The organism is Halalkalibacter oceani, assembly GCF_023715605.1.
GTDB classification, from domain to species: Bacteria; Bacillota; Bacilli; order Bacillales; family Bacillaceae_D; genus Halalkalibacter; species Halalkalibacter oceani.
Genome location: NZ_JAMBOL010000024.1, coordinates 1 through 49,681, shown reverse-complemented (window position 1 = coordinate 49,681; position 49,681 = coordinate 1). Strand labels below are relative to the sequence as shown.

Here is a 49,681-nt window from a genome sequence, read left to right as displayed (position 1 = left end):
ACGAGTCCTCCTTGGTTACTAATTTAAGGGTCCATTTTTGCTTCGAAGCTTTGGACACCTCGTATAATACCAAGAGGGCTCTTTTTTGTTCAATCCTCAAATTTCTTCATTACAGGAATGCTCCTTAAGAAAAGGGGTCTTTTTTTTGATCGATTAACAGACCTAAATCTTCATCGTATTCACATCTAATTATGCAAAGCCCTTTTATTAAGGGGAATTCCCCCAAAAGCTCTTTTGCTTTAAATGGATTTACTCCAACTGTAAATTGCTCAATTTGACGGCGTGCCTTCCTTTTGATCGCTTTAACTTGATTCTTTTGCTTGGTCTGTTTTGTTGCTTGTTCCCATTCGTGAAGCGCATCTTGAACTTCCTTACTTCCTATATATCGTTCCGGAATAGCTTGGACTTGTTGAATGTCTCGTAATAGTTTCTGTGCTTCTAATTTCTTCGTTTCATATAAAGGGCGATTCTTCAGCTCTTTCAATGTATCATCAAATTGTTGCTTAAAGTTTGACCCCTGAAGAGCCTCTTCATTATAAAGCTCCTGAATCATAGCATGCTTTTTTGATTCTACTAACAATCCTTGCTCCAACTGAATTAACCTTAAACTGCGCTGATAGATTTCTTCGTGGTAGACCGACCCTACGCCACTCACCTCTTTTGCCATCACATGGATATTTACCGCCTCGATAGGCTTTGTTCCTTTACGATTGCAGCGACCAAATCGTTGAAACAAGCTATCTAAGGTAGCCATTTCCGTATATAGTCGATCGAAATCAATATCAAGACTTGCTTCAACTAATTGGGTTGTCACCCAAATACCTGCCCTTTCACTATTTGCAAAAGCTAAAATCTCTTTCTCTTTTTTACGTCGATCCTTTTGAATAAACCGAGCATGCAACAGCCAAGACTCTTCGTTCAAAAGATGAATTTGCTTAAAAACCTTTCTTGCCTGATCCACCGTATTACAAATCACAAGTACTTTATTCATCTCACCTGCCCGAGCAATCTCTTCAACTGCATCAAAGATCGTTTCTTCTCTTACATGAATATGATGCCTCTTAACCTCGTCATCAATAAACTCCTGATAAACTAGAGGACGCTTCGAAGAACTCAATTCACGTTCTAAAGCTTTAAAATAGAAATCTGGGAGAGTGGCTGTCATAATCAAGAAAGCACCTCCGAGCTCATCCAATAAAACCATGGCACGAACAAGCAATGCAGCGATCCGGGGATCGTATGCTTGCAACTCATCGATAATGACTTTTGCCCCCACTACTGTGGCATACTCCTTTTCAAATCCAAGATAATAAAAGGGAAATTTCAACACTTGATCAATCGTCGAAATAGTCAACTTATTAGCAAACTCCCTTGATTGTGAATGCATTTTTTCCAATGCCTCGTCATCAGCTTCTCTACGATCATATAAATAATCCAAGCTAGTAGAATGTAATAGCCCCGTTGCTTCCTCTATCCCTTCTCCTCCAATCAAGCTAAAGCCTATATTCTCATTCGAAGTCACTCGTTCATACATAGCATTAATGCTTACTCGTAAAGGTAACGTAAAAAATCCCTTCTCTTTGCCTAGCCAGAGTAGACCAGCTTCTGTTTTGCCCATACCCGTTTGGGCAACAACAACAAGATGCTTATCTTGATTCTGTTCAGTGAAATGCTGCAATGGTTTTTTTCTTCCCTCAAACTTTTTATTGAAAAACTGATTTACATGGTCAACAACATTCATTTCTAGCCCCACCTCTATAGGTACATGTGCTGAAGCAGCATGATCAAGCCGATGGAGTAGCCCCTTTAGCAAAACATACCGCCTAAATAATTCCGGTTCATATTCACGAATTCTTGCCTGATGCTTTACCTGTTCTAATCGAGCTGACCGTATACTCGTTTCAAGCGACAATTCCATTTCAGCTTCCAATTCTTCGCGAAATGGCAGGATATTATGTTCATAATTCGAAGCAGCTTCCTCATTATTAGGATCCTGCCCTCTCTCATGATGATACGCTATAATTTGCATCAGTAGCTTTTGTTCTTCCTTGAGAATACCTAATCTCTTAAAAGGAATGGCTAAAATAGACAGAAAGTTATGTTGAACATTAAACTCTGACTTGACTAAAAGAAGCGGCTCCCCAATCACCTTACGAATTTTATTTTGAAAAAAAGTATCTGCTTTTCCTATATCATGATAAAGCACCGCAATTCGTAGCAGTTCCCAATCTCGATCATCAAGGGGCAAACGATGATAATAGATTTTTTTAAGAACAGAATACCGTTTCAATAGTTCTTTTGTGTGCTCTTTTATTGTCTCGATCGGACTTGACTTTGCATAGAATTTCATAATTGTCCTCCTTAGACCTATAGTTTTCAAAAAAAAGAAGCCGTGATAGACTTCTTCTTTTTAACTTCAGGAAGGAAATAAAAGACAACTCCCTTTTTCATCAAATAACAATTCCTCCTCTGCATTAAGTGTATAGCCCTTTTGTACATAACCGACTGCAATCTTATCCCAGATTCGGACATTATCAACAGAACGATAGGTCCAATTCAATTTATATGGAAAATAGTGACCTTCATTTAACAGTTCTTTGGGAACATACGCATTATAGGGGAGAACGACATCTCTGTCTCTTTCCTCTGCAACAGCTTCCACCAATTCACATTCATCTATTCGAACAAGATCCTCCCAGCGTCCCAAACTTAGGTGAGTCGTGGCAGACAGGAGCTGCTCCTGCAAACGTTGTAGCACTGCTTCCGTTGCCTTTACATGAATTAATAATGTAACATCATACAGCAAATGCATATAGATTGGCATTGTCGTGATATCACCCTCTAAACCCCGATCAAAGCCAAGACCCTCTGCTGTCAATGTAAACTTGTCTGTTTTATCACTTTTAAAAAAATAGTGCGTTTGATAATCTGTTAATAACGTATCGTAGCTCCCCTGAATGCTTAACTTCATCGGTATTAACGATGTTGCATTGAGCACGGCATGGAGCATGCCTTTCACCGTCGAGTATGGAGGCAGTGGATACGTTTCGGAGACTTTAAAGGCAAACGGCTTTTTGTAACATGCAGTCTGCTGATAAAGTTTTAGCCGTAACACTTTCATCAGCTATTTACTCCAAAATAAGCACTAACTTCCTGCTTCAATCCAGCAAAGAATTCCTCGACAGAACCAACTTTCCCCTCTGCAGCTAGCGAAAAGTCGACTTCATTAGCAAATAAACCCGGTATAAATCCAATGTGAGTAAATTCACCAATCACCTGATTTGCAAATGTTGTTTTCGCTACATCGACCAATGCGGCTATATTCAATTTCCAACTTTTTATGCCTTGTTCCAACTGAACTCTCCCAAGAAAGAACGGATTCGCTGCCGGATACACACCACCAATAACAAATAAAGGAGATAGACTTTCCTGACGTCCACGAATGTTACGGTTCAACAATTTGATCACTTCCAGAAATTGATGTAGACGTTCCACTTTCTCATCGTTTGATAAGACGACATCACGATCCACACCTACCTTGTCCAAATCAACAGTTACTGTATATGCGTACAAACTCTCGTGTTGCTCGATATTTGCCAGGTTAGGTGCTTCATCAATACGCTCTGCCAAGCCCATATTATTCAGAAATTCGAGGTCATGACGATATGGTTCTAACGAAATAGCGTGGGACAAACGAACTACAGCTGGTCGTTTCTGCGATTTTTTCCCTGTTTTTAGATAACCGAATAAATCCATTTCAACCGAATCGGCAATTGATAGATCTTCTCTAAATTGCAAAGTCCCTTTCGCCTTATCAACCGTGTCTAAATTCCATTCAAACCATTCATTTCCTAAACGCACAATATCATATCGAATACTCTGACGGGATGCAAACGTATAAACATCCCCGTTACCCCGATGAATTTTTTTCAATTCAGATACATTGGCAATGCCTTCGCCGTAATTTAATGAATTTGCTTTAAAAATAGCTGTAAATGTAAGTGCTTTACCCATTTTCTTGTCCTCCTTCTTGTTTTCGTTCTTGATTTAATAAACCAGCTATAAAAGCACTGCCAATTGTTTCAAAGTCCAGCCCTTCTTCCTTATAGGTTTCTGTAAAAATGGATGGAATCGATAAATCAGCCGCCATATGAACACGAAAGATCGTATCCATAAAAGCCGATGTATTACCAGCTTTAAGAGCATTTAATAAACGATACGCAATGCCCTCTGCTTTTTTTCCACCGCTTGCTCGATACAGCTCTTCACTTCCAGGTCGACTCTTTATCATTGCCGCACGCAATGCCCTTCCCCGAGTATAAATAAAATGTATCTTCTTATCTTGATTAACCATGTTTTCAGCTCCTTTTCTCGCTTCTATAATTCTCCAACGCTCTTGCGTTGCAATATAGGCTCCTTTGGCATGCCACGATTCGTTCACTGCGAGCCGTAAATAATCAAACACGACTCGTTTTGGATCTTGTCCTTTTAACACAGTACGAAGAAATTCATCTTTTAGCTCACGATGACCAAGCTTACTGATTACCTTTCCATGAAGCGATAAATACGAAGCTAAATACGGAGGCATATGATAATAATCCAATAATGTTTTCTTGGTTGTATAACTAGAATAGACTTCTACAAACAAGTAGGAATGAGTTAGCTTCTGTGCTTTATCGGTTACTTCCTCTAATAAAGTAGCTACGGCTTCACCAAAGGAGTTTCCCTTTTTTTGTCTTAAAGTTTGATAGGTTTCATTCTCTTTTACTATTAGTGGAAAAGGTTGCTGAGACAGAAGAATTCCAGCAAAACGTAATGTTTCATTTGATAGTTGAGAACCAATTCGTCTCGTATAAAATGCAAGCCCAATGGGAACTAAAAATAGCAAGAGACGTGCAAGTGAGCTGATTGGAACCGGATTTTTTCTATTAAACTCCCAATTGAAATTAACTGCCTTATCTTTTGAAAGAGCCAAAGGAGAGAAAATCATCTCTTCAAAAGACTGAGTCGCAACCATGTCATAAATAAATGAGCAAGGAAATGACTCAGCAAAAAAAGCTTGAATTTCTGGGCCTTCTCTTTTCTTTAATTTTTTGTACCAGTCTTTAAAAGGCTTATATTCTTGATTACGCTCTAAATATCCTAAAATAGCTTGTCCCTCTGTTTGTCTTGTTATTTGTTCATACAGTTCTAATTCCATTTTTGCCGGATAGGTAAAATCCCGCTCAAGCTGGTAGATATGTTCTTCTAATGATTTTGCATTAAAAACAGGCTGAAAGAAACTCGGTTGACCAAAAAAAGGAGATAGAATAACAGCTTTTACGTAGTTTAGTGTAAGTTTCTTATCAATAAATGGTGTAGACATTATCCGTCGGTAGGCCTGAACAGCTTCCTCCACTTTTTCTGCATTCTCATCTTTTTTCACTAACTTCAGTGCCTCAGTAATCTCGTTCAATTCTTTACATTCTTTGGAAGTGGGGAAATACTTCTCTACTTTCTTTAATTGCTCATTCATCATTTTTCGAACATCTGCTGCATATTGCTTCGCTTTTTCAGGCTGTCGTTTCAATTGCGATGTATACCAGCTCATCCGGCCGACATCTCTTTCAACAATGCTAAACGTCTTTAATAAATAAGAGAAGTAGCGCTCAGGCAATTGCTCAATATGGTGAGAATGAATCGTCACCCCCGTTTTGGTGATCATCTGTTCATCTTCTGGAAATAAACGGACAAGACCAATCAGCCCAGCTGTAATCATCCAATCCTCGGCTTCAATTTGAATAATAGCCATTTGCTCACCCCTCTCTTATAATGTCCAGCAAGCCAAAGCCTTGGGAAGTCCGTTTACCCACTCCCGATTGATAAAGAAGCTGCAAATCCTCTGGATGCCCATCTAATCGTAATTCTCCTTGGTATGCGGTGTAAGTTAAAAGTTCCCCCTCTGTTTCTTTTCGCAAAGTTGAATTAGATTCTTTAACTACAACTTTACGCATGCGAATGGGTTCGATCATTATTGGTTTATATGCATTCCGTCCACTTAACTCTTTAATTCGCAAATTGGCATAATAGGAAAACTCCTTCCGATAACTTTCATCTTCAAGATGGACAGGCTTCCCATGACGATTTTCAATCAAGATTGGTGACAAGGTACGGCAGTCAATAGAAGAGCTGGATATCTCCCATTCCTTTACCATTCTCACTCCGAGCATTTTCCAAGCTCCCCTCCTTGTTTGATATTCCCGAATCAACTGGATCCCATTAAATAAATGAAGCATATACTCTATATCTGAAGAACTTATTGTCACAGACATTTGGTCTAATTCAATTTCGTCTCGCTGAATGGTAAAGTTTTTCAAGAAAACTGAGTAGGAAAAAGGCTTCATTTTCCCCTCTCCTTCTTCATACAATCTTTTAAAATAGGTTTCATCTCCTTTTTTTATGGCCTCCTTTAAAAAGCTCAAAACAACAAACCGATAAGCGATAGGAAGAGATGCTACTTGAAAGTTAATTTGAATTCGCATTGATTCACCTCCATCATGCAGAAGAAATTTCTTAATTACTCATTATTTTAAGAGTAATTTGACACCTTGTGTCAGATGTTTAAAATTTTCTGCAATTATTTTTTATACTTTTCGAACTGCCGGAAATACTCGTCTACCAACTGTTGGCGTACCTCTTCTGGTTCCAATATCTCCGCATCAAGACCAAATGATCGAATCCAACGAATAAATTCTTTTTTACTTTGCACAGTTGCTTTCAACAAAATTGTCCCATCGTCGTGTTCGGTGAGTTCTGTTTCTGTATAAAACTGTTGCTCTTTTATATACCGAGATGCTAAGGACTTGAATTTTACAGTGAAGGTTGTCGGTCTTTTGTCATCAGCAAAGATTGACCATCGATTTGAGAGGTAATCATTTATATCAAAATTACGGGGAATTGAAAATGTTTTATCCAGTAAAGTAGCCGTCGCGATACGATCAACTCTAAATATACGGATATCTTTCCGCAACAAGCATTTTGCTATCACATACAAATGTCCTGATCTTGGTAGAATGTAATATGGATGAATCACCCGTCTAGAACTTTCATCTCGAGAAATAGCATAATAATCAACCTCCAGTGCTTTATTTTCAAAAACTGCTCTTAGAAGACTAGGCATAATGTGATTACTAAAGTTGCTCTCTGCTTGATCATGAATTAAAATTCTTTTTCCTAAGTGACTGCTTACTTTCATTAACTTTTCATTTGTACCAGTGATCGTAAGGGCCTTCAGCTTCTCAATTCCTTTTTTATACGCGTTCATTCCTTTCTGATCTTGAAGAGCCTGCGTACTTCCCAAAAGTGCTGGATAAACCGTTAATGCCAAAAGTTCTTCTTCTGAAAACAAACGATGTGGCTGAGCAGGTTTCTGAATGAGTTTATACCCCTCTTTGCCTTCGGAAATAAACATAACACCGATTGATTCAAGCGTCCGCATATCTCGATAAATACTTCTAGTCGACGTATCGCAATAATGAGCTAATTCTTTTGCTGTTATCGTTTCACGTTCGGTCAGTAGATTCAGAATCATCAATAAACGTTCAATCTGACGAATTTTGCGAGGCGCCATTTCATCATTCCTTTCTTCCAAAAGAATCAGTATAAATTTTATTTGAATTCATTATATAATACACAACTTTGGTCGTAAATACATTTTCATGTAATTATCGGTAAATTATGATAACTTTCTCAACTTTATTAAACAATCAGCCTTGACTCCTACTTATATATTGCTTTAATCTGAATTAAATTAGATCCCTCCAAAATTGCAGTAAATCATTTTTCATGTTAACTCAACGTACCCCTTTATTTATCATGCTTACAAGTTTATTTATAATAATTATAAATACGCAACTAGAGACTTACAGCAAAACAAATAAACCTTATGATTTCTATGCTGCTGCAAAACCCTTGAAAACAGCGGGTTTTGAGAGGCTCAATTTCAAGCCTTTTATCTGAACGTAGTGGGTTATAAAGGATGCCATCTGGTAGAGGTCCTTTTTTGATGGAAGTCTTTTATCTGAACGTAGTGGGTTATAAAGGATTTTGTAGCAAGATCAGTCCGACCGGGTCGCGGTCCTTTTATCTGAACGTAGTGGGTTATAAAGAAGTCATCCCGTTCATGGAGGTGGAGGTTGCATGGACTTTTATCTGAACGTAGTGGGTTATAAAGACAGAATGAAGCCGAAACAGAACCGAGTGAAGAGGCTTTTATCTGAACGTAGTGGGTTATAAAGTGTAAAGCCGAGCATTTCTCCCAATCCATAAAATGCTTTTATCTGAACGTAGTGGGTTATAAAGAATAAAATAGGCCAAGACGTGATGTCCTGCCCTGTCCTTTTATCTGAACGTAGTGGGTTATAAAGCGGAATAGGATCAACGAGAATATTTATTTGCCCTGGTCTTTTATCTGAACGTAGTGGGTTATAAAGATGTTTGGCGTGGCGTACATTTGCACGCTGTGCATTCTTTTATCTGAACGTAGTGGGTTATAAAGGAAATTGATTTGTTAACCGACTGGCAATATAACGATCTTTTATCTGAACGTAGTGGGTTATAAAGCTTCCTCATTTTCATTCATTTACCATCACTTCACGCTTTTATCTGAACGTAGTGGGTTATAAAGAGAATTAAAGGATAAGTTTGGAAGTGATACCAATAAAAACTTTTATCTGAACGTAGTGGGTTATAAAGAGAAATCATCAGAACCCATTATTCTTTTCTGTTTGTCTTTTATCTGAACGTAGTGGGTTATAAAGCCACAACGTTTTACCGAACTCAATCATTACATCACCGCTTTTATCTGAACGTAGTGGGTTATAAAGCGTGAGAGACTAAGCGATTCGGCTCGAAAGAGATGCCTTTTATCTGAACGTAGTGGGTTATAAAGGCGGTTGCAATACGTGCGACAATTGCGGCGCGCAGCCTTTTATCTGAACGTAGTGGGTTATAAAGGAAGACATCCGACGCGGCGTACTAGAGCACGGCATCCTTTTATCTGAACGTAGTGGGTTATAAAGCAAAAGAAATAGAGATATTGCGGAGATGTTAGGGAGACTTTTATCTGAACGTAGTGGGTTATAAAGATGGAGGCAAGAGATACAAAGAGAAGCGCGAAAGTTCTTTTATCTGAACGTAGTGGGTTATAAAGGGGAGAGATCGCCTTCATCGACCATTTTCGAAATCCTTTTATCTGAACGTAGTGGGTTATAAAGACCTTGATTTTATTGACACGGACATTGAGACAATCTTTTATCTGAACGTAGTGGGTTATAAAGTTAACAGATGAATGATATTCACCATTAACATAAACTCCTTTTATCTGAACGTAGTGGGTTATAAAGAAAGACAATCATCTTCGTTCGCGGGCGGAACTGTTCCTTTTATCTGAACGTAGTGGGTTATAAAGGCGCTCAAGCTAACAGCAGGCGAGAAGAAAACACGCCTTTTATCTGAACGTAGTGGGTTATAAAGCAAGAGCAAACAAATATTGAAACAAAGCGACGAAAATCTTTTATCTGAACGTAGTGGGTTATAAAGGGCGCGTAAGGAACTTAAAGAGGCTAAAGAGCATACTTTTATCTGAACGTAGTGGGTTATAAAGCAGGATTGAGTGGCACCTGATGTGAGACTTCCTCGCCTTTTATCTGAACGTAGTGGGTTATAAAGGATTCTGGTTCAAGTAACATAACACCTACGTTGATTCTTTTATCTGAACGTAGTGGGTTATAAAGCCGATACCGGCAAATAAATGCAGTGCTTTGTATGTTCTTTTATCTGAACGTAGTGGGTTATAAAGTTCGTTGAAATAGAAAGACGGCAACATGGCTTCAGCTCGCTTTTATCTGAACGTAGTGGGTTATAAAGGGGATGAACTTAACTGAATTAGTAACAATGTTACGACTTTTATCTGAACGTAGTGGGTTATAAAGGATAATTTCATGATAGCCGCCGGTAATCCAGCCAAGCTTTTATCTGAACGTAGTGGGTTATAAAGGAAGGGGATATTGATTTTGAATTAATGTCGCAACGCTTTTATCTGAACGTAGTGGGTTATAAAGTTTACTCCCTTTAAGATTGAATTTTGCATTGTCGATCCTTTTATCTGAACGTAGTGGGTTATAAAGCGGAATGTACAAGGCATAAAGAACAAAGATTTAATCGCTTTTATCTGAACGTAGTGGGTTATAAAGGTGGAGGGTTTTTTCATTTGTCGCTAGGAAAACATCCTTTTATCTGAACGTAGTGGGTTATAAAGGAAGAGATCTGATCGCCTTTTCTACTCATTTTATCAATACTTTTATCTGAACGTAGTGGGTTATAAAGCATTAAGAAGGCCGACAAGACTTTTTCGGTTGAATCCTTTTATCTGAACGTAGTGGGTTATAAAGCAGGAAATCGGTACTTTTCATAAGAAATACGTAAACCTTTTATCTGAACGTAGTGGGTTATAAAGGACAAGGACTGATAGAGGGCAGGGACAACTTTATCCTTTTATCTGAACGTAGTGGGTTATAAAGAGGCGATGGGCTTCAAGCTGGCCGTGGACAATCAGCCTTTTATCTGAACGTAGTGGGTTATAAAGCGAGAAGAGTTTTATGAAGAAATAAGAGTTTATGTTGCTTTTATCTGAACGTAGTGGGTCATAAAGAATGTAAGCAACTTATCATAAGAGTCAATATTATCCTTTTATCTGAACGTAGTGGGTTATAAAGTCTAACTCCTAATGACACAGCAAGTGCGAGCATCAACCTTTTATCTGAACGTAGGGGGTTATAAAGTCAAAAAAGTAAACGATATAGGATAACGGAATCAACTTTTATCTGAACGTAGTGGGTTATAAAGGCAAGAGCGGTTTTGTTCCGTACCTCGAACATTTTCCTTTTATCTGAACGTAGTGGGTTATAAAGGTGGTAAAGTTTAAGGAGGATAGAACATGGTTGATATTCTTTTATCTGAACGTAGTGGGTTATAAAGAAGCATGGAAGGACTTAAAGGACGCTTTCGGTGTAGCCTTTTATCTGAACGTAGTGGGTTATGTAACAGGGAATTTTTCAACTTTTATCTGAACGTAGTGGGTTATAAAGGAGGGTCAAACAGTGAAAGGTTGTAAGGTGCGTTATACTTTTATCTGAACGTAGTGGGTTATAAAGAAGTGTTTCCCAATTCATACCGAAAAATCCAAATAACTTTTATCTGAACGTAGTGGGTTATAAAGATGAAAGAGGCGACCCTCCCTTTAGTTAAAGCGCGGCTTTTATCTGAACGTAGGGGGTTATAAAGGGTGGAGAAATCAAAAGGTCGTGACTATGACTATTTGCTTTTATCTGAACGTAGTGGGTTATAAAGATGTCTCTCGCATCGACAAACAGCTCGTACCGATCCACTTTTATCTGAACGTAGGGGGTTATATATATTGGATTTCTCTTTCAACTAAATACAGTGCAATAAAAGGATGATATAATAGATGATATAAAAAACAATTAGATTTTATCTGAACGTAGGGGGTTGTAAAGAAAGATTCAGTGTAAGGCTCAAATCTCTATCTGAACGTAGTGGATTATAAAGCTGACATATTCAGAACTTTCAATACGGAAAAAATTCTTTTATCTGAACGTAGTGGGTTATAAAGCCGACAACGCGGGAGATCGGTCAGATTGTAGGGCACTTTTATCTGAACGTAGTGGGTTATAAAGGTTGATAGCTCCTTTAATAATAGCATTTTAGCATTTTTCTAATAACATATTCACTTTTCAGGATTTGCTTTTTCCTCAACTAAATGCTAATCTTTTCTTTTTCATTTTACATGTTGAAGCCGAGGATAAATTATCGTTTTGCTATCATCCCTTCAGCAAACTTCATCATTTTTATCTTACTATTAAGAAGCCTCTTTCCCCCTCTCCTCTTACGATAGCAGAAACTCCTCACATATGATTAAGGACTTTCTGCTTATCTGTCCCTATCATAGCTACATCTTAATCGATGTGTCGATATGATGGTCATATTTACAGGTGAATTTCCCGACGAGGAAATTTGTTGGTATGTAGAAGTTCACCCTTTCTCCAAATGGCTTCATATTAGAATCTAACTTGAAAGGCTAATGTCAATGTCTTCCTGGATTATTAAGCTTTCAGGGAGCTGTTTTTTAGGTCTGTAGGTTCTTTTCAATATGAAGGGCAACATATTCCGCATCCTTTCCGACACCGCATATTAAAGCCGAGCCGCGCTGGTGCTGCCATGGCAGGCCGAGGAAAAAGAGACCCTTTACGCCTGTCACGCCGCGCTCATGCTTTGGTTGCCCGTCGGCTGTTAATATTCCGTCGATCTGAATCCAGTTATAATCAGGAACAAAGCCCGTTGCCCAAATTATAGTTTTGACTGTCAGTTGCGTGCCGTCGTCAAAAGTAGCGAGCTGACCGACGACATCTCTCACCCGGGGTTTTTGGATCACCCGCCCGGCCTTGATTAATTTTTTTAATTCCATTCCAAACACTGGATCATTTTTCTTTTGAAACCATCTTCCTCGTTTTGTATCGAGACCGGCGTATAATAGACCGCTCTTTTCAAGCCAATGGAAGATACTTTGCCCGAAAAGCCGGAGCGGGAGAAAGCGTATCGGAGCAGAAATAGCATGAAAAACGTCCCGCTGTTCCTTCGCTAATTCGACGGCGATTTGCGCGCCGGAATTGCCACCGCCAACCACGAGCACAGTCCCTTCAGACAGATCGGCTGGCGACACATACTCCGAGGAATGAAGATGGACGGTTTCTTCCGCGGTACTGGTAATGAGCGGCGGAATATAGCGCTTTTGAAAAGCGCCGGTCGCCACCACTACTTGCCTGGCGTATATGATCTTTTTATTCGTTGCAATGCGGAAAACGTTATCCTCGAATTCAAGTTTATTAACGGCGATGTTCAGCTCATAAGGTAGCTGAAAGTGGGAAACGTATGCTTGTAAATACGCCGCCATTTCTTCCCTGGTCGGATAGCTTTCCGGGTCTCCTTCCATTTCCAAACCCGGAAGAGAGCTGAATCGTTTAGGCGTAAATAAGACGAGTGATTTATAGCGAGAAAGCCAGGATTGGCCAATTTCAGCACTGGAATCAATCATCAGATGATCAATTCCTTTCGTTTTTAACTTCTGGCTCATCGCAATTCCAGCCTGTCCCGCTCCAATAATGATCACTTCATATACGTCTCTCATAACCATACCCCCTTACCGTATTATACGTGATAGAGACAGATAAAGGGGGAGAAATTGTTCAAAAAAGGGGCAGGGGAAATGGTTGCTACCTTTTGCCCAGCCCCTTAAGCAATGTGCAGAACTGCCACGCTCTTGTAAAGCCATTGCCACTAGCTCAAAGCTAGTTTTGTCTCAAGCTCTTCTCTTTTTCTTATCGCAATGCTGCCAGGTCAAATTCCGGGACGAAGCCTTCCTCTGCCGCTCTGCCAAGTAATGCCTCGACAGCGGCATAGCCCGCTTCACCTAGATCGGCCGTAAACTCATTGACGTATAGATCAATGTGAGACTGCGCCACTTGCGGTGAAAGCTCCTGGGCGTGCTCCATCACATAACCCTTTGAATCCTCTGGATGCGCCCAAGCATATTCAACGGACGCACGCGCCCACTTGGCAATCTCTTCTCTATTAAGAGAGCGGTGGGCAATAATCGCCCCGAGCGGAATCGGCAGGCCGGTGTCGTCTTCCCACCAATTGCCGAGGTCAGCGAGCTGCTTCAAGCCATAGTCCTGAAATGTAAAACGGGCTTCGTGAATGACAAGTCCGGCGTCAATTTTCCCATCACGTACCGCCGGCATGATTTCATGAAACGGCATTACGACAATCTCACCGACTCCGCCCGGTACCTGCTGAGCCGCCCATAAGCGGAAAAGCAAATAGGCTGTGGAACGCTCACTCGGCACAGCAACTCTCCGACCGGAAAGAGCTGCCGGTCCGGCCGACTCTTTCGTCAGCACGAGCGGACCGCAACCTCTTCCAAGCGCCCCGCCGCACGGCACAAGCGCATAATCTGACAGCACCCACGGAAGAGCTCCATATGAGATTTTCAGCACTTCCGGTCCTTTGCGTTCGGCTGCCAGCTTGTTTGTAATGTCAATATCAGCAAACGTTACGTCGAGCTTTGGCGCACCTTCAATCAAACCATGCGCCCAGGCATGAAAAACAAATGTATCGTTCGGACAAGGGGAATAAGCGATTTTCATTTGATAACCTCCATAAATGCTGCGCTGGCTTGCTCTAAAACGGCCAACGCCTCTTTAATTCGCCACGCATCGCGGTCACGTGGGCCCACAAGATTTGAAATCGTCCGGATCTCCATTACTGGCAAAGCAAACTGAGCAGCCGCTACCGCCACGCCGTAGCCTTCCATTCCTTCGGCAGCAGCCCCATCTACACGCTGCGCCAAAACCCGGGCACTTTCTGCTGTCCCAGTTACGGTGGAAAGAGTCAGAATCGGGCCGGAGTGAACCGGCAGCTGTTTTTCTCTCAGCCTCGTGACGAGCCGGCGGCTTAGCATGTGCTCTGTTTCGATCACCGCGGTGGTTCCAAGCTGCAAATGATCGATGCTGATAAAGCCTTCCGCCGATTCTGTCCCGAGATCAGCGGCGATGATCCTGTCTGCGACGACAATCGAACCGACCCCGGCCTGGCCGGAGAAACCGCCGGCTATCCCGGCGCAAATGACAAGGTCATAGCTTGCCTGCGCCAGTTCCCGTGCCGTGCTGGCAGCGGCGGCCGCTTGTCCAACCCCCCCGGTGATGACCGTTATTCCACTGTCTCGTCCAAAGCCCCGCTCGACAGCTTCTTTTTCCGCAGCCACTGACGTCACGATTAGGCACCGCAGCGGCTTCTGCTTCTCGTTCATAGTTTTTACTCCTTTACCTTACAAGCCTTTACCATTTTAAGTGTACTCCAATTACGTTGCGCTTGGCTAGTATCGCTGCTTCTTTTTGCCCACTGCCGGATGAAACTGAGCGTAGACAATCTGGAACATAAATGGAAAGAGAAGCACAGGCACGAAAAGAAGCATATAGCCCGTCAGCAACGCACAAGCCAGCATCATAAAGAAAAAGACGACCGCAAACCAATAAAATCCTTGCAGCCACCTATTGCGCGCGCACCTTTTACCAAAAAAGAAGATTAGAAGCTTCTTCATCAAACCACCTCTTTTCCCGCTGAACAAAAACAGCCGCTAGACTTGAATCACCTAGCAGCTGTCTGTTTTTTATTGATAGACTTCGTACTCAACCTCGTATTGCTCCGCCAAGGATTCCATTTCAGCGATGTATTGATCAATCTTCGCCTTCCCTTCCTCTAAAAGAAGGTTCGCTTCCTGAATGACCTCTTCGCTTCCTTGTTCAACACCCTGCAAGGAGAGCCGCATCGAATTGCGTTGCATCTGGGCCCCTTCCACAAATAAAGAGTGGACCTTGTGGAGTTCCTCCGATTCCGGCTCAATGCTTTCCAGCCTTTGCACAAATTGTTCATACCTCGGCAGAACTTCCTCCACCATTGTGTGATAGAACGTCTCGTCATCGACGTAATTACTGCCCGTTACACTGCTAAGATGATCAACCGCTTCCTCCTCCAAGCTGTATATCGGATTAACTTCTTCATTAACATAATGAATCATTTCTTGTTTCACAGGGGTTGAACACCCTGCCAATAATACAAGACTCAGACATAAAAATAACCGTTTCATTCCTGTCTCCTTCTTCATTATCTCTTAAAGGTCGAGATCATGGCCTTTCACATATTCCTGCTTAAATCTCGGATATACTTTTCTTCGCAGGAGGATAAATACACCGATCATCGGCAACGTAACGCATAAGCCGAAAAGCACGTAAAATCCGTGAATAAAGGCCATGATGATGTAATAGAGCGAATAGAGAATTAAGATTGCATAAAGAAGAATAAACAAAAGATTAAACATCATTAATGAAGCGTACTTCGTTTTCTTCTGCTTGGCGTCCGTTTGCTTGTAAGGACCGAGGCATTGCTTCACCTCGGCAATCGCATCAAAAACAGGCTGTAGCAACATATTCACGGTTTAACTCCTCTTTTCAAAGACTTCTTTCAAGCGTTCGCGTAAAAGCAATTCCCCTGCGGTTTCCAATCCCTTAAAGACCACTGCTTCAATTTGGTCGCGATTAAAAAACACATTCGTCTCGTTGGACAGATGGCCCTGTGGATAAGGACAAGCGACGTAATCCCAAATCTTCTGCTCTTCTCCTTGTTGTTCTTGCTTTCTTCCATAAATCATTACGGCCTGATCAAGGAACTTCACCGTCACAACCGAGCCGATCGGTAAAAGCTCTCCTTCGTTAGGGAGGGTTAATTGGTTGATTTCTTCTGCCATCATTTTCTCTCCTTTATCACCTATTACGCGTACTATTGACTAATCCTCAATCTGTCTTTCAAAGCTTAGTCCTAATTTGACGCCGATCACAAATCGCAAATCGAGCATCGTTTCTTTTCCTATTTTCGCTTCTCCCCCGATGCTTCCACCAGAGGCCCCGGCCGTCACCTTTGCATTCCAGTCGGTGAACGGAATTGGTAGAATCCCGCTGACATCCCCTTCGATGACAGCCGCTTTCGCTGCTACTCCGACAGAGGCATTGTCGACTCCGGCATAGCCTTTTGCCGTTAGGATCTTCGCATCGCCCTCAACTCCGGTGCGGCCTATAACCGGAATGTCACTATCGGCCTGAACTCTCGCATGATGCCTCAGCACAGTACCTTCCGCTTTGACAATTGGAAAAATCGACGGGCCGCCAATGCTTGCCTTCAACTCGGTATCAGCCATTCGCTGTGCATACGTGCCGTCAACAATACTCGTATCCAAGTCAAATCCGGCATACACGCCTGTAAATTGTGAAGACCCGCCAATCGGCAAGTCGGAATTGTGAAAGCCTTCGGAAATTCCAGTCCAGTTATGATCATAATACCCTACACCACCGGCCGCACTAAATCCGCCTCTTGGCTCACTTTCATTCCCGATAAGAAATTTCCGGCCCTCCTCCTCATCTTCCACCTTTTCCGTCATCGTCGGACGCGGACAGCTCATCATCGTCGAATACAGCTGCCATCTGTATTCCTGTTGGTCGGCATAGCGGAGGCCCGCATAATGCATATATAGCGAATCCGTCCAGTATGGGTGATTGATATCCCCTCCGTTAAAAGGCGAGAACGCAGAAAGCGAATAGAGATCCTTTGTTTTATTCTGCAAATTCGTTAACAAGGCAGAATACGCCAGATTCCGTTTCACCTGATTCGTTAAGAAGGCAAGAGAATGAACCTTACTCGTAAAAATGGCCTCGACCTGCTTGACGTACTGGGTCATCAGCTGAATATCTTTTCCGACGCTCGTCAACGCCTCGGTCTGCTGCTGGTCAAATTGATACAGCTGTTCAACCGTATCCTCCGTATGGCGCTTCGCTCTTCCAGCTTCTAGCAAAACCGGTTCATCATTAACATCCGGCAAGGCTACAATGTCACGCACGCGGCGAATCGCCTGATTGGCGTCATTCGTTAAGCTCATCGTGACGGTTTTCAGCTGTTCGATTCCTTGCGATACTTCCTGCTCCAAATAACTTTGCCGAATAAAGCCCTCCTGTGCAGGCTCCAATGCCTGCAAGGCAGCTTTCATTCGTCCCAGCACGCTTTCATATTCAACGGCAAACGCTTGAAAAAAAGCGAGGAAAGGGAGATGACAATCCTGGTAAAAAGACCGGATCGCTCCTCCCCCGCTGCCTGTAAAAGAATCATCTAAATGGATCACCGCTTGAATGTTCAGCTTCACTTGCTGCAGCTGCTCTTTTTGGGAGGAAAGCGTTTCGATCACTTGATCAATTCCATTGTGTAATGCATCTACATCCAAGGTTTTCATTGAACTGCCGGCTCCCTCCTACTTATCGAATAGAAGAACTGATTTGATGGTCTGTTTCCCGCATCACTTCCAACGATTGTCTCGTACTCTCTATATTTTTCAGGACGAGCATTTGATACTGCTCAATGACCAGCTGCAGCTCGGTTGAGAGTTCATTTAAACGTGTGACAACATCAAGTACATTTCCTTCGCCTATGGAAGAAGGATAAGTCCCATCGACCTGCTGCACGGCACTTTCGACCTTCGCCAGCTCCTGTTCCACATCGCTGTAAAGAATTTTAATTTCTCCGCTCATCGGCTCACCACTTTCTTATCATCTGTTTATTGGCTTGCTGCGGCTGCTTTGGCCGCTGCAATTGCCTGTTTAATTGCGACGATTTCCTGCTCGGTTCGTGTGATTTTATTAGCTACAAGCTGCAAAATATGACTGAATTGGTTTGTATGAATATCCTGATAGCTCGGGACAATCGCGCCTTCACGGATGGTTTCAAACGCTTGAGCCAACGTTCCGGCCCACGTATTCGCGGAAAGCTCGGGCTCTAAACAAATTGTCTCCTGACTGTAGAAATCCTGCCGGCAACTGTTCAACTCATTTTGGCAAATTCTGAGCCGGGATAGCTCCTCCTGTTTTTGTCTTAAACGTGCATATAAGCCTGCCAAAGCCATTTCATTTCACCCTTTCCATGGAAAAGTCCGTCTGTCGTTGCCCATTATGCTAAAGGAGAACGGCGCACAAGTTTAGGTAGAATGATGACAAACAATACACCTACCAGTAAGAGCACGATCGAAAACAGAATCGTCGTCAGCTGAATCGCCCCTGCTTCCGCTTCCTGCTGCTCACGATTGGAATTGTTTCGTACAGCCGCTTCAAACAAGCGCAGTTGCTCTGCTTTGACGACAATCGTATGATTTTCATCAAGCGGATGGGCGAACAGCTGCCGCTCCACCTCGTCAAACAATTTGTAATCAGCTTGCTGAAAAGTCAGCACCTGCTGCTCTTCCGGCATCGCCTCACGTCGCTGCAGCTGAGGATCGCGGAAATAATCTAGGTTCAGTTCGACCTGCCCTTGCTCATACCGGTGCGGCTCCACGATCTCTTCCTCCGCCCTGCTTTCCTCCGGTAAAAGTAACAGCAGCAAAAGCGCCAAGCAAATGAGCGACGCGTGGAGCAACAAACTCTTGCGCCAGTATGTGGAGCGGGCTCCCTGTTTCCAGCAGCGGCCCACCGTCTTAGCTGACCTCGTCGTACTCTTCATAGCTTTCCACACTCTGATTTCTGCGTTCCTTCAGCTGCTTCAATACATACGGCAGCGCGACGACAATCGCACTGAGTAACGATGTTATAATGACGGCCGGCAGGAAGGCGGATTGATCGCCATATTGAATCGACATAAACACTTGCGCAACCGGATGCTGGATGCTGAAGCCGGCGATTACTAAATCAAGCAGCGGCGCGATGAAAAAGATCAGCATCGCTCCAACAGTCAGCCCTCCCGTAACTGGACCAATTTCCAACCCGAGACGAATGATCCCGGCGCAGGCAATCAGAAACAGAATCGTGCTGACAGTCCATTGTACTACCTGAACATCGTGGAGCGGGTAAATCGTTAAGCCATAAATGCTAATCATTAACCCAACTGCCAATGTTAGCAGCATAAACAAGGAAAAATTCAGCATCGACGCTACATGAGAAAAATGATAAACGAGAAAACCGATCGCCAAGCCGCAAAGCAGGAGAATAATCAGCATGACCACCGGCGGCGCCTGAGTCGTCCGTTCTTCAGGAGTTGATCCGCTGATCATCGTCGGATTCGTTAAATACTCGTAAATGTACGGATTGGCCTGCCCATCGACGACGGCATTGCGGAGAACATCATAGAGATCCTCTCTGACCAGCTTCGTCGAATCAACATTTTCCGCCCAGCTTTCGTTTAATTGATCGGCGCGTTCTTGAACAGTATCGACCCGCTGATAGAGTTCATTCGTATAGTCATTAACATACGAATGGCGGTCCGCTAATGAATGAACGAGATTCGAAATCGCCTGAATATCCATCATCGCATTTTGCTGTGTGGTCACGACAAGTTCACCATTCAATCCATCAACCGGCACTTCTTCTACCTCCGGCGCTGTTATTTCCTCACGTAAAAACGCAGTGACATCATTGGCGCCGTGCTCGATTTCAACCAGCTCACGCATCATTAACTCACGCTCTTGTTTAACCGCTTCATCGTATTCTTCCATAAACCCGATTGTCGCCTCAACAAATTCAATGAACTCATCCTCAAGCAGGTTGAGGTTGCTCGATGATTCTCTCAGTCCTTTTCGAAGCTGATCAAAATGCTCTGTTTCACCTTTCAGCGTCTCAAAGGCCGCTTTCACTTCACTTTCGCTTTTCTCAGTGTGGGTCGCAATGATCTCACCGATTAACTCCTGATCAGTGCTATCAGTCTTTTGCAAAATGTCTTCATAGATTGATAAATAGGCAAAATAAGAGAGTAATTGATTCATATCACGGCTTTGCAATGGTTTTTCAAAGTGGGAAGCTAGCTTTTGTTTACGGGCATCATCCAAATAATCGAGCTGCAAAATTGCCGCTTCCTTCGCTTTAATCTGCTCAACTGCCTGCTCTTCGGCGGATTTTCCTTCAGGTACACTCTCCCGTTGTTCCTGAATAATCGTTTCCAACCGCTGTTCGACTACTTGCTCCCATTCTGCCTGCTCTGACGCCTGCTTCATCAGTTCATTTTCCACCAGCTCAACATTGCTTTCCAGCTGCGAGATCGTTTTTTGGATCTCGTCCAACGGCTTTTCTTCTTCAAGCACGACGGCTTCCAGCGCCTGATAAAGGCCGTTGATCTGCTCTTTTACCGTCTTTAACGAGACGCCTTCCGCCTGCCCGGCTGTCGGCAATGCCGCTGCTGAGATCTCCTTCGCCTTGCTTGTCGCCTGACTGGACGTCGCGGCGACAAGGTCGTTTCGTGCCGGCAGGAGTTTTTCTTCGAGGCGATTCAACGATTGCTTTTCTGTTTCCTCCCTGTATTGCTTCATCATCGCCTCTTGCACTTCCATGATTCGTTCAAACTGTTCCTCGACCTCTGAGCCTTCAATCGACTCCTCGATCTGTTCAACAATGACATGATTATGATTGATCGATTGCTGAATTTGCACGACACTGTCAAGTAAATGATCTCCATCCACAGTCGGAACCGGGGTGATCTCCCTGTTATGAAGAATCCGTTGGACACCATCTGTCAAATTGGTTTCATAGCTCGCCAGGCCTTGCTGTAGCAGCTGCTGATTCTGCAGACTCGTCGTCAGGAATAAATCGTTTTGCCGGTCCTGAAAATCACGATATTGCTGCACCTTAGTCAGAAACTCATTCATCTGCAACACTGACGCTTCCATTTCGGCATTTGTCCCGCTTGAGGCATCCATCGCTTCGGCTGCGGCGGCCTGCAATTGTTCAAGCATTTCCATCTGCTGCCTGATCTCTTCGGCAATCGTAGCGGATCCCGGTGAATAGAAGGCATACATGGACTCCTGAAACGCAATCTCCCGCTCAAGAATTTGATCGAATTTTTGCTTGATATCGTCGACCTCTTGAGAGACGTGGTCCCAGTACATCGTTGAAATATGACTATTGATGCGGTTTCGCGCCGTTGTCAAAGCTCGCTGGACACGCTCCATATTTGCCGCATCCAGATTCCCCTGAATTTGATAATTCAGCACCGCCTTTTCCGGCTCATCCTCTTTAAACCCCATGACCTGCGCCGACAAATTCGACGGCAGGTACAGCACCGCATCATACTGATTGCGCTCGAGTCCGGCTTCTGCCGCATTTCGTCCGACCACGACCCATTGATAGTCAGAGTCCCGCTCAAGCGAGGCGATCACTTCCTGGCCGAAAAGCAGCTGCTGACCCTGAAATTCCGTACCGAGATCTTCATTGACGACGGCAATTTCTCTGGCGGTCGCTTTATTCGCTTGATCCTGTTCCGGTTCAATATAAGAGAAAAACATCGTTGGAAAGAACAGGATGACCACTATCATGACTATTAATTTAATAAGACTTTTTTTATCGAACATCATTTTGCCCTTCTTTCCTAATTAACATTTAGGAATTTGCATCCTTGTTTCTTTTCCGCTTCTAATAAGATAGCCAAACCCCGGCTGGATCTCTTCTTCATTTCTTGTAAATGGAAGCGGGAACAGGTTTTGATCCGATTTCTTTGCTAAGAGAATCGCTTGTCTGATCTGCTTAATTTCACTCGTAAAGGAATCAAACCCTTTAGAAAATTCATTCGGATTTCCTGCAACAAGAACCGTAAAGCCAAGATGGGTATAAAGCTTCAGCAGCGTCGCGACCTTATCCTGGATAGCGGTATCTGCCTTTTGTTGGAATCGGGAGAAGCTGTCAATCAGCAAATAAACCTTCGGATACGCCCGCTGCTCATGATGATGCCGTTCAATGCTCGCGACATACTCGGCTTCTCTTCTGCTCAGCTCCGCTTCCATTTGGTTGAGCCACTCCATAATCTGCTCCTTTGACTCCATATAATGAACAGACTTATGCTTCGCATCATTTGCCAGGCCACGATCGACCCCGTCAAATAACCCGATTGACGTATGGCTTTGTTCGAGGATTCCATGAAGCAGGACACGCATTGCATTTGTTTTTCCTTTTTTCGCCTGGCCCATAATCAAGCAATGCTGTTCACCAATCAGATCAACGGTCATTGTCGTCACACTCTCCTCTTCCAGCCCGATCGGCAGCTGTCCTTCCGTCACATCATCGACATAACGCTCGAAAAATTCGACGATACTCAGCTGGGAAGGAAGCATCGGAATTGGCTGAGGCAAGCTGCGGCCCTGACTTGCCTCGTTTATCAGCTTAATTTCATCTTTGACCTGCTGCAGCTGGTCAAGATCGTCCTTGCCTTTAGCCGGCAGGAATATTTGCACAAGGGAGGCCTGGTCTTTAATCAGCAGGGCACGGCCCGGGATCGGCTCGACTTCATAAGGCGTTTTGCCGACAAGCGTGTACTGTTCATTGCTATCCATGACATAATGCAGCACTTTTGTTTTCAACGTGTTCATTAATGGCTGGCGGACGCCATTAATTCTCGTCGCACTAATCGCGACAAAAAGCCCGATCGCCTGACCATCCCTCGCAAGCTGAATAAATTGCGCCTCGGCTTCCGGAAGCTCCTCTTTGACGAGGTCAAAGTTATCGACTACTAAAAAGAGCACCGGCAGCTTTTCTTCAGTCACTTGGTTATAATGCGTAATAGTGCTCACCTCATGTTCCAAAAACAGCTGTTTGCGCTGCTCCATTTCACGCTTGATGAAGGTAAAGAACTTGGCAATCTTTCGTTCGTCATCAAAACGGAAATAATCGGCGGTATGAGCCAGCTGCCTAAGCGGCAATAACGTCCCATTACCAAAATCGAAAATAAAGTAATGCAGCTCATCGGCACGATGATGTGCGGCAAAGCTCAGCAAGTAAGTGAACAGCGTCGTTGATTTCCCGTAGCCGGACGAACCGAAAACACCAATATTTCCGTCAGTGATCCATTGATATCTGTATGGGGTCTGACTCTGCTTTTCCGGTTCATCCTTCAGTCCGATCAGAAAACCTTCCGCCACAGAATCCACTTCCGGTCTCGGCAGCCACTCCCCTAACGGAGGGAGCCATGGACTTGGAAGCTTGATCAGCTGCAGCTTCTGTTGAACAGCGGCGATTTCAGCGACAACAGCTTCTATTTCTGTTTTCTGCTCCTTCGAGTCGGGCACGGTCTTCGTGCTCAGTCCCGAGAGCTGGACAAGGCCGAGATCGGTGACAAGCGAGACCTCTTCCTCCGCCTGAAAAGATTCCTCCAAATACGGAGCACCGCTCCACGCTGATTGAAACAGCTCATAAACTTCGTTGTTTCCTACTTGTAAATAGCCTCTTCCGGTCTGGGTGATCGTTGCGGCATCACCGTTTTTCAAAATCTCCTTACTGTCTGTCGCGTCCTGAACTTTAAGAGCGATCTTAAAGCGGGAATTACTCCAGATCTGGTTATCGATTACTCCCCCCGGTTTTTGTGTAGCGAGGATGAGATGAACGCCGAGACTACGTCCGATCCGGGCGGCGCTGACCAATTCTTTAATGAATTCAGGTTCCTCACTCTTCAGTTCGGCAAATTCATCCGAGATTAAGAAAAGATGCGGCATCGGCTCTTTGGCGATCCCCTGTTTGACTAAATCACCATAGTCATGAATATGAGTAACGTCATAAGCATCAAGCAGGCGCTGTCTCCGTTTCATTTCACTATTAATCGAAGCGAGGGCGCGCGTACTGAAGTTTTTGCTTTCGCTAATATTTGTGATTGTCCCAAGGAGATGAGGCAGCTGTTTAAATGGCTGTGCCATGCCGCCACCCTTGTAATCGATTAACAAAAAGGCGACCTCATGCGGATGAAAATGAACGGCCAAGCTGAGAATATACGTTTGTAAAAGCTCACTTTTCCCGGAACCAGTCGTCCCTGCTACAAGGCCATGAGGTCCGTGCGCTTTTTCATGAAGGTTCAGCTCAACCTTATCCTGCTTACCTTTTAAGCCGATCGGCACGGCGAGCGACTTTGAAGGCTGATTGCGGTGCCACTTCCGCTCAATCTCCAGGTCGGCGACTTCCTGCGCCCCATTCAGCTCCAAAAAGGAGACCATCTCCGGAATCGAATTGCTCATCCCCTTTTGATGATCAAGCGAGCGCAGCAGACGCGCATAGCTTTCATTGCCTTTCTCCGCATGCTTGTCAATAGCAAACGGTGTATGAACGGCCCGGTGGCGGTGAATGAGAATTTCACCTTCCTGGCTGTTAATGTAACTAATAAGGGTGTGAATCGAGTCGGTCAGGTTCTCTTTCGCGTCGGTCGCAAAGATCGTGGAAAGTCCGATACCGCGATCCTCTCCCTCTAAATATTCCATAATGAGATGGTCGGAAATGAGCTGCCGATTTTGAACAATAAAGACAAGATGTGGCGCAAAGGTTTTGTTCGCTTTCGTTTCGTCGATATCGCGTTCGCGCAGCATTTCATATATCGAGGACAATAACTGGTCTCTCGTTTTTTCGTCGTAGATAAAGCCTTTAGCAAAGGAGTGCGGCAGTTGAAAATGCGGCAGCCACTTCATCCATTCCCAGCTTCCATAATGAGACTGATCGAAAATAGCGATAAAACGCACATCCCGGTAACTGTGAAAGAACGCCAGCTGGCCGACAATCTGCTGAAGTTGGCGCTGGACGATCGCATCCTTTCCAACCAGACCGATTGACCCGCTTGACAGATCAACCGGCAAAGCGACATTTTTTACATGCTGATAAGCGTTGATAATCTCCTGCGACCTTTCGAGCAAATGGTCGATTTCCCGATTGGCAAAGTCAAGACTTCCGACTGCTACCTGATAGCTCGACGGCACCTCCGCCCGGCCTACCCGGAACTGCAAAAAATCCTCACTATCAAGCGATCGTTCCCAGATTCTCGCGCTGATCGTCTTCGCCATCGCCTTCATTTCTTCAAAGCTCGGAAAATGATAGGCCATTACCATTTTCTGCTTTTCTGCCAGGCCTTGCAGCTCCTCCTGCTTTTGCTTCAAATAATTCGAATAAACCCGTTCCCGTTGCTCCTCACGCTCTTTTCTTTTTTTCTTTTCGCGAAAATACTGAATCGTGGATGTCATGATCGTCGTCGTAAACATCACAATTGAGATGAGGATGAATATTCCTCTTGGAATAAGGAGAACAACGACGGTCATAACGATCAGCATCATCGCCGGCGGCAAAATCAATAACCATAAGGCGCGTTGGTTATTATCGATTTCCTGGGACGGAAAGGAAAACGTCACCTTCTCTTCCGGCAGATCATAGATTAAGCGCGGCGTACGACGGTAAAGAGGGTACGCTTTCTGCATTTTGGAAACAGGCGGGCGTACGGCGGGAAGTTCTGTTTCAACTGCTTCTGTACATCTGATCATCAACAGGTCGTCCTCAACGATTGTAATCGTCATAAACGGAAAGAAAAGATGATCTCCATTTGCACAAGCAGTAGCTTCTCTCACCCGAAGGCCGTTCAAATACATGACACTTTGCTCTTCCGGCTTGAGTAACCACGTTTCACCCACTTTAACAAGCGTCAGAAAGCTGCCTTCTTCATTGGCAAAAAAGTGGCCCTCTTTTTGAATTGTCGCTCCTTGGACGTTACCGATCTTCACTTCATCTAGCTGTCCTATGTAGTAGGTATATTTCTTTTCAGCGGCGGTTCGGTAAAGCAGTCGTAATGTTTTCCCGTCCACATTCAACGTCATCGGCTCATCTTGAGTCAGAGCACCAGCCTGCTGCTTCCCCTGATGGATCACATAGCGTTCACCATCCCGTTCAAGCGTTAGTTTACCGTCCGAAAAGGAAAGCGATTTGATCGTGATCGTATCGTCGTCATCATTGCCGATTTGAATGACCGGATGACTTTGTTCAAGCTGGCAGGACTGATACATGTCGTCATAAAACAAAAATAATTGATTCATCTTCTCCACTCCTATGACGCATTCCCTGGCTCTTCCGCTTCTTCACTTTGCTGCTCACGCTCCTGGACGTACTCCTCCAGCTCCCGCTCGATCAACTGGAGCTCTTCTTCTTTTTCCTGGCCTGATAACGAGTCATCCGCTCGAATATCCTCCCTATATTTCAGCAGTCCAAACATGACGAGATCACGGTCTCCAAGCGACCTTCCGAGATCAACCGCCTCTTCGTTTTCCCCCCTGCCTACATAGATCCAGTAGTCAAAATAAGCAGGGTCGGATTGCAGCGTCAGCGTATTTTGAATGTTCGCTCTCTGCTCTCCCGTTAGTGCCTCATATTGAACATAGGCTGTCGCTAATTGATATTTCGTCACGTAAGGCATATCGTCAGGATCATAATAGCGTAATTGCTCAATGACATCGCTGTATCTCGCTGTGAGAAAATACTCGCCACTTTTGATATACGCCTGCTGCTCCGGTTGAATAAAGAAGAAAGAATAGACCGTATAGCATATCGTTGGCAATAAAAGGATAACGAGGCCCCACAAACTGTAGCGTTGAATCATCCATTTTGTTCGCGGAAGATGAATAAGATTTTGTTCTTTCTGTTCCAATTCATGAATCGATGCTCGCACGATTTCCTGAAGTTCTTCTGTGTTTTTGGCTGCGAAGAGCTGCCTCGTCATATCGGACAGCTTCAGCGTCTGATGAAAATGTATATATTCATGGAATGAGTAGCGATCATCGACCGCGGCCGCTATCGTCGCCTTCATCTCAAGAAACAGCTTCTCCTGATCCTTTGAATAAGGAGGTAAACTTTCTTTTACCCCGTAATGGAGAAAGCTCGGTTTGAAGCTGCTGTCGATGATGACATTTTCCGGACAAACAACGATAGTAAGCCGTTCGAACCGCCGGCTTTGAAGTTCTTTAATCAGCTGGTCGGCAAAGAGCCAACGGCTATAAAGTGATTTTCGCTTCAGCTGTTGAAACGAATATGTCCCCTTTGGCGGAACAACGTTGACTTCCACCACGTCTTCTGACTCAGTGATTGTGCGCTGAAGCGGATCATTGAGCCCTTGAAGCATATTGATCTCCAACTTATCGCTGAGCTTAACCTTCGCTTTCTGAAACTGAAAAACATAGCCTTCCTGCTTCTTCGTGATTATCGCTTCCGTTTGTCTTTCCAGGTATGAGTCCTTCTTTTCTTCCATTCTTTCAGGTGACCCCTTTGTCCAGTTAATGCTATAGAATTTCTAGCTTATCTCCGTTTGTAATTCCACTTTCCTCAAGTGTGACAAGTCCATGACACACCTTCTCTTTATTTGAAATGCGTACCCAGTAGCCTTCTCTCGGATTGGCTGCGATTCGTTCCACCTGCCACACAATTTCAATCACCTTTTTGATCGAATAATAGTTTGACAGTCTAAGGTCAAACTGCTTATTCGCATAATGGCGCAAATCGATTGTAACCTGAATATATATCGTCCTCACCTCTAAACAAAGAAAGAGCGCAAAAACAAGTGATGATTGTCAGCGCTCTTTGTGCTCGTTATGCTACTGATTTAACCGCGGATTTGGCTGGCAATTTGACGATCGGTATCTTCAAGAACTTGTGCAGAGTTTGCTAGCTGCATCGATACTTCGTTCAGCAGCACCGCCATGCGATCAAACGATGGGCGCAGCTCCTGATATTGTTGAGCGAAGGCTTGGCTTGATGCCCCCTCCCATACATCCTGCAAATGACTGCTCATGCTGTCCAGGCGACTAATTAGATCGTGGACATTGCCGCTTTCTGTATCATACTGCCTCGCAACCTCTCGCAGCTCTGATGGTGTTAAACGAATAATTTCAGACATATTCGATCAGCTCCTTGTTCATTTTCTCGCTCTTTATCGTAAGCGAGATATTTTTTGAAAACAATAACTTTTCTTTTTTTTACCAAAATCCATTCCTATTCCCTACAACTTTGGCGTCGTTTGTTTCGCCCCCGGTCTACAAACAAAGGAAAAAACAACCAGTAAAAAAGTAAGCGGCCCAGGCCTTAGTGCCCAAACCCATCTGACAAAAAAAGGAATCCTCAAGGTTAACATAACCTCTTGGATTCCTGTCTTTCACTCGCCTGCATGCCTGTTCTTCACCCAAATTGAGCTTGATGAAGGCGACTGTAAATTCCTTCTTTTTCGATTAACTCTTCATGTCTTCCTTGTTCGGCGATCCCCTTTTTCGTCACAACGATAATGCGATCAGCATTTTTGATTGTCGCCAAACGGTGGGCGATGACTAACGTTGTCCGCCCTTGAGCGAGTTCGGCCAGGGACTTTTGAATCGCCACCTCCGTCTCCGTATCAAGGGCGGAAGTTGCTTCATCAAGAATGAGAATCGGCGGGTTTTTCAGAAACATGCGCGCAATTGCCAGCCGCTGCTTCTGCCCGCCAGAAAGCTTGACGCCTCGTTCGCCGATAACGGTATCAAGTCCCTGCGGCTGACTGCGGATAAACTCATCAAGCTGTGCCCGGCGGGCTGCTTCAAGAATCTCTTCATCTGCTGCATCCAGCTTACCGTACGCGATATTCTCTCTAATCGAACCGGAGAAGAGGAAAACATCCTGCTGTACAATCCCAATTTGGCTGCGTAACGAGGACAGCTTAATATCGCGAATGTCGACGCCATCGACTTCAATGCTGCCCTCCAGCAGCTCATAGAAGCGGGGCAGCAAGCTGCATAAAGTCGTCTTCCCCGCCCCAGAAGGACCGACGAAAGCTACTGTTTCGCCTTTTCTGACAGTCAGATTAATATCGTTCAATACCCGCTCCAATCCTTCATAGCCAAAGGAAACATGGCGGTAGCGAATATCGCCTTGAAGCTCCATCTCAACAGCATCAGGCGCATCCTCTATATCCGGCTTCGTATCAAGGATTTCCGTGTAACGCTTAAAGCCGGCAATCCCTTTCGGATAACTTTCAATCACCGCGTTAATCTTTTGAATTGGTCCAAGAAGAATATTGGCCAATAGAATAAAAGCAACAAATTCACCATTCGTCAGCTCTCCGCGAATAACAAAAAACGTTCCGAACAACAGTGTGAAAAGAGTGATGATTCTCATAAACATATAATTGGCTGTAATGTTCTGCGCCATAATTTTGTATGATTGCAGTTTCGTATTTCGATATTCCTGATTGTTCTTCGCAAATTGACGCTGCTCGTGCTTTTCATTCGCAAACGCCTGAACTACCCGGATTCCGCCGATGCTGTCTTCTACCCTCGCATTAATATCAGCGACATCATGGAACATCTTTCGAAAGGTGCGCGTCATCTTTTTATTGAAATAAATCGCGCAATAGGTCAGAAGCGGAATGACAATGAATGAAATCAGCGCAAGCTTCCAGTTAATCGTCATCATCAGCACAAATGAGCCGATCAACGTCATCACCGCGACAAAGACATCCTCAGGCCCGTGGTGGGCGACCTCGCCAATCTCCTCCAGGTCCTTTGTCAGCCGGGAAATTGAATGGCCGGTTTTGTTATTATCATAGTAGCCAAAAGAGAGCTTCTGCATATGCTCAAACAGCTTGCGGCGCATATCGGTTTCAATGTTAATCCCGAGCATATGGCCCCAATAGGTGACCACATAATGCAAGCCGGTATTAATTAAATAAATGAGCAGTAAACCAAAGCAGGCCCATAAAATAATCGACCAGTCGCCACTTGGAAGCAGCCGGTCAATGACCTGATTCACCGCCAATGGAAAAGCCAGCTCCAGCAGCCCGACAAAAACAGCGCATGAAAAATCAAGAATGAACAAAAACTTGTAAGGCTTATAATAGGAAAAAAAACGTTTTAACAACGGTAACACTCCTTCAAACAGGCAAGCGGGCCAATACAGACGAAAGTAATTAGAAAGCGAGCCTATCCTTCATTTGCTATAGTGATAATGATAATCAATTATATGGCAGATCTAGCTGACTTTCAAGCAGTCTATCATATTATACAAGAAAGAGCGTGCCAAAAAGGAATCTTTCCCCTCTCAGCACACTCCAAAACGGTAAGCAGCAGCTGCCTGTCATCGTGAGGAAAGCCGCTTTCTTCCTTTCTCACCATATACCGCAGGCAGGTCGCCTTCTATTTAGGTTTTGCGAGGTTTATCGAACATCGAAAGCCCGCCTCTCCCGTACCGGCACTAAGTCCGGTCGCGCGAAAGAAAAACGAGGCTAGAATCCATCTCTCTCCCGTGACATTTCGTTTCTCTCCTCAGCCGTCTCAACCGGACGGAGATTGTCCAAAATCTTTCTCGTTTCCGCCGTGCCAAGCTGATAAATTCTTTCATATACCTGACGCAGCTCCTTTTGCGTTTGATCCTTTTCAGCATCGGATGCTCTTTCATCAAATGGGCGGGCAAACACTTGCTGCGGCTCAAAGTCGTGATCGCCAACCTCGTCCAGCAGCGCATAAAGCTCATCTTTTTCCTGTTCCGTTGCCCTGATTTCATACTGAACCACATTTTCAGGTGTTTTCGTTTTACTAATGCTAAGAATCGGCATATCGACACTTACATAATACGTTTCCCGTGTCATGTCGCATCTCTCCTTTAGTAGCTAAGTCTTGCTATCCTTTACCCGGCTACTAGAAGATTCACACCTCAACTACTTTTCGAGCACCATTCTTTTCATTTGAATGAATTGCTTCCCCAAAAATCCCAAATGGCAGAGTCTGTTTATTTTTATCTTTTTTCGTCAAAGGCTGCCCGTCCTATTGCGAACGATTTCAGTCACTGTTCGCCGATTTTTTGCGTATTGTCAGGGCGATATGTACTTTTCCTTAATTTTGTAGAAGAAAACTGGAAAATTGCAGGATCTTTAGGTATTTTGTCGATAATTTTTATCACGAAATGACTTTATTAATGAGGGGAAAACAGTTAACATTAAGACAAAGGGAATAAATAAGGAATTAGGAGAGGAAAAAATGCTAGATCACATTGATGATACGTTGATGCTCGAATCTTACTACAAAGCAGTCGAACTTAACCTCAGCCCAGATTTCATTGCCATCCTCAGAAAAGAATTAGAAAGAAGAGAAATCCAAATTGAAGCACCGGAAGAAATCTGTATTTAGCCGTTTAAGGGGGTAAGCATGGGAAAGTTATCATCACTTCCAATTATGAGCATTATTTTTTTTATTATGGCCCTCTTTTGGCTACTTGCATCTATCGCAGTCTACGGGGATTCACTTTTCTATCTGTTTACATTATTAGTTCCTGTTAATCTATATTTCGGTTTTAAGTTTTTACAGCGGTAAAGGATGACGTAAAAGCGTTATCTTTTTTTCTCTTGCAGAGGGGTGGCCGAGAAAGCACCTTATCAGCACCCCTTATGTAACTCTATCGTTCTTCCATCGCCTTTAGACATTCATTCGACAGCCCTTTATTACTTTCCTGTAAAGTATGGCACATTTTTCAAGAAAATACTTTCCAGTTTTTTGACGATTGGGCCGTCCTTTTCAGAATCGGCTTTTACTCGCTGCCATTCCGGGTCCGCCTGAAATTTTTCAAATTGTTGATTACGCGTTTCCATATCTGGAAATTCCATTACATAGAAAATCCGGTTATTTTCCGGTTCAATGTCTTCCCAAAATTGAGTTACACGCATCCCATGCTTTTCAAAGATTTCCAGTGTCGCTTGCGAAAAACGATCATGAATAGCTTGCATTTTGCCTTCGTGCATCGTATAAATTCTCAACTCATAAATCATTCGGTTCCCTCCAATAAGAGCGCTTTCATAAACACTATTTCTAATTATTATAACACATTTCCTGCTAAAATCTTCTTTCCGATAACATTTTTCTAGATATATTTGTAGAGCAGATTGCGAACCAAGATAGAACATACTAAACTGAAGGAGAGGGACATTTTTTTGTTGAGTGGAGGGAACAGGATGTTAAAACCAAAAATCCGCATAAAATTGGCAGAATTAGAAAAAAGACAAAATGAAGTGACTAAGACATTAGACATTAGTGCGCAGCGTTTTAGCAACTGGGTCAATGGAGCAGCCTATCCAAAGCTGGAAGAAGCCTTCAGGCTGGCGAAATATTTAGATTGTTCCATCGAAGATTTATGGGAATACGAGGAGAAATGTGATCAAACTGGAACGGACTACTTACAGAGTTCCTAGAGTACGAATGCAAAGCTGCTGAAAAAGTGAAACTCATCTCCAACAGGGAGGGAAATCAATGAGCAGGAAATCCGTTCTTCCTGCTCACTTTTCGCGGCACAAAACCACCGTATCGCTAGGGAGTAAGCCGTTCCTGCCTCTTCCTGACTGACTCCACTCTCTCTTTCCAAAACCCCTAATCCAATTTGCCAAGCCGGTCGAGAATCACGGCGAGCTGTTCTCGGGTCAATGGTTCTTTGGGGCCTTGCCCTGTATTCATGATTCCTTTGGCTAGCGCTTTATTCCATGAGGCTTCAGCCCATGAGCTTGGTGTTTGATTACTCACTTGAAGAACCCCCCTTTTAAATTCATTAAATGTCGGCAACAAGATCGCCGGACAATTTTTTCCTGTCCAATGCTGATGAGTTACGACCCGTTCAATTGGAATCGAAAGCTCCCTCATTAAGCGGGCGATCAGCCATTGAGCATGGCGCTGGGTTTGCTCAAAGTCTCCGTCACTATTGACACAAAGCTCGATTCCAAGCGATTGACGATTTCCTTCCGAACCAGCGTGCCATCCAAGTTCATGATTAGGTAAGTGCTGAATAATATACTGGTCATCAACGGTGTAATGCCAGGAGACTTGACGGTTTTGCGCATCCTCCCCTTTGACATAGCGGGCATGAGTCAACGCGTCTGCTCCCCTTGAACGGTTCGCTGTTTCATGAATGGTGAGATGGGTTGGGATAATCCGGGTGCCTGGACGATTACGATTAGAAGCAGGAATGAAATCCTGCCTAATCTGCATCATCCATTCCCCTTGTCATGCCTTCACGGTTATTCCCTACCTCAAACAAACCTGTTGCTGCCAATGCCGCCAGACCGCCGGCCCACAGTCTTAAGCTTAATGAAAGATCCGTGAACGGATAGGACACCACCCCAACAAGTAAGCCAACGACAAAAGCGACTGCTGGAACATAATTCTTCGGAAAAGAGACGGAACGTTTGATCAATTCAACCAGCGCTAAAATTACTGGCGAAATGACGGTTGCAAACAATAAGACTGCTTCCATTTTCATCAGCTCCTTGCTACATAACATGTAAAAAGCTGATTTTTGAAACGGCGCTTATCCTTCTTTTCGTCAGAAATAGGCTCGTCTTATTATCAGGAAGGGAACGAGGAAAATGTTTTGTCCGATCACTATGGCCAAATGGCAAAGGCTTTATTCGGCGAAAAGCCCGACTCAAAAGGGAAATCAAACCTTTTAAGTCGGGCTCCGGAGCTATCCCTCTTTTTATAGCTGTCCGAGTGCGGACAGGATTTTTTCCGGTTTCATCGGTAAATCATAGATGCGGGCGCCAATCGCGTTGGAAATCGCATTGGCAATGGCCGGAGCGGTTGGGACGATTCCCTGCTCGCCGACGCCTTTCGCCTTAAACGGCCCCTTATTTTCCAAATCCTCAACAATGATGATCTCCATTTCCGGGATGTCTGAGCTGGATAAAATTTTATAATCCAAAAAGCTCGGATTACGGTTTCTTCCCTCTTGTTCAACGACACCCTCTGTCAGGGCGTAACCGACGCCTTGAATAATACCGCCTTCTAATTGACCCTCAACCGCTTTTGGATTGATCGCCTTACCGACATCATGAGCGGCGACAATGTTCAGGACCTTCACCTGTCCGGTTTCGACATCGACCTCCACCTCGGCAATCTGACAGCCGTAAACGAGATTCGGAAAGTTATGTGAGCCTTCCCCGCGTTTGAATTTCGGCGCCTCCGGATCAAAGAAGCGTCCTTTTCCGGAAACCGTCCTTCCTTCCGTATAGGCGGCGTATCTTGTCACCTCGGCGAAGTCAACCGCCTTCTCCCATTGATCGGCGGGGCCAATTTTTCCATCACGGCAGATGAGATCAGCCGGAGGAAGAGCGAACATCTTACCGGCAAGCTCCAATAATTCGTTTCTTGCCTGTTCAGCCGCTTCCTGGACGGCGATGCCGTTGACAAAGGTTGTCCGGCTGCCCCATGTCCCTAAATCAAACGGAATAATATCCGTATCATGATCGATGATGTGGATGGAGCGCGATGGTACTCCGAGCACTTCGCCGGCAATTTGCGCCATCGCCGTCTGCGGCCCCTGGCCGATTTCAACCGCCGGTGTAATAATCGTCACCTGGCCTTCCTCTGAAATCTTCACGAAGGCCTCCGTCGAGTTGAAGCCGTAACCGCGGCTGCCGCCTCCTGATTGCAGCATGCAGGCAAGACCGATTCCCCGCCGCTTCGTCGCATTCTCCGGCTGCTTTGCGTACAGCTCGCGCTTTTCCTGCCATCGCGCCTTTTCCATCGCCACCTCCAGCGTGTCCCTCATTGATTCCGTATCAATGATCTTCCCGCTGCTCGTTACTTCATCGCGTGAATGGGCATTCAGCAGTCTAAAGCGAGCGGGATCGATGCCTAAGCGATCAGCAATCAAATCCATTTGTGATTCAATCGCAAACGTGATTTGCGGATTGCCGAAGCCGCGAAACCCTGTACAATATTGATTGTTCGTATAGGCGATATAGCCGTCAAACTTCGTATTTGGCACTCGATAAAAGCAGGAATTCACGTTTTCACAATAGCTCATCGTATTTGGTCCCTTATCATTATAAGCCCCGTTATCGACCGTTGCCGTGCAATGACGGGCGATGATTTCCCCTTCTTTCGTAACCGCGGTTTTCAATGTAATCTGATACGGGTAGCGCGGCCGTGCCGTCATAAATTCCTCCTGCCGGGAATTCGAAATCCGTACAGGCTTTTTCGTCTTTTTCGCCAAAAATGCAGCAATCGGCTCCTTCATATCCATCACAAGCCGGTTGCCAAACCCGCCGCCTACCGGCATCCGAATCACTCTTACTTGCGAGATCGGCAAATTAAGCACCATCGCCAGTTCCTTCCTCAAAGTATGGGGAGTCTGTGTTTGCGAGCGAACCGTTAACCGGCCGGACTGATCGAATTCAGCGATACACGCTCTTGTTTCCAGGCAGCAATGCGCCTGCTTCGACGTCTCAAAATGATCCTCATAAATATAAGCGGCCTTGGCAAATGCCGCCTCCACATCCCCATATTCCGTATGCATCTCATGAGCAATATTGCTGTCTGCTTCCTGATGAACACGAGCGCTCTCTTCCTTCAAGGCATCCTGATAGTGATACACCGCCGGCAGCATTTCATAGTCGACTTCGATCAATTCAAGCGCCTGTTCGGCAATTTCCGGTGTCTCGGCCGCAACAGCCGCCACTTCGTCGCCGATAAAGCGCACATACTCATCACAAAGCACGAGGTTGTCTGCCTGTTCCGGTCTGAAGCTGAACTTGACCTTTTCCGTATCAGCAGCCGTAATGACAGCGCGAACGCCTTTTAATGCTTCCGCCTTGCCCGTATCGATTTTGCGAATGCGCGCGTGACTGTGCGGACTTCGTAAAATCGCCCCATAGAGCATCCCCGGCAGCACCGTATCATCAATATAGCGCAAGTCACCGGTCACTTTCTGGTACCCGTCAATCTTCGGTTCGGACTTTCCGATCAGCCAATGCTTCTCCGCTTGTAATGGCTCGTTTTTCATGCTAACCCCTCTTTTCCTGTAGCACGGCTGCAGCTTCCTTGACGGCATCAATAATTTTTACATACCCCGTACAGCGGCATAAATTCCCTGCAGTTTCATGCTTGATTTCTTCTTCAGTCGGATTTGGATTACGGTCAAGTAATGCCTTTGTCGCCATGACAAATCCCGGTGTGCAATAGCCGCATTGCGTCCCCCAATGCTTGACGAATGCTTCCTGAATCGGATGCAATGCCCCTTCTGACGCCAATCCTTCCACCGTCGTAATCTCACTGTTTTCACACTCGGCCGCCAAAACGAGGCAGGACTTGACGACCTCACCATCAACAAGCATCGAGCAGCTTCCGCAATCGCCGGTACCGCAGCTTTCTTTTCCACCGGTCAGCTGCAAATCCCTTCTTACGTATTCAAGCAAGGTCCGGTTCGCTGGAGCAGCCAGCTCATAGAACTCTCCATTCACTTTCATATCCTTCATTATGATCACTCTCTCATTAGTTTTCTTCTGATCGAAGCACGATGTCGTGTAACGCCCGGGCGACTAAAACGCTGACCATTTTTCTCCGATAAGTGGCACTAGCTCGCACGTCTGTAATCGGACTTGCCTCGTCGCTGGCCATCTTGGCCGCTTCCTCTATCACCGTCTTGTCTAAGCGCTTGCCGAGAAGGTGAGCTGACGCCAGCGGTGCCTGGAGCGTTGTCGGTCCAACCGCCCCCATCGCAATTCGCGCTCCAGTACATTGACCTGCTTCATCCAGCTCCACACTAACCGCAGCGTTAATAATCGCAATATCGTCATACGTTCTCCCTAGCTTTTGAAAGCTAGAAAAGGCCCGTTCTCCCGGAAGTGGCAGCCTAATGGCGCGAACAAATTCATTCGGCTTAAGAATCGTCTTACTTGGACCGAGCCAAAATTCAGAAATCGGCACGATCTTTGAGTCCGCGGAAGACTGAATATGCACCTCCGAATGATAAATAAGCAGCGCCGTATTTGCATCTGCAGCTGGAGAAGCGTTGCACACATTTCCAACCAAGGTTCCGCGGTTGCGAATTTGGCGGTCAGCCAGCTCATAAATTGCCTGCCATAAAGCCGGATATAAGCTTTTCACGCCATCATGATCAAGCAGCTCACTTAACGTGGTGTTACAGCCGATCTCCAAATAAGAATCGGATGTTTCGATTTTTTTTAATTCAGGTATGCTCTTGACATTAATAATGTGCTGCTGGGACCAGCGCTTGAATTTCATTTGCAAAATTAAATCCGTCCCTCCCGCCAACAGCTTGCCATCCTCCCCATATTGGTCAAGACAGGCTAAAAGTGCATCGACGCTTGTCGGGTTATGATATTCAATCTCGTTGATAAACACGTGTGATCTCCTCCTGATTAGTAGCCATCCAGCTGTCGGGCGATGGCTTGTTCATACTGCGACTGTTCGTTTAAATTAAGCAAAATTTGAGGCTGTCCGACCTCAATAAGCTGACAGCCCGGATGATGGCGGATCACGGCACGAAGCCCCTCCGTTTCCTCAGTGATCGCCTCAAGCTTCTTGTACAGGGAGGAGGCAAAAAGAGGGGGGTGGCCTTTTCTCCCTTGATAGACCGGAATCGCAAGCTCAGCCCGCGAGCTTAACAACGTATTAATTGTGACTGCCCGCACAGGCTGATCAACACCGATGATGAGGACATTGTCGCTTGCCTTTGCCAAATGCTTCATCCCAAGCCGGATCGAGCTTGTTTTTCCTGCTTCATAATGTCGATTGATCCTGATTTTAATGGTCAGCTTCGTTGCGAAGTCTCTTGTCGCTTCCAGTATCAGCGGCTTTAGCAAATCGGCCTGAAAGCCAAGCACCACCACGACTTCATCAATCGTTGATTGAACCAGCTCGTCCAGCTGCTTCTCCAGTAACGTGCGGCCGCCCCATGGAAGCAGCGCCTTCAGGCTTCCCATCCGCGAGGATTGTCCGGCAGCTAATAAAATAGCCGAATTCATTTTGCCTTACCGTCCGATCGCTTCGATAAAAATTTCCTGAATGCCGCCGCAAATCCCGCCATCCTCATAGAAAAGCCCTTTCGTTAAATCGACTTTGTGCCTCACCGGACTTCCGCTTTCGATCACTTCCAGCCCCTTCTCAATTACTTCACCTTCGCCACAGCCGCCACCAATCGTACCGGAAATGCTGCCATTGCGAAAAATCAGCATTTTCGCTCCGACCTTTCGTGGGGTCGAGCCTTTCGTCCGAATAACGGTCGCCAACGCCGCTCGCTCATTCGTATCCTGTAATGTCATAATCTGCTGAATAAAACCAAGCTCATTCATGTTGTTCCTCTTCCTCTCTGGCAATAAAGTAAGGAATTTTCTCACGTAGTGAAATACCTGATTTCTCATTTTTGACCTTCAGAACTTCTCCAATGATGCTGACGGCGATTTCTTCCGGAGTCTGGGCACCAATATCAAGCCCAATCGGCGCATAAATCCGATCAAAATCAGCGTTCGGATATTCCTGCTTCAACTGTGAAAAAACGCCTGATATCCTTCTTTTGCTGCCAATCATCCCGATATAGGCGACTTCCTTGTCAAACAGACTCGGCAGGATCATTACATCATGCTTATGTCCGCGCGTCACAAGCAGCACATACGTCGATTTGTCCGTCTTTGCCTCGGCAAAAAAGTCGAGAAAAGGCTGACAGATCACTTCATCAGCCGCCGGAAAATTCTCTTTCATCGCATACTCCGCCCGGTCATCAATCACGGTGACATCGAAGCCGACAAGCTTGGCAATCTCGACAATCGGCACCGCCACATGACCGGCACCGGCGATAATCAGACGAAGCGGAGGGAGAAAAACGTCAACATAGCATTCCATTCTCATCTCTCGCGTTTCAATCACATATGTTTTTGATTTTCGCTTTGCAAAGGCTTCATTGACACATTGTAAGACGGCTGTTTTCACTTCCGCTAAAAGAGGAAATTCACTTTCTGTTTGACCGTTCATCCAAACGAGCAGCTTCCTTCCGATCAGCTCACGATGCCTCTCTTCTGCTGATGCAATCTCGATAATAGTAACAAGAGACACGCCTTCCTTCCGTTCTATTGCTTCTGCCAGCTTACGATAAATGTCCATACGATCACCTTTTATGCTTGCTTTGTTGGGATTTCAGCAACCTTCATCAGCATATGATAGATGTCAGGTGCCTTGTTTTTAATCTTTTCAAATTCAGTTTGATTTCGCTGTAGCAGGTCGGCCCCATTTTCGATCGCTTTGTTGAAGATCGCTTTTTCATCAACGCCGACCGCTTTCCGTTCGCTGACCACCTTTTTGCCGTTTACGTAAACGGCGTCGATCGCCATATCGGCCCGTCCGTATACGAGCTGCCAAATTAAATCATTTAATGGAGCGAAGTTGCTCACCTCTTTATTTAATAGAACGAAGTCAGCTTTCTTACCCGCTTCGAGTGAACCGATTTCGTCAGACATTCCGACCGCTCTTGCACTGCCGATCGTCGCCATCTCAAGCACATCAACCGCCTTCACCCAACGCTTGTAGTCAGGAGTGAACGTATTGGAGAGAATCGCCGCCAGTTTCATTGATTCAAACATCGATTGATAGCCGCAGCAGTTCGCTCCATCCGTGCCGATGCCGATATGGACGCCGGCCTCCTTGAGTGGAATAAGGGGCAGCACTCCACTTCCGAGCAATAAATTACTCGTCGGATTGTGGACGATCGTCGATCCTCGCTTGGCGATCAGCTCAATATCGGTGTCACTGACCCAGACGCCGTGGGCAAAAGAGACCGACTCATTCAAAATGCCGAGCTTTTCAAGATGCTCCACCATTGAATGACCGTAGCGCTCATAGCCTGTCACTTCCTGGGCCTTCGTTTCAAGCAGATGCGTATGCCACGGCAGCTCATATTTTTGCGCTAATTCCATCGAGGCGACGAGCAGTTCATCACTGCAGCGCTGCGGCCCCGAAGGTCCAACGGCAACCGTAATGCCCTTGTCCGGCTCGGATACGTTTTGAATGACGCTTTCGACCATCGCGATATTATCCTGCCAGCCTGAACCGACTGCCTTCGGTCCATGAGGCTCCTTCCCAAGCTCGATCTGAAGGGCTTCCGGCAAGCTGTCGGCATACGCCCGGTCGCCAAACATTGGCGTCAGAACAGCGCGAATTCCCGCCTTTTTATATTCAGCAGCAACTGTTTTCATCCCGTCAGTATCCTGCGCAAGATGATCGAGGAAGGTTGTCGTCCCGCTCTTGAGCATCTCTATACTGCCAAGAGCGGCATTGATCGCATAATCCTCTTTCGTCATATTTTTCCCTTCGGCCATAATATAGAGCATCCACAGCTCAAGCGGAATGTTTTCCGTCGTGCCCTTTACCAGGTTGGCGTAGGAATGGGTATGGGCGTTGATTAAACCTGGAATGATGATGTTGTTATCCCCATTGACGATTTCCACTCCATCCCTGTTACCTTGATACATTCCTGCGCCGATTTCTTTAATGCGGTCTTGTTCCACAAGCAGATAACCTTGTTTGATAACCTCACGTGAGTCATTCATCGTGACAATCATCGCATGTTCAATTAATGTTTTCATGTTATACTCTCCCCCAGTTGTCTTTTTCGTTTTTTCTTTGAAGTCCGGTTTACATGTTCACGAACAGTTCAGGCAGCCATAGGAATAACCCTGGAAAATAGGTGACGAGTAACAGTACGATGCACATGACACCGATCATCGGTAAAATCGGCCGAATCGTTCTCGTAATCGAGACATTGCCAATCGAGCAGGCTGTAAACAAGGTGAACCCTAATGGCGGTGTAGCCATTCCCAATGAAAGATTGGTCGCAACGATCAAGCCAAGATGAAGACCTGAAATATCAAGAGCTGAAGCGACGGTTAACAGCGTCGGCACGGTAATAATTAACGCCGATGTTGTATCCATAAAACAGCCAATCAGCAATAAAAATAAATTGATAATCAACAGGAGTAAAAATTTGTTTTCTGTTATTGAGTATAAAAATTGCAAAATTTGCTGCGGCGCCTGCTCCGCTCCGAGCACCCAGGCGAAGGCCGCGGCATTGGCCGTCAGAATCATAATGACAGCCGAGGTCGAGACAGTCTGCTTGAAAATCTCAGGCAAATGGCGCAATGAAATCGTACGGTAAATGAGCAGTGACACGACCAACGCATACACAACACTAACAACTGCCGCCTCAGTCGGGGTGAAAATTCCGCCAAGAATTCCGCCAATGATGATCACCGGCATGAGCAAAGCCCAAATCGCATTCTTAAACGCTTTGAAGAGCTCACCCGATGTCACCTTGCGCTTATCCGGTTCAATTCCAACCTTTTTTGCCCGAAAGTAAGCCATCACCATCAACGCGACACCGATCAACATACCCGGCAATATTCCAGCGATAAACAGCGCCGAGATCGACGTACTGGCCATCGCCCCGAAGATGACGAGGGTGATGCTCGGCGGAATCATCGGTCCCATCGTTCCCGCTGCGGCAATATAGGCGACTGACCACTCCTTGCCGTAGCCTTTCTTTTCCAATGTCGGCAACATCGCTCCGCCGATCGCCGCCGTCGTTGCCGGACCTGAGCCTGACAGTGAGGCGAAGAACATCGAGGCAAGGGCGGTTGACATCGCGAAGCCGCCAAGCAGACGGTCAAGCAAAAGCGAGCTTAATTTAATTAAGCGGTCGGAAATCCCGCCCTTTTGCATGATCACCCCCGACAGAATAAAAAAAGGAATCGCCAGAAAGACGAATTTATCAATTCCAGTAAACATTTGCTGAGCGACTAAAATAAGCGGATACTTCGGATTTAACGCCAGATACAATGTCACGGATGCCGTCAAGGCAAAAGCAACCGGCATATTAATGATGAGGCAAATGCCGAGAAAGATAAGTAGCCATTCAATTCCCATCAGGGCTCATCCCTTTCCGCGGAGCTTTATAGAAAAGGTTCCATAAAACTTCTATAATACTCAGCACCATCCCGACCGGAATCGCTAAATACGGATAAATCATCGGTACTCGCAAAACGGGTGACAGCTGGCTTTTGACAACCTGACTGGCAGTAAATCCCTGGTATCCAATGACAGCAAGTGTCACGATTAAGAAAATACTCGCTATTAGTAAAAGAAGCTGACTGCCTTTTTTCGGCAATAAACCGACAAAATAGTCAACTCCTAAATGAGCCCCTACACGAAAGGCAATCGCCACGCCGAGAAAGGTAACCCAAACAAACAAATATCTTGATAGCTCCTCTGTCCAAGCAGGAGGATTGGAAAAAATGAATCTTGTAATGACTTGGTGAAATGAAACGTAGGTAAGAACAACAAGCAATAGGATAGCAATGCTATCTATGACTCGATCATAGACGCTTTTTATACGGACGATCATATGCCACCTCTTTTTCGGAGGATCACGGAAAGGCAGTTGCAAAAGCCCTTAATCAAGAAGAAACAGGCAGCAGCAGTTCTTCCTGTGTAACAGACTTCCCCTGCTGCTTTGAAGCTCTTTTCCCCTGTCCCTTTTCCAGGATCTCCTATTCTAATGTGTTTCCTGTCGCCTCTAAAATATCAGCCAGCAATGCGTCGCCATTTGGAACGGATTCAGCAATCTTGACCCATGAAGCTTTTGCTCCTTCAATAAATGGTGTCAAGTCGTCAACCTGAACAATTTCAACGCCGCTTTCTTCCAACGACTGATAAATATCGGCTTTGACCTCAGCAATCACGCCATTATGATATTCAGCTGCTTCAGCAGCGGCTTCTGCCACAATTTCCTGCAGGTCAGCAGGCAGCTGATTATAAAAATCCTCGCTAATTAAATACATCATCGTTAAGTACACATGCTGGGTTTCAGAATATACCTTGGACACTTCAAAATGCTGACTGCTATAAAATGCTTCCGGCACATTTTCAGCGGCATCGACTACACCCTGCTGCAGCCCTGTATACAGTTCTGAATAAGCCATTGGTGTCGGAGCTGCTCCTAATTCCTGAAATAATTCTAAGTGAGCCGGTGTTTCAAGTGTACGGATCTTTAATCCTTGCAGATCCTCAACTGTTTGAATCGGCTTGCTGGCATAAATATTTCTAAATCCGGCGTCAATTGTTGCCAAACGACGAATCCCAACATCAAGCATTTTTTCATTAAGCTGCTCACCAATTGGACCTGTTAACACCTCTTGAGCGATCTCGCTGCTATCAAATAAGTATCCTAAATCAAGCAAGGCGAATTCCGGAACAAAACCAGCCATTGGCCCAGAAGAAATAATCCCCATTTCAACCGTGCCCATTTGCATCCCTTCAAGCATGTCACGCTCATTTCCTAATGTTGAATTGGCATGAACATCGACAATGATCCTTCCGTCAGAGCGTTCTTCCACAAGTTCCTTAAAATGATTTGCCCCATCCTGATAATGATAATTTTCATCCAGCACATGACCAATTTTAATCGTGAACGTTTCCTCCGAACTTGCCCCTTCTGAACTTGTTTCTCCTGCAGCACCGCCACTTTCGGCCCCCGTATCGGTAGAACCTGACCCACACGCAGTCAAAGCAAAAAGTACCATCATCGTTAAAAGTACAACTAATTTTTTCATGTAAAATCCCCTCCATCACGTGTTTGTTGTTTAAGAGGTTCTTTCTACATTCTCCCGAATCTCAATTCTCTTTATCTATGATTGATAATTGCGATAATTAAAAATCCTCTGCTTTGATAATTCAATCTGCTCCTGAATACTTTTAACGGCGAGCTCCTTGTTCCGCTCTTCCAGTGCTTGAATCAGCACTCTGTGTTCTTGATGATGGAGTTCCATCTCGTCTTCTGTAAAATTATGAAACAAGGCCCGCTGCATCAATTCCAGTACTTGTCTGACAGAATTCGTTAACAAGCTGTTTCCACTTGTTTGAGCGACCTTCGTATGAAATTCGAGGTTTACTTTACGAAAGTTCAAGCGGAAATCATCCGCAAAATAGACCTTGTCTTCCTTTGTCAACTCACGCAGTTCTTCAATCTGAACCGCCGAAACATGTTGCACGGCCAACTCAACAGCGGCTGTTTCCAGAATTAATCTCATTTGAAACTGCTCAACAAGATCCTGAATCGTCGGATTCGAAACGAGATATCCTTTATACGGGATGACTTCTACAAGATTCTCATTCCGTAGCCGGTTCAATGCTTCCCGCGCCGGTGTTTTACTAACGCCAAAGTAATCTGCCAGCTTATTTTCATTCAATAGTGTCCCGGGTAAATATCCCGGATACCCATATAAAATCGCATTGCGTATTTCATTGTAAATATGCTCCGAGCGGGGCTTCTTGCCAATTTCGCTTTCCATTTTCATACGATTCATCCCTCCTTTGCTTTTCTTTCTATTCGCCTCCTTAAATAGCCACCTGAAACATTGCGATACTTTATCAAAAGCTACCAATATATCAGTGATATAATCATAATATACTAGTGTTTCGAGATTTAAGTTGCTCCGTGTCACATTATCTGCCACGGTTTTTAATGATGACATGTTATTCGCGCTTGGCGTTACCTTAAATCAGCAGTTTCGTCCCCTCCCCTCTCACTCAAATCGGTAGCTTTTCAACGCCATCGCCTTCTTCTACACCGATGACTTTTTTCGTAAATGATTGTAGGCGAGCTGCGCATAAATACCAGCACTGTTCCACAGCTCTTCCACCCCTAATATTTCGTTGTCGGTATGCCAATACTCCATCTTCCCCGGGCCGAACATGACGCTCGGAATGTCCCATTTATTTAAATAACCGGCATCAATCGCACTGTTCGAGTAAAAAGCTGTCGCTTCCTCATTGGTCACAGCTTTAATTGCTGCGCTTAACTGCTTGTAAACAATCGAATCGTCATTGACCTCAGACGGGAATGTGACAGGCCCTTGGACGACATCAACTTTGTAAGGTTCATGCCCGGCAATTGTCTGTTCTACTTCTCCCACAATTGCCGCAACATCATCTCCCGGCAGTAAACGGCGGTCGAACACGAGCCGACATTCATTTTGAATCGTATGAGTCGCGTCAGGAAAACTTTTGATCGATGTCGATGTTAACGTCGCTTTGCCAAGCTTCGGGTGCTCCCCTTTAATCGGCATCTCCCTTAGCTTGCCGACGACCTCCATCGCACCTTCAATCGCGTTCACCCCAAGCGATGGCGTGCTGCTGTGGCATGACTTCCCGTACACATTCACCAGAATATCGACCCGCCCTTTATTCCCCTGGCAAATCTCGCTGTTCGTTCCAATTCCGACGACGCCAAGATCCGCCTTTAAATCGATTTCCTTCCGAATGCTGTCAATCGCGTCATGACGACCCGTTTCTCCGGCCAGACTGACCGCGAAAATCAGCTCGCCGTCCAGCTCCTCAAGATTTTTGTTTACGTACTCGGCTGCTGCAATCATTGCCGCCAATGCGCCCTTTTGCTCGGAAACGCCTCTGCCGCGCAAATATTCCTGACCACCCTCGATCACAACTTGTCCGGCAAACGGCTCGTTCATCGAGGAAGCCGGATGCGTCATCGCATAGCCTAAAAACAGGACCTTCTTGGCTGAATCCGGCCTGCCAATCCGGCAGATTAAATTTCCCATTTGATCCAGCTTGACGTTTGTCAGGCCCCTCTCTTTTAGTTCAGGTAGTAAACAGTCGCGGATAAACCCCTTTATTTCAGGATCATATTCCATTTTCTCCGTCTGCTGACTCGGTCGTTTTACGAGCTTGCGCGCCAGTTCCTTCAATGCTTCCACGTCGATTTGTTGCTTGATGTTCGTCATCTTTCTTCCTCCAGTCACCAGCCGGTTATTTTCGTTTTTTTGAGCCAAAGGCGAGATCCTTTATTGGGAACTTCGAGCCATTTTTCAGTTCGAGATCACCCGATGCCAGCTCCATACACGATTTGACGATTTTTCCGTTTACGTTGACCATACAGACGGAACAAATCCCTCTCCGGCACGAAGCTTCATAAGCCAAAGAAGAGTCACATGTCGTACTGATTTCATCGAGTACATTTAATATGCTCATCCCTGTTTTTAATTCAACTTGAAACGTTTCATTGTAGGTTTCCGCCTCAGGTGCCGGTTGCCTTTGGACGGACACTGTAATTTCTTTCACGTTGGATCACTCCCTTAGTTAGGTTGAATGCTTGTCACAACAAGAGGTACGTCCTTAATCTTCATTTCACCATTGATGTTTTGCACGATAATGTTTTTTAGCTGATCCTCTCTGCTTTCCGGAATATCCTTCAAATAATGGGCTCCACGGCTTTCCTTACGTTCAAGCGCGCTTAGCGCAATCGCTTCAAGCAGGGATACGACATTTTCCAGCTGCATGCATTCAAGCAGCTCGCGATTATAATGAAGCGTTTTATCCTTCGTCACTAATTGAGGCAGCTTTTCCTCTCGGATCGTCCGCAGTTCTTTAATGACGCTTTGTAAGTTTTCCGTCGTACGTACAACGCCGATGTTGTTCCATGAGAGCTTGGCCAATTCCTGCCGGAGTTCATAAGGATTCATCCCGTCCTGGCGTTTCAAATAAGCTTGCTGCTTTTCATGAAGGGCGTCCAATTGGGCCGTCTCGATTTCCAGTAATTCGTGCTCTTTCGCATAAGCAGCCGCTGCCGCCCCGGAAACGCCGCCCTGCACCAACGTTTCAGTTAAGGCATTCCCCGAAATCCGGTTCGCTCCGTTAAATCCGCCCGTCGCTTCGCCTGCTCCATACAAGCCGGGCACTGAGGTTTCACCGTCGACATTAATGCGGATACCGCCCATGAAGAAATGACAGCCGACACCGATCTCAACCGCATTGTCGCGGAGCAGCTCCTCCATCAAATCGTTAAAGTTCAGCTTTTCATACGTCCAGTCGCTCGTTACGAACGGGTACCAGTCCGCAAATCTGCGTATCAGATTTTTCGGCAGGTGAGCGGTTGAATAATAGACGCCTCCGTCCGGCGTTCCCCGCCCTTCGACGACCTCATTCATAATCGCAATTGATAATTTGTCGCGCGTGCTTTTCTCCATCCTTTCAGGGTCCCAATCTTTCATAAAGCGGATGCCCGATTTGTTTAACAGCCATCCTTCGAGGCCGTGCTTGCTGCCGAACGATATTTCATAAATAAACTGATTTCCACGCCAGGCAGGAGGGTTGATCAAGACACCCGGCATAAACTGCGGCATCTCCATATCAATCAGTTCAGCGCCAGCCCGCCAGGCCATCATGTAGCCATCTCCTGTCAGCTCGTCCGGAGCGGTGCGAATCGGAAAAGCTGCCATTCCCCCGCCTGTCGCCAGGACGACCGCTTTCGCCCGAATGGTGATAAACATTCCATTCGCAAGATCATAGCCGTAGATGCCACAGGCTTTGCCGTCCTTTTTCAAAATCTCAAGCACCATAATTTGCTCCATGATCGTGACCCTGTCATGCTTTCGCATCTTCTGTGCCAATTTCCTCGTCAGCTTCAAGCCGTTAACGATCACACCGCGCGGATACTCATGGCCCGGCGTATGAATCAGGCTCTCCGCTTTCAGCCCATCATCCATCAACCCTTTAAGCACGGTTGGAATCTTCCTGACAATCGACTCGACAAGCTTTTGGTTATTCAAATACTTTCCGCCGATCACCGTATCTGTAAAAAACTGCTCCTCCGAATCTCCACTATCTCCCGGAAGTCCAAGCTCCTTTGCCGTCTTGCTGTCGACATTAATATCAGCACTGGCCGTTAATGTCGCCCCGCTCATATTGACCTTGCCCTTTGTCACAACGGTTACATAAGCACCGGCCTCCGCAGCAGCAATCGCCGCCTGCGCCCCTGATGCCTCACTCCCCACTACTAATACATCTGTTGAATACATCCTCTCACCTCAATTGAAAGTCGTTTTTATGTTACCTGTTCAGCTTTATTCATTTTTCAATGCGTCACCATTAAATGGACTGCTGTCAATTTTGATTGATTCAGTCGGACAGCCTTCCAATGCATCATGCATGTCCTCTTCTACTTCCTCAGGAACAACGGCCGTCCCCTGATTTTCATCGAGCATGACAAAGGCGATCCCTTCATCATCGTAATCATAAATATCCGGAGCAGAGGCCCCACAGGCTCCGCACGCAATACACGTCTCTTGATCAACAATCGTATAGTAGGCCATTCTCACTTCTCCTTCGCGTTTAGTTAAAAACAGAGGTGCTGTTCAACGGCTGGACCTTTCCCCGATCAAGTTATCCTTCATGCAGTAAACCGCCGTCAGGGTCTTGTCCACCCTTTCCCCGATCAAGTGGAATATCACTGATATATTCTTAATATATTTCTTAATGTCTGTTTTTTCTGTCTTTTCGTGAAGTTATCTCACAGTGTTTTTCAGCGATCAGTTAGAGAAGTGAACAACAGAAAGAGGTGTGCAAAAAGGATTATTCTCCTTTTCGCACACCTCTGAAAAAGCAAGCGAGAGCCGGTTAATGAACCGCTTTTGCTGCCTGCGCAAGTTGAACGATTTGCTCCAGTGCATGCTTGATAATTGGCAAATCATGCCCAAAAGAAATCACTTGTGCTCCCCTTTCCTTCCAGTCTGTGATTTTTGTCTGAAAGTCTGTCGCTGTCGGGTCAAGTTGCGGAGAGATCACCTTACCTTTTTTTCTTGCGATTTGAAAAATTTCTTCTTCTACTCTCAGGACATCTGGATGATTCCTTTGACCAGGGACCCCTAACGCATTGGCAAGGTCGCCTCTTCCGCTTAACACCATATCAATTCCGTCAACATCGAGAATATCCTCAAGCTGGTCAATCGCTTTTACATTTTCTATTTGAATACCGACCATCACTTCTTCATTTGTCCATTTTTTAAAACTGGCACCATCGACCGCTCCATAGCCTGATTTTCTAGGCGCCGAAAACATTCCTCTTTCCCCAACGGGCGAAAATTTGGCTGCATTGACGATCATTCTGGCATCACCTGCCGTTTCAATATCAGGTACAATAATTCCTAATGCGCCTAACTCCAACACACTCGATATTTTTTGCTCATCGAGATTAAGTCGGACGAAGGGAGCCATGTTATAATTTTCAGCTGCTCTGATCATATTCTCAATCATCGGCAGATCAACAGCAGAGTGTGCCCAGTCGATTCTCACCCATTCCATCCCTGCTACCCCGGCCAACTCAACAATAGTAGGAGACGGTGTAGCTACATAAAAACCAAACGACACGTCTCCGCGCTTGATCGTTTCCTTTACCCGGTTTTTTTCCAGCCTGTTCTTCATTAAAATCCCCCCTTATCATTCAGCGTATTGTCAAAACTTTTATAAGAAATAGGTTATAAAATACCTTGATAGAGGGCTTTATAAGCAAAAAAATTGCCACCCCCTGAAATTTAGGCAATAGTGAGGTTACCACACCGACACTAAATCCCT

At 45.3% G+C, this 49,681-nt stretch carries 45 protein-coding genes and 1 CRISPR repeat array; of the genes, 2 read left to right on the top strand and 43 right to left on the bottom strand.

The genetic code is table 11. From position 1 onward, the window contains the following. Positions 1-124: 124 nt before the first annotated feature. The 24 genes from cas3 to M3202_RS17880 all read right to left on the bottom strand — a co-directional run bounded on the left by cas3 (position 125) and on the right by M3202_RS17880 (position 31,074). On the bottom strand, positions 125-2,350 hold the full coding sequence (cas3, locus tag M3202_RS17995) for a CRISPR-associated helicase Cas3' (RefSeq protein WP_251224638.1): 2,226 nt from the start codon (positions 2,348-2,350) through the stop codon (positions 125-127). Between the two features lie 66 nt (positions 2,351-2,416). Beyond that, on the bottom strand, positions 2,417-3,121 hold the full coding sequence (cas5b, locus tag M3202_RS17990; protein WP_251193889.1) for a type I-B CRISPR-associated protein Cas5b: 705 nt from the start codon (positions 3,119-3,121) through the stop codon (positions 2,417-2,419). Next, complete coding sequence (cas7i, locus tag M3202_RS17985) at positions 3,121-4,014, bottom strand: type I-B CRISPR-associated protein Cas7/Cst2/DevR (RefSeq protein WP_251193888.1); 894 nt, start codon at positions 4,012-4,014, stop codon at positions 3,121-3,123. Before cas7i ends, cas5b begins: the two co-directional genes overlap by 1 nt. Then, positions 4,007-5,791, bottom strand: a complete 1,785-nt coding sequence (cas8a1, locus tag M3202_RS17980) for a type I-B CRISPR-associated protein Cas8b1/Cst1 (protein ID WP_251224637.1) — start codon at positions 5,789-5,791, stop codon at positions 4,007-4,009. Before cas8a1 ends, cas7i begins: the two co-directional genes overlap by 8 nt. Before the next feature lie 4 nt (positions 5,792-5,795). After that, positions 5,796-6,521 (bottom strand): CRISPR-associated endoribonuclease Cas6, encoded by a 726-nt coding sequence (gene cas6 / locus M3202_RS17975; RefSeq protein WP_251224636.1) that lies wholly within the window; start codon positions 6,519-6,521, stop codon positions 5,796-5,798. A gap of 95 nt (positions 6,522-6,616) precedes the next feature. Beyond that, a complete protein-coding gene (locus M3202_RS17970) occupies positions 6,617-7,609 on the bottom strand; it encodes a helix-turn-helix transcriptional regulator (protein ID WP_251224635.1) in 993 nt (330 codons plus the stop codon). A gap of 378 nt (positions 7,610-7,987) precedes the next feature. Beyond that, positions 7,988-11,016: a CRISPR direct-repeat array (repeat unit 29 nt; unit sequence CTTTTATCTGAACGTAGTGGGTTATAAAG). Positions 11,017-12,184: 1,168 nt separating this feature from the next. Continuing rightward, positions 12,185-13,243 (bottom strand): flavin-containing monooxygenase, encoded by a 1,059-nt coding sequence (locus tag M3202_RS17965; RefSeq protein ID WP_251224634.1) that lies wholly within the window; start codon positions 13,241-13,243, stop codon positions 12,185-12,187. 190 nt (positions 13,244-13,433) lie between these two features. Beyond that, complete coding sequence (locus tag M3202_RS17960) at positions 13,434-14,261, bottom strand: 1,4-dihydroxy-6-naphtoate synthase (RefSeq protein ID WP_251224633.1); 828 nt, start codon at positions 14,259-14,261, stop codon at positions 13,434-13,436. After that, the gene (locus M3202_RS17955; protein WP_251224632.1) at positions 14,258-14,923 is read right to left on the bottom strand and encodes a futalosine hydrolase; all 666 of its coding nucleotides are present in this window, start codon (positions 14,921-14,923) and stop codon (positions 14,258-14,260) included. Before M3202_RS17955 ends, M3202_RS17960 begins: the two co-directional genes overlap by 4 nt. A gap of 66 nt (positions 14,924-14,989) precedes the next feature. Further along, complete coding sequence (locus tag M3202_RS17950; protein ID WP_251224631.1) at positions 14,990-15,214, bottom strand: hypothetical protein; 225 nt, start codon at positions 15,212-15,214, stop codon at positions 14,990-14,992. Positions 15,215-15,283: 69 nt separating this feature from the next. Further along, complete coding sequence (locus tag M3202_RS17945; protein ID WP_251224630.1) at positions 15,284-15,760, bottom strand: hypothetical protein; 477 nt, start codon at positions 15,758-15,760, stop codon at positions 15,284-15,286. A 24-nt stretch (positions 15,761-15,784) separates the two neighbouring features. Further along, on the bottom strand, positions 15,785-16,105 hold the full coding sequence (locus M3202_RS17940; RefSeq protein ID WP_251224629.1) for a hypothetical protein: 321 nt from the start codon (positions 16,103-16,105) through the stop codon (positions 15,785-15,787). Between the two features lie 3 nt (positions 16,106-16,108). After that, entirely contained in the window at positions 16,109-16,417 is a 309-nt protein-coding gene (locus M3202_RS17935) for a DUF4176 domain-containing protein (protein WP_251224628.1), read from the bottom strand. Between the two features lie 39 nt (positions 16,418-16,456). After that, positions 16,457-17,947 (bottom strand): LXG domain-containing protein, encoded by a 1,491-nt coding sequence (locus tag M3202_RS17930; protein ID WP_251224627.1) that lies wholly within the window; start codon positions 17,945-17,947, stop codon positions 16,457-16,459. 22 nt (positions 17,948-17,969) lie between these two features. Continuing rightward, positions 17,970-18,242 (bottom strand): YwqI/YxiC family protein, encoded by a 273-nt coding sequence (locus M3202_RS17925; RefSeq protein WP_251224626.1) that lies wholly within the window; start codon positions 18,240-18,242, stop codon positions 17,970-17,972. Between the two features lie 26 nt (positions 18,243-18,268). Then, positions 18,269-18,613, bottom strand: coding sequence for a DUF5082 domain-containing protein (locus M3202_RS17920; RefSeq protein ID WP_251224625.1), 345 nt, complete (start codon positions 18,611-18,613; stop codon positions 18,269-18,271). Between the two features lie 44 nt (positions 18,614-18,657). After that, positions 18,658-19,203: a type VII secretion protein EssA gene (essA, locus tag M3202_RS17915; RefSeq protein ID WP_251224624.1), complete on the bottom strand. Its 546-nt coding sequence runs from the start codon at positions 19,201-19,203 to the stop codon at positions 18,658-18,660. Further along, a complete protein-coding gene (esaA, locus tag M3202_RS17910) occupies positions 19,178-22,036 on the bottom strand; it encodes a type VII secretion protein EsaA (protein ID WP_251224623.1) in 2,859 nt (952 codons plus the stop codon). Before esaA ends, essA begins: the two co-directional genes overlap by 26 nt. 21 nt (positions 22,037-22,057) lie before the next feature. Then, positions 22,058-26,509, bottom strand: coding sequence for a type VII secretion protein EssC (gene essC / locus M3202_RS17905; RefSeq protein ID WP_251224622.1), 4,452 nt, complete (start codon positions 26,507-26,509; stop codon positions 22,058-22,060). 11 nt (positions 26,510-26,520) lie between these two features. Continuing rightward, positions 26,521-27,714, bottom strand: coding sequence for a type VII secretion protein EssB (gene essB, locus M3202_RS17900; protein WP_251224621.1), 1,194 nt, complete (start codon positions 27,712-27,714; stop codon positions 26,521-26,523). Positions 27,715-27,745: 31 nt separating this feature from the next. Then, positions 27,746-27,985 (bottom strand): ESX secretion system protein YukD, encoded by a 240-nt coding sequence (gene yukD / locus M3202_RS17895; protein WP_251224639.1) that lies wholly within the window; start codon positions 27,983-27,985, stop codon positions 27,746-27,748. 80 nt (positions 27,986-28,065) lie between these two features. Then, positions 28,066-28,359 (bottom strand): WXG100 family type VII secretion target, encoded by a 294-nt coding sequence (locus M3202_RS17890; protein ID WP_251193870.1) that lies wholly within the window; start codon positions 28,357-28,359, stop codon positions 28,066-28,068. Between the two features lie 278 nt (positions 28,360-28,637). Continuing rightward, positions 28,638-30,347 (bottom strand): ABC transporter ATP-binding protein, encoded by a 1,710-nt coding sequence (locus tag M3202_RS17885; RefSeq protein ID WP_251224620.1) that lies wholly within the window; start codon positions 30,345-30,347, stop codon positions 28,638-28,640. 364 nt (positions 30,348-30,711) lie between these two features. Then, positions 30,712-31,074, bottom strand: coding sequence for a hypothetical protein (locus M3202_RS17880; RefSeq protein ID WP_251224619.1), 363 nt, complete (start codon positions 31,072-31,074; stop codon positions 30,712-30,714). 388 nt (positions 31,075-31,462) lie between these two features. Here M3202_RS17880 and sda point away from each other — a divergent pair, with 388 nt between their 5' ends. Continuing rightward, positions 31,463-31,612, top strand: a complete 150-nt coding sequence (gene sda / locus M3202_RS17875; RefSeq protein WP_251224618.1) for a sporulation histidine kinase inhibitor Sda — start codon at positions 31,463-31,465, stop codon at positions 31,610-31,612. Positions 31,613-31,923: 311 nt separating this feature from the next. On the opposite strand, the gene M3202_RS17870 is transcribed toward sda, so the two are convergent. Further along, complete coding sequence (locus tag M3202_RS17870) at positions 31,924-32,247, bottom strand: NIPSNAP family protein (protein ID WP_251224617.1); 324 nt, start codon at positions 32,245-32,247, stop codon at positions 31,924-31,926. Between the two features lie 183 nt (positions 32,248-32,430). On the opposite strand from M3202_RS17870, the gene M3202_RS17865 reads away from it, so the two are divergent. Continuing rightward, positions 32,431-32,667 carry a helix-turn-helix transcriptional regulator gene (locus M3202_RS17865; protein WP_251224616.1) on the top strand — a complete coding sequence of 79 codons (237 nt, stop codon included), beginning with the start codon at positions 32,431-32,433 and terminating at the stop codon, positions 32,665-32,667. Positions 32,668-32,842: 175 nt separating this feature from the next. Here the strand turns inward: M3202_RS17865 and M3202_RS17860 are convergent, their stop codons facing one another. From M3202_RS17860 to M3202_RS17775, 18 genes are all read right to left on the bottom strand, one after another. After that, a complete protein-coding gene (locus tag M3202_RS17860) occupies positions 32,843-33,454 on the bottom strand; it encodes a peptidoglycan recognition protein family protein (protein ID WP_251224615.1) in 612 nt (203 codons plus the stop codon). Next, positions 33,444-33,719, bottom strand: a complete 276-nt coding sequence (locus M3202_RS17855; RefSeq protein WP_251193863.1) for a holin — start codon at positions 33,717-33,719, stop codon at positions 33,444-33,446. Before M3202_RS17855 ends, M3202_RS17860 begins: the two co-directional genes overlap by 11 nt. A gap of 222 nt (positions 33,720-33,941) precedes the next feature. Next, on the bottom strand, positions 33,942-36,251 hold the full coding sequence (locus M3202_RS17850) for a xanthine dehydrogenase family protein molybdopterin-binding subunit (protein ID WP_251224614.1): 2,310 nt from the start codon (positions 36,249-36,251) through the stop codon (positions 33,942-33,944). Position 36,252: 1 nt separating this feature from the next. Further along, positions 36,253-36,723, bottom strand: coding sequence for a (2Fe-2S)-binding protein (locus tag M3202_RS17845; RefSeq protein ID WP_251224613.1), 471 nt, complete (start codon positions 36,721-36,723; stop codon positions 36,253-36,255). Positions 36,724-36,739: 16 nt separating this feature from the next. Next, positions 36,740-37,612, bottom strand: coding sequence for an FAD binding domain-containing protein (locus tag M3202_RS22600; protein WP_251224612.1), 873 nt, complete (start codon positions 37,610-37,612; stop codon positions 36,740-36,742). Between the two features lie 17 nt (positions 37,613-37,629). Further along, entirely contained in the window at positions 37,630-38,235 is a 606-nt protein-coding gene (locus M3202_RS17835) for a nucleotidyltransferase family protein (protein ID WP_251224611.1), read from the bottom strand. A gap of 6 nt (positions 38,236-38,241) precedes the next feature. Then, positions 38,242-38,562 carry an XdhC family protein gene (locus M3202_RS17830; RefSeq protein WP_251224610.1) on the bottom strand — a complete coding sequence of 107 codons (321 nt, stop codon included), beginning with the start codon at positions 38,560-38,562 and terminating at the stop codon, positions 38,242-38,244. Then, positions 38,555-39,367 (bottom strand): XdhC family protein, encoded by an 813-nt coding sequence (locus M3202_RS17825; RefSeq protein ID WP_251224609.1) that lies wholly within the window; start codon positions 39,365-39,367, stop codon positions 38,555-38,557. Before M3202_RS17825 ends, M3202_RS17830 begins: the two co-directional genes overlap by 8 nt. Before the next feature lie 11 nt (positions 39,368-39,378). Continuing rightward, entirely contained in the window at positions 39,379-40,845 is a 1,467-nt protein-coding gene (locus M3202_RS17820) for an amidohydrolase family protein (RefSeq protein WP_251224608.1), read from the bottom strand. A 49-nt stretch (positions 40,846-40,894) separates the two neighbouring features. Beyond that, complete coding sequence (locus M3202_RS17815; RefSeq protein ID WP_251224607.1) at positions 40,895-42,181, bottom strand: TRAP transporter large permease; 1,287 nt, start codon at positions 42,179-42,181, stop codon at positions 40,895-40,897. After that, positions 42,171-42,659: a TRAP transporter small permease gene (locus M3202_RS17810; RefSeq protein WP_251224606.1), complete on the bottom strand. Its 489-nt coding sequence runs from the start codon at positions 42,657-42,659 to the stop codon at positions 42,171-42,173. Before M3202_RS17810 ends, M3202_RS17815 begins: the two co-directional genes overlap by 11 nt. A gap of 145 nt (positions 42,660-42,804) precedes the next feature. After that, the gene (locus M3202_RS17805) at positions 42,805-43,866 is read right to left on the bottom strand and encodes a TRAP transporter substrate-binding protein (RefSeq protein WP_251224605.1); all 1,062 of its coding nucleotides are present in this window, start codon (positions 43,864-43,866) and stop codon (positions 42,805-42,807) included. Between the two features lie 75 nt (positions 43,867-43,941). Beyond that, on the bottom strand, positions 43,942-44,610 hold the full coding sequence (locus tag M3202_RS17800) for a GntR family transcriptional regulator (protein ID WP_251224604.1): 669 nt from the start codon (positions 44,608-44,610) through the stop codon (positions 43,942-43,944). A 267-nt stretch (positions 44,611-44,877) separates the two neighbouring features. After that, positions 44,878-46,056 (bottom strand): M20 family metallopeptidase, encoded by a 1,179-nt coding sequence (locus M3202_RS17795; RefSeq protein ID WP_251193851.1) that lies wholly within the window; start codon positions 46,054-46,056, stop codon positions 44,878-44,880. Positions 46,057-46,081: 25 nt separating this feature from the next. Beyond that, positions 46,082-46,393 (bottom strand): 2Fe-2S iron-sulfur cluster-binding protein, encoded by a 312-nt coding sequence (locus M3202_RS17790; protein WP_251224603.1) that lies wholly within the window; start codon positions 46,391-46,393, stop codon positions 46,082-46,084. Positions 46,394-46,407: 14 nt separating this feature from the next. Then, entirely contained in the window at positions 46,408-48,129 is a 1,722-nt protein-coding gene (locus M3202_RS17785) for an FAD-binding protein (protein ID WP_251224602.1), read from the bottom strand. A 45-nt stretch (positions 48,130-48,174) separates the two neighbouring features. Further along, entirely contained in the window at positions 48,175-48,423 is a 249-nt protein-coding gene (locus tag M3202_RS17780; RefSeq protein ID WP_251224601.1) for a ferredoxin, read from the bottom strand. A gap of 304 nt (positions 48,424-48,727) precedes the next feature. Further along, a complete protein-coding gene (locus M3202_RS17775) occupies positions 48,728-49,531 on the bottom strand; it encodes an HpcH/HpaI aldolase family protein (protein ID WP_251224600.1) in 804 nt (267 codons plus the stop codon). Between the last annotated feature and the right edge of the window lie 150 nt (positions 49,532-49,681).

Excerpts from the sequence above, each read along its gene's own strand:
- sda (WP_251224618.1), top strand. The coding sequence starts at position 31,463 with ATGCTAGATCACATTGATGATACGTTGATGCTCGAATCTTACTACAAA.
- M3202_RS17935 (WP_251224628.1), bottom strand. The coding sequence starts at position 16,417 with ATGGCAGAAGAAATCAACCAATTAACCCTCCCTAACGAAGGAGAGCTT.
- M3202_RS17780 (WP_251224601.1), bottom strand. The coding sequence starts at position 48,423 with ATGGCCTACTATACGATTGTTGATCAAGAGACGTGTATTGCGTGCGGA.
- essB (WP_251224621.1), bottom strand. The coding sequence starts at position 27,714 with ATGGAAGAAAAGAAGGACTCATACCTGGAAAGACAAACGGAAGCGATA.
- M3202_RS17870 (WP_251224617.1), bottom strand. The coding sequence starts at position 32,247 with ATGATTTATGAGTTGAGAATTTATACGATGCACGAAGGCAAAATGCAA.
- M3202_RS17890 (WP_251193870.1), bottom strand. The coding sequence starts at position 28,359 with ATGTCTGAAATTATTCGTTTAACACCATCAGAGCTGCGAGAGGTTGCG.
- cas5b (WP_251193889.1), bottom strand. The coding sequence starts at position 3,121 with ATGAAAGTGTTACGGCTAAAACTTTATCAGCAGACTGCATGTTACAAA.
- M3202_RS17825 (WP_251224609.1), bottom strand. The coding sequence starts at position 39,367 with ATGGACATTTATCGTAAGCTGGCAGAAGCAATAGAACGGAAGGAAGGC.
- M3202_RS17860 (WP_251224615.1), bottom strand. The coding sequence starts at position 33,454 with ATGCAGATTAGGCAGGATTTCATTCCTGCTTCTAATCGTAATCGTCCA.
- M3202_RS17805 (WP_251224605.1), bottom strand. The coding sequence starts at position 43,866 with ATGAAAAAATTAGTTGTACTTTTAACGATGATGGTACTTTTTGCTTTG.
- M3202_RS17835 (WP_251224611.1), bottom strand. The coding sequence starts at position 38,235 with ATGAATTCGGCTATTTTATTAGCTGCCGGACAATCCTCGCGGATGGGA.
- M3202_RS17785 (WP_251224602.1), bottom strand. The coding sequence starts at position 48,129 with ATGTATTCAACAGATGTATTAGTAGTGGGGAGTGAGGCATCAGGGGCG.
- M3202_RS17880 (WP_251224619.1), bottom strand. The coding sequence starts at position 31,074 with ATGACACGGGAAACGTATTATGTAAGTGTCGATATGCCGATTCTTAGC.
- M3202_RS17970 (WP_251224635.1), bottom strand. The coding sequence starts at position 7,609 with ATGGCGCCTCGCAAAATTCGTCAGATTGAACGTTTATTGATGATTCTG.
- essA (WP_251224624.1), bottom strand. The coding sequence starts at position 19,203 with ATGAAGAGTACGACGAGGTCAGCTAAGACGGTGGGCCGCTGCTGGAAA.
- M3202_RS17800 (WP_251224604.1), bottom strand. The coding sequence starts at position 44,610 with ATGAAAATGGAAAGCGAAATTGGCAAGAAGCCCCGCTCGGAGCATATT.
- cas8a1 (WP_251224637.1), bottom strand. The coding sequence starts at position 5,791 with ATGGCTATTATTCAAATTGAAGCCGAGGATTGGATGATTACAGCTGGG.
- cas7i (WP_251193888.1), bottom strand. The coding sequence starts at position 4,014 with ATGGGTAAAGCACTTACATTTACAGCTATTTTTAAAGCAAATTCATTA.
- M3202_RS17855 (WP_251193863.1), bottom strand. The coding sequence starts at position 33,719 with ATGGAAGCAGTCTTATTGTTTGCAACCGTCATTTCGCCAGTAATTTTA.
- M3202_RS17845 (WP_251224613.1), bottom strand. The coding sequence starts at position 36,723 with ATGAAGGATATGAAAGTGAATGGAGAGTTCTATGAGCTGGCTGCTCCA.
- M3202_RS17815 (WP_251224607.1), bottom strand. The coding sequence starts at position 42,181 with ATGGGAATTGAATGGCTACTTATCTTTCTCGGCATTTGCCTCATCATT.
- esaA (WP_251224623.1), bottom strand. The coding sequence starts at position 22,036 with ATGTTCGATAAAAAAAGTCTTATTAAATTAATAGTCATGATAGTGGTC.
- M3202_RS17955 (WP_251224632.1), bottom strand. The coding sequence starts at position 14,923 with ATGAACGAGAAGCAGAAGCCGCTGCGGTGCCTAATCGTGACGTCAGTG.
- M3202_RS17920 (WP_251224625.1), bottom strand. The coding sequence starts at position 18,613 with ATGGCTTTGGCAGGCTTATATGCACGTTTAAGACAAAAACAGGAGGAG.
- essC (WP_251224622.1), bottom strand. The coding sequence starts at position 26,509 with ATGAATCAATTATTTTTGTTTTATGACGACATGTATCAGTCCTGCCAG.
- M3202_RS17930 (WP_251224627.1), bottom strand. The coding sequence starts at position 17,947 with ATGAAAACCTTGGATGTAGATGCATTACACAATGGAATTGATCAAGTG.
- cas6 (WP_251224636.1), bottom strand. The coding sequence starts at position 6,521 with ATGCGAATTCAAATTAACTTTCAAGTAGCATCTCTTCCTATCGCTTAT.
- M3202_RS17820 (WP_251224608.1), bottom strand. The coding sequence starts at position 40,845 with ATGAAAACATTAATTGAACATGCGATGATTGTCACGATGAATGACTCA.
- M3202_RS17960 (WP_251224633.1), bottom strand. The coding sequence starts at position 14,261 with ATGAAAATCGCTTATTCCCCTTGTCCGAACGATACATTTGTTTTTCAT.
- M3202_RS17950 (WP_251224631.1), bottom strand. The coding sequence starts at position 15,214 with ATGAAGAAGCTTCTAATCTTCTTTTTTGGTAAAAGGTGCGCGCGCAAT.
- M3202_RS17945 (WP_251224630.1), bottom strand. The coding sequence starts at position 15,760 with ATGAAACGGTTATTTTTATGTCTGAGTCTTGTATTATTGGCAGGGTGT.
- M3202_RS17830 (WP_251224610.1), bottom strand. The coding sequence starts at position 38,562 with ATGAATGAGCTTGGTTTTATTCAGCAGATTATGACATTACAGGATACG.
- M3202_RS17775 (WP_251224600.1), bottom strand. The coding sequence starts at position 49,531 with ATGAAGAACAGGCTGGAAAAAAACCGGGTAAAGGAAACGATCAAGCGC.
- M3202_RS17925 (WP_251224626.1), bottom strand. The coding sequence starts at position 18,242 with ATGAGCGGAGAAATTAAAATTCTTTACAGCGATGTGGAACAGGAGCTG.
- M3202_RS17795 (WP_251193851.1), bottom strand. The coding sequence starts at position 46,056 with ATGACGAACATCAAGCAACAAATCGACGTGGAAGCATTGAAGGAACTG.
- M3202_RS17865 (WP_251224616.1), top strand. The coding sequence starts at position 32,431 with ATGTTAAAACCAAAAATCCGCATAAAATTGGCAGAATTAGAAAAAAGA.
- M3202_RS17810 (WP_251224606.1), bottom strand. The coding sequence starts at position 42,659 with ATGATCGTCCGTATAAAAAGCGTCTATGATCGAGTCATAGATAGCATT.
- M3202_RS17965 (WP_251224634.1), bottom strand. The coding sequence starts at position 13,243 with ATGAGAGACGTATATGAAGTGATCATTATTGGAGCGGGACAGGCTGGA.
- M3202_RS17850 (WP_251224614.1), bottom strand. The coding sequence starts at position 36,251 with ATGAAAAACGAGCCATTACAAGCGGAGAAGCATTGGCTGATCGGAAAG.
- cas3 (WP_251224638.1), bottom strand. The coding sequence starts at position 2,350 with ATGAAATTCTATGCAAAGTCAAGTCCGATCGAGACAATAAAAGAGCAC.